Below are 55,434 nucleotides of genomic sequence, written 5' to 3' on the forward strand. Positions count from 1 at the left end.
CGCCGCCTGGTGCGGCTGATGGAGACGGATCCCGCGCGGGTGTCGGCCCTCCGCGCGCGGGCGGTGGCGGTGGCGCGCCGCTTCACCTGGGACGCCGTGGCGGAACGCTTCCTCCTGCTGTTCGGCGCCTGCCGGCGCGGCGAGGTCCCGGCCACCGCGCTGGGCACCTCGCTGCCCGAGCGCGTCGCGGACCCACCGCGTGCGGAACGGCACGGGACCGCCGTGCGGGCGGCGGGCCGCGTCTCGGTCCGGTGGGAGGACGCCGACGCCGCCCGGGTCGAGATCGTGTTCCCCGGCTCCCCGCCGGAGATCGTGGCGCTCGACCGGCGCCCGGACGGCGTGTTCGCGAGCGAGCTCGCGCGCCGGGGCGCGTCGCGTCTCGCGATGCTGGTGACCCGGCACGACGGCGAGTCGGCCTGGGCCGAACTGGCCGTGACGTAGTCCCGGACGGCTCGATCCCGACGTCCCATCCCTCCCTTCCCCACGCTGTCGCGCACGACCATTCGAGGAGCGGACATGATCACGAACACACAGGAGGCGGCCCCGACCACGCTACGCCTGGCGATCATCGGATCAGGAAACATGGCCCGGCGGTTCCTGCGGCAGGTGCCGGACAGCCGGCGGTGCGAGCTGCGGGCGATCGGCGACCGAGATCCCGACGCGGCGCGGGCACTCGGAAACGAGGTCGCCGACCTGTGCCCGGAGGGCCTGGTCTGCGGCACCGAGGACGAGGTGATCGCCTCCGACCAGGTGGACGCGGTCTACATCGCGACCGTCCACACCACACACGCCGAGCTCACCCTGCGGGCGATCGCCGCCGGCAAGCACGTGCTGTGCGAGAAGCCGTTGGTCGTGAACCACGCCCAGGCGATGACCGTCGTGGACGCGGCCCGGCACGCCGGAGTCCGCCTGGTCGAGGCGATGATGTTCCGGTTCCACCCGCAGCTGGCCGCGGTCCTGGAGCTGGTGCGCGCCGGTGCGATCGGGGAGGTGCGGCACGTCGACGCGGGCTTCGCGTTCTACGTGCCCAGCGACCCGAAGGCGCCCACCATCGTGACCGCCGACCTGGTCATTCCGGATGCCGGCGGGCTCGACGGGCGGCTGTTCGACCCGCACCTCGCGGGCGGCGGGATCCTCGACGTCGGCTGCTATCCGCTGTCGCTGGCGCGCGCCGTCGCGGGCGCCGCCGCGGGGGTCGACTTCCTGGACCCGGTGGGCCTCACCGGCGACGGGAGCCTCAGCGACGGCGGTGTCGACGAGTGGGCCACCGCCCAGCTGCGTTTCGACAACGGGGTGACGGCGTCCCTGCGGACGGGCGTGCGGATGGTCGACAACAACACCGTGCAGATCGTCGGGTCGAGGGGCACGATCGAGCTGCTCGACCCGTGGGCGCTCTCGACGCGCCCTCGGGTCGTCGTCCGCCGCGTCGGACACCTGCCGGAGCAGCGGACGTTCCCCGCGTCGGGGGCGTACGCCCTGCAGATGGACGCCTTCGCCGCGAGCGTCCACGGCCCGGAGCCGGAGCAGCTGAGCAACGCGGACTCCCTGGGCAACGCCGCCGCGCTCGACCGGTGGCGGGCGGCGGTCGGGGTCCGCTATCCGTTCGAACGGGAGGACGCGACGCTAGGGACGGTGTCCGCGCTGCCGCTGCGGGTCCCGGCGCCGGTCGGCGGCGCGGGCCGCGACGGCCGGGCCAGCCGGGTCGGCCGGATCGACGGGCTGGACAAGCCCCTCTCCCGGATCGTCATGGGATGCGACCACCAGCCCGACCTCGCCACCGCGTCCGCGCTGTTCGACCACTACGTCACGCTCGGCGGCAACGTGTTCGACACCGCCCACTTCTATCTCGACGGTCGGGCCGAACGCCGGCTGGGCAGGTGGATCGCCAACCGCGGCATCCGGGACGACCTGGTGGTGATCGGGAAGGGCGCGCACACCCCGAACTGCAACCCGGAAGGGCTGAGCAGGCAGCTCGTCGAGTCGCTGGAGCGGCAGGGAACGGGCCACCTGGACGTCTACCTGCTGCACCGCGACAACAAGGAGGTGCCGGCCGGCGAGTTCGTGGACGTCCTCAACCAGCACGCGGACGCCGGCCTGGTGCGGATCTTCGGCGGTTCGAACTGGTCGATCCGCCGGGTGGACGAGGCCAACGCCTGGGCGCGGGCCAACGGCAGGCGCGGCTTCTCGGTGCTCAGCAACTACTTCGGCCTCGCCGAGCCGAACGCGTTGCCGTGGCCCGGCTGCCTGGACGCGTGTGACCCGGAGTCGATCCGCTGGCTGACCGAACGGCAGCTCCCGCTGCTCGCCTGGTCCGCCAGGTCCCGCAACTTCTTCAGCCGGGCCGATCCCACGGACCGGACGGACGCCACGCTGGTGCGGTGCTTCTACGGTCCGGAGAACTTCGAGCGGAAGCGGCGGGCCGAGAAGCTGGCCCGCGATCTCGGGGTCTCGCCCTCGGCCATCGCGATGGCCTATGTGCTGCACCAGCCCTTCCCGACGTTCGCCCTGTACGGACCGAAGACGCTGGAGGAGTCGCGGGTGAGCTTCCGGGCCACGGAGATCGACCTGTCGCCCGAGCAGATCGCCTGGCTCCGGAGCGAGGCGCCGTGACCGCGGCCCGAGCCCCGGAGTCCGGCGAGTTCCGGAACCGGCGCGGGCGTCCGTTGACCTTGCACTGGTCTAAACCAGCTGTTATGTCGTGTACATGAAGAGAAGAAGACCCCCGCGCCGCCGCGGCAGGCGCCTGTTCGCCGCCGCGGCCGTGCTCGTCCTGGGCGGCACGCTGCTCCAGGCAGGAGCCGCGGCCGCGCCCGCGACGTCCCCTTCCGCTCCGGTTCCCGCACCGGCCTCGGGCGAGGCCGCCGACGTGCCCATGGCCGTCGTGTTCGAGGACACCTTCGACGGCCCCGCCGGCTCGCCGGTGAACAGCGGCCGCTGGCAGACCGAGACCGGTGACAATCCCAGCAACGCCGAGCACCAGTACTACACCCCGGGCACCGCCAACGCCGCACTGGACGGCCAGGGCAACCTCGTCATCACGGCGCGCGCGGGCAACCCGGCCAACTACCAGTGCTGGTACGGCACATGCCAGTACACCTCGGCCCGGCTGAACACCGCGGGACGCTTCACCGCGCAGTACGGACACGTCGAGGCCCGCATCAGGATCCCGCGCGGCCAGGGCATCTGGCCGGCGTTCTGGATGCTCGGCAACGACATCGGCTCCGTCGGCTGGCCCGCCAGCGGCGAGATCGACGTCATGGAGAACATCGGCCGCGAGCCGAGCACCGTCCACGGCACCCTCCACGGCCCCGGCTACTCCGGCGCCGAGGGCATCGGCGCGGCCTACAACCTCCCCGGCGGGCAGGCCTTCGCCGACGCGTTCCACACCTTCGCCATCGACTGGACCCCCACCTCCATCACCTGGTCCGTCGACGGCCAGGCCTACCAGACCCGCACCGCGGCCGACCTCGGCGGCGACCCCTGGGTCTTCAACAAGCCCTTCTTCCTGATCCTCAACCTCGCCGTCGGCGGCTACTGGCCCGGCTATCCCGACGGCAGCACGGTCTTCCCCCAGACCATGACCGTCGACTACGTCCGCGTCAGCACCGGCGACACCTCCGGACGCACCGGCCCGATCACCGGCCTGGCGGGCAAGTGCGTCGACGTCGCCGGCGCCAGCAGCGCCAACGGCACGCCCGTCCAGCTCTACGACTGCAACGGCACCGCGGCCCAGCAGTGGACCTTCGCCGCCGACGGCACCGTCCGGGCGCTCGGCAAGTGCCTGGACGTGGTGGACAACGGCACCGCGGACGGCTCCCCGCTCCAGTTGTGGGACTGCTACGGCAGCGCGAACCAGCGGTGGGCCGTGAGCTCCGCCCACGACGTCGTCAACCCGCAGGCCGACAAGTGCCTCGACGTCACCGACGGCAACTCCGCCAACGGCGCCCGGCTCCAGATCTGGACCTGCACCGGCGCGGCCAACCAGAAGTGGAACACCCCCTGAGCACCCGTTGACCACTCCCCGACCGCCGAAGCGTCCCGGGCGGGGCAGCCCCGCCCGGGACCGTCACCGGCGTCACGGCCCCAGCCGCGCCCGTTCCCGCGCCGCGCGGACGGCGGTGGAGAGGGTCTGGATGTCGTACGCGCCGCGGTGCCGGCGTCCGTTGACGAAGAACGTCGGGGTCCCCGACACGCCGCTGAGGTCCGCCGACTCCACGTCCTCGGCCACCCGAGCGGTCCAGGTCCGCTCCCGCAGCTCGTGGCGGAACCGTTCGACGTCGAGGCCGAGCCGCCCGGCGTACGTCAGGAGATCCCTGGTCCGCAGCGCGCCCTGGTGCTCCAGCAGCAGATCGTGCATCTCCCAGAACGCGCCCTGTTCGGCCGCGGCGACGGAGGCCTCGGCGGCGAGCTGGGCGTTGGGGTGGACGTCGTTGAGCGGCAGGTGCCGCCAGACGTAGCGCAGGTCCCCGACCTCGGCGAGCAGCTGGCGGACCGCCGGCTCCGCCTGCCCGCAGTAGGGGCACTCGAAGTCGCCGTACTCGACCAGCGTCACCGGGGCGTCCGCCGGGCCGCGCACGTGGTCGCGCCCGCCGTCCACCGGCACCGCCAGGTCCACGATGGTCTCCGCCGTGCCCAGCAGCGCCCTGACCTTCCGCGGCCGCGGCAACCCGTGGATCAGGCGGGTCACCACGAGGGAGGTGACGACGGAGCCGGCGACGGCGCTGAGGATGCCGATCTTCGCCTCCTCCAGCCGGTCGCCGCCCAGGGCCAGCGTCGCGATGAGCAGCGACACGGTGAAGCCGACGCCGGCCATGCAGCCCGAGGCGAGGATCGAGCCCCACCCGACCGGCGGGCGCAGCCGGCCCCGGCTGATGCGCGTGGTCAGCCACGACGCGGCCAGGATGCCGAACGGCTTGCCCAGCACGAAGCCGCCCAGGATGCCCAGCGTGACCGGCGAGGTGAACGCCCGGGCCAGCTGCGCACCGCTGAGCTCGACCCCGGCGTTGGCCAGGGCGAAGAGCGGCACGATCAGGTAGCTGGACCAGGGGTGGTAGGTCCGCAGCAGCCGGTCGTTGGGCGAGAGCGCCGAGGCGATGCCGAGCCGGACGGAACGCTCGTACTCCGGCGTCGGCTGCTCGCGGAACAGACGGAACAGGTCGCTGGCGCGCTCCAGATCCCCGCGGGTGGCCGGGTAGGCGTAGGTGAGCAGCCCCATCGCCAGGCCGACGACGATCGGCTCGACGCCGGAGGCGTGCAGCGCCACCCACACGGCCGTGCCCAGCGCCCAGTACACCACGCCCCAGCGCACGTCGGCGGCGCGCACGAGCAGCACCACCGCGAAGATGCCGAGCCCGGTCAGCAGCGCCGGGAGGTCGACGTCCTCGCTGTAGACGACGGTGATCACGCCCAGCGCCACGAAGTCGTCGACCACGGTCACGGTGAGCAGGAACGTCCGCAGTCCGGTGGGAAACCGGGAGCCGAGCAGCGCGAGCATGCCCAGCGCGAACGCCGTGTCCGTGGACATCGCGGCACCCCAGCCGGACACGGTGGACTCCCCCGCGTTGACCAGCAGATAGATCGCCACCGGGCAGAGCATCCCGCTCAGCCCGGCCGCGAGCAGCGGCACCACCCGCCGGCGTTCGCGCAGCTCGCCCATGTCGAACTCGCGGCGGGTCTCCAGTCCGACGACGAAGAAGAAAAGCGTCATCAGCCCGCTGTTCACCCACCCCCGCAGGTCCAGGGCCACGCGTTCGGCGCCGACGTGGATCGACACGTCGGTGTGCCAGAACTCCGCGTACGACCCCGGATCGACGTTGGACCAGACGATCGCGGCGAGCGCCGCGGCCAGCAGGACCGCGGCGCCGCCGGTCTCGGTCTTCAGGAACAGCCACAGCGGGGACCGCGCGCTCTCGTCGTACGCGGTCTGCCCGGCGAGAGGCCGGGAATGTCCTGGTTCGTTCACCCGGGTCATTCTGCCCTTCCGGGCCCGACGCGCCGGGGCGCCGCCTCGTCGCCGGCGCCCCGGTGGCCTGAGCAGCGGGCTTCGATCCCCCTTGCACCCCCTCGCCACTTAGGTTAGCCTCACCTAAATTTTTGGCTGAGGAGGCGGACATGACCAACCCGTTCGACGACGAGGACGGCGTCTATCTGGTGCTGGTCAACGACGAGGGCCAGCACTCCCTGTGGCCCTCCTTCGCGGACGTTCCGGCCGGTTGGCGGACCGTGCACGGCGAGGACACCCGGCAGGCGTGCCTCGACCACGTCGAGAAGAACTGGACCGACCTGCGGCCGAGGAGCCTGGTCGAGAGCACGGGCGCCGACGCCCGATGACCGCCCCGCCGCGGCGCGGGCCCGGTCACCGCGGAGCGTCCGCCGTGTCCTCGACCCCGGGCGGCAGCTGAGCGGGCGCGCCCCCGGCGTTCGACGGCGCCGAGCCGGCCAGCGGGCTGGTGTCGAGATACCTGATCTCGAAGACCCGCTGGGCGAACCTCCAGCCCTCCTCGGTGCGTTGGTAACGGTCGTGGTAGATGGCGTAGATCAGTCCCTGCCGGCCGTCGAGGGCGCGGCCCAGCTCCTGTATGTAGGTGCGTCCGGTCGCGGTGTCGCCGTCGAGCCGGAGCGTCCCCGGATGCGTGGTCTGCACGAAGAAGTCCCACTGGCTCTGCAGCCGCTCACCCCCGGTCCTGATCTCCTCGCGGCCGAGCATCTCGACGGGGACGTCGGGCATCCGCAGCACGCCGTTCGGCGTGAACAGCGCCGCGAGGCGGGCGCGGTCGCGCATCATCACCGCGTCGGTGAACTCCCCGCGCAGCGCCTCGATCTCGATGCGGTCGGCGATGGCCTGAAAGTCGTTCATCGGGTCCCTCCCTGGGTTCTCCCCCTTCGACCAGTCACCCCCTCGCGGTGTGAGGCGACGCGCCAACGTCACAGTTCCGGGTGCTGCCCTGTCGAACGGATGAGGGCGTAGGCGACCGAGGGAGTTGGGCGACACCATGACCACCCAGCCACACCAGGCGGACCGGCCGGTGCCGGCGGAGGACAGGACCGATCCGGGCCTGAGCGCGATCATGCACGAGCGGCGCCATCTGACCGGGCTCGCCTACCGGATGCTCGGCTCGCTGGCCGAGGCCGAGGACGTGGTGCAGGAGACCTACGCCCGCTGGTACGCCCTGCCCGGACACCAGCGGGAGGCCATCAACGCCCCCGGCGGCTGGCTGACCACGGTCGCCAGCCGCATCTGCCTCAACATCCTCGGCTCGGCCCGGGCCCGCCGCGAGCGCTACGTCGGCGCGTGGATCCCCGAACCGCTGCCCGACCATCCCGACTGGAGCACCGCACGGCCGAGCGCCGCCACCGCGGACCCGGCCGACCGGGTCACCCTCGACGAGTCGATCACCATGGCCTTCCTCGTCGTGCTCGAGTCGATGACCCCGGCCCAGCGCGTCGCGTTCGTCCTGCACGACGTCTTCCGCTACACCTTCAACGAGGTCGCCGAGATCGTCGGCCGCACCCCGGCGGCCTGTCGCCAGCTCGCCTCGGCCGCCCGCCGCCGGATCCGCGCGGAGCAGCCGACGGCGGTCCCGCCGACCGCCCAACAGGCCGACGTGGTCCGTGCCTTCAGACAGGCGTGGCAGGCCAAGGACATCGACGCCCTGGTCGGCCTCCTCGACCCCGACGCCAGCGCCATCGGCGACGGCGGCGGCGTCGCCGACACCCTCCCGCGTCCCGTCCACGGCAGCGAACAGGTCGCCCAGGCCTACCTCGCCATCGCCCACGCGGCGCCCCGCCTGACGGTCCTGGAACGGACCGTCAACGGGCAGCCGGGACTCCTCGTCCGGCACGGCGACCTCACCGTGGCGGTGCTGGCCTTCGACATCGTCGGCGACCGGATCAGGCACATCTGGTCGGTGCGCAATCCGGAGAAGCTGCGTCCCTGGGCGACCGGTCAGGACACCAGGACGGGCTGAGGGAGCAGCGCCGGGTCCTGGCGCAGGATCCGCTCGTGCAGCGTGCGCAGCGCGGGGCCCGGGTCCGACCCCATCCGCTCCGCGATCCGCCGCCGGGCGTCCTCGTACGCGAGCAGCGCGTCCGAGGACCGCCCGCCGCGGTACAGCGCCAGCATCAGCAGCCACACCAGCCGTTCCCGCAACGGGTGCGCGGCCACCTCGCGGACCAACTCGTGCACGCACTCCGGATACCGCCCCAGCTCGAGGTCGGCCTCCAGCCGCGCCTCCTGCACCATCAGCCGCTTCTCGGCGTACCGGCGCCGCTCCGCCTCCAGATAGGGACCGGCCAGCCCTTCGGCGAACTCCCCGCGCCACACCGCCTCCGCGCGCGCGGCCAGCCGGCCGGCCGCGCGCAGGTCTCCGGCGTCCCGGCAGGCCAGCGCCTCCCGCAGCAGCGCGCGCCGCTCCGCCAGATCGTCGATCCTGGCCCCGCCGAGCCGGTACCCGCTGCCGGTCCAGGCCAGTTCGGGCGGCGCCGACCCGTCGCCGCCGGCGGCGAACGCGCGCCGCAGACCCGAGACGTACTTCTGCACCAGGTTGCGCACGTGAGCCGGCGGCTCCTCCCCCCACACGGCGTCCACCAGGCCGCCGTAGGACATCGGCCGCCCGTCCTGCAACAGCAGCACCGCGAGCACCGACCGCTGCCGCGGCGGCCCCAGTGGCACCTCCGCGCCGGCCCGCAACGCCCGCAGCGGCCCACACAGCTCGAAACGCAGCCCCTTCGACATACGTCGAGCGTAGCCGCCGGGGCGCGTTCCAGCGGATCTTCCAGCGGACGTTCCAGCGGATGTTCCAGCGGACGGTCAGCGGGCTTCGGCAGCGTGGGCCGCCACACCCCTTCGGCAGAAAGCACGGTCATGGCGCACCAGGAGGAGACGCACCGGACGGCCCCCGGCCAGCCGGACGGAGGAGGCCCGCTGACCCGGATCGGGCGGATGGCGGTGCGGCGCGGCACGGCGGTGCTCCTGGCCGCCCTCGCCCTCCTGATGCTCGCGGGCGGCTACGGGGCTGGCGTCCAGGACGACCTGGACCTGGCCCGCTGGGACTCCCCCGGCACCGAGTCGGTACGCGTCCAGGAGATCCTGCGGGAGGAGTACGGCACCGGCAACCCCAACCTGGCGCTGCTGGTCACCGCCGCCGACGGCGACGTCGACAGCCGGCGCACCGCCGCCGCCGGAACCGCCCTCGCCGCCGAGCTGGCCAACCACCCGATGGTCACGGACGTCACCTCGTACTGGGACGGCCGCGGCGCCGCGCTGCGCGCCGCGGACGGGGACCGCGCCCTGGTCCTGGCGCGGCTGGAGGGCAGCGCCACCGACACCCGCGGCGAACTGGAAACGCTCTCGCCCGAGCTGACCCGCACCACCCCCGAGATCACCGTCGCGGTGGGCGGCCAGGAGGAGATCTCGCGGCAGGTCGGCGAGCAGGCCGCGACCGACTTCCTGCGCGCCGAGGCCATCATCCTGCCCGCCGTCCTGCTGCTGCTCGTCCTCGTCTACCGGCGCACCGTGGCCGCCCTGCTCACCGTCGGCGTCGGCCTGTTCTCGGTTCTCGGCACCCTGGCCGGGCTCCGCCTGATCGCCCAGTTCACCCCGGTCTCCGCGTTCGCCGCCAACCTCGCCCTGGTGCTGGGCCTGGGCCTGGGCATCGACTACTGCCTGTTCCTCATCAACCGCTTCCGCGAGGAGCACGCCGCCGGGCGGTCCCTCGACGAGGCCGTGCCCGCGGCCGTCGCCGCCGCCGGCCGCACCGTCGTGTTCAGCGGCCTGACCGTGGCCGTGTCGCTGGCCACGCTGCTGGTCTTCCCGTTCTTCTTCCTGAGCTCCTTCGCCTACGCCGGCGTCCTGGTCGTGCTCACCGCCGTCACCGGTTCCGTCGTCGTGCTGCCCGCCGCCCTCGCCCGCTGGGGCCACCGGGTCGTGCGTCCCGGATCGGCCACCCGCGGCGCCGCGTTCTGGGACCGCACCGCCCGGGCGGTGATGCGCCGCCCACTGGTCACCGGCCTCGCCGCGCTCGCGGTGCTGCTGCTGGCCGCCTCCCCGGTGCTCGGGCTGCGCTTCGGGCTGCCCGACCAGCGCACCCTGCCCGCCGACGCCTCCAGCCGGATCGCGGCGGAGACGGTTCGCGACCACTTCGCGGCCGAGCCCACCGACAGCCTGTTCGTCGTCTCCGAACCCGGCACCGCCGTCCCCGCGTCGGAGGCCGCCGCCTACGCCGCGGACCTCTCCCGCGTGCCGGGCGTCTTCCACGTGGTCTCCACGGCCGGCACCCACCGCGACGGGCGGCTGACGGAACCGCCCGGCACCGACGCGGCCGCGCTGACCGCCGCCGACGGCGGCGCGGGCATCACCGTGGTGCCCACCCAGGAGGCCATGGCGGGAGACGTGCCGGGCCTGGTCGCCGACGTCCGCGGCGTCGACGCGCCCTACCCCGCCCTGGTCGGCGGCTACCCGGCCGAGACCACCGACTTCCGGGCCACGCTGGTGCAGCGCGTGCCCCTCGTGGCCGGCCTGATCCTGCTGGCCACCGGCGTGCTGCTGTTCCTGCTCACCGGCAGCGTCCTGCTGCCGCTCAAGGCGACCGTCCTCAACCTGCTCAGCCTCGGCGTCATGTTCGGGGCCCTGGTGTGGATCTTCCAGGAGGGCCACCTCTCCGGGTTCCTCGGCTTCACCCCCGCCGGCTCCATCGAGCCCAGCATCCCGATGCTGATGTTCTGCGTCACCTACGGCCTGTCGATGGACTACGAGGTGTTCCTGCTCTCCCGCATCAAGGAGGAGCACGACCGCACCGGCGACACCGAGGCGGCGGTGGCCGCCGGTATCCGCCGCACGGCGCCGCTGATCACGGCCGCCGCCGGCATCCTCGTCCTCGCCTTCGCCACCTACGCCACCAGCGGCGTCGTGTTCCTCAAGGAACTCGGCGTCGGCACCGCGCTGGTCATCCTCGCCGACGCCACCCTCGTCCGGATGGTGCTGCTGCCCGCCACCATGCGCCTGGCGGGCCGCGCCAACTGGTGGGCCCCGGCCCCGCTGCGGCGCCTGCACGCCAGGGTCGGCCTGAGCGAGGGCGGCCGGCCGCCGGAGGCGACCGCCGGAGCCGAGGCGCCGCGCGCGGACGTGCCCGCGGTGACCGCCCGGGGCTGAGGCCCCGGGCGGCCGCGGGCGGCGGCCCGGGTCACCGCGTGCGCTGCTCGGCGATCCCGCGCACCGGATGCCTGCTCATGACGGAGACCCGGTTGAAGGCGTTGATGGCGATCGCCACCCAGATCGTCGCGGAGATCTCGTCGTCGTCGAGCACCTGGCGGGCGGCGGCGTAGGCGGCGTCCTGGGCGGCGTCGTCCGCCGGCCGGGTGGTGGCCTCAGCCAGGGCGAGGGCCGCGCGCTCCCGCGCCGTGAACAGCTCCGTGTGCCGCCAGGCGGCCAGCACGCCGAGGCGCTGCGTGGTCTCGCCGGCCCGCAGCGCCGCCCCGGTGTGCACGTCGAGGCAGAACGCGCAGCCGTTGAGCTGCGAGACGCGCAGGTTGACCAGTTCCACCAGCACGCGGTCCAGGCCCGCGTCGGCGGCGGCCGCGCGGGCCGCCTCCGAGGTTGCCCGCAGGGCGCGATAGGGCTCGGGGCTCTGCTTGTCGACGTAGACCCGCTCGGCCGCGGAACCCGTGGTCGTGTCGCTCACTCGCATGCCCTCCTCAGCACATTCCCTCTTCGGCGCATTCCTTCGGGCATGGCAGACGGAACGTGATGGTTGAAGGTGAAATCATATGGGGCTGTGGGCTGTGAGAGGTGGCGAGATGAGCAACGGCGAGACCGCGCCGGAGGCACTGCGCTGCGGGGCGACGGAGGACGGCGGGCGGGAGGGATCGGACCGGCGGGTGCCGCCGGTGGAGGTGCTGGCCCCGCGGGAGGTGCCGCTGGGCGGCCCGCGGGCGATGACCGTGCGGCGCACGTTGCCACAGCGGGCCCGGACGCTCATCGGGGCCTGGTGCTTCGCCGACCACTACGGCCCCGACAACGTCGCCGACAGCGGCGGCATGGACGTCGCACCGCATCCGCACACCGGGCTGCAGACGGTCAGCTGGCTGTTCAACGGCGAGGTCGAGCACCGCGACAGCCTGGGCAACCACGCGATGGTCCGGCCCGGCGAGCTGAACCTCATGACCGGCGGCTACGGCATCGCCCATTCGGAGGTCTCCACGGCGCGGACCACGGTCCTGCACGGCGTGCAGCTGTGGGTGGCGCTGCCCGAGGCACACCGGAACGCCGGACGGGACTTCCAGCACCACGTTCCCGAACCGGCGCACCGGGACGGGGCCGAGATCAGGGTCTTCCTGGGATCGCTCGCCGGGGTCGCCTCCCCGGTGCGGACCTTCACACCGCTGCTCGGCGCCGAACTCGTCCTCGGGCCACGCGCGACACTCACCCTCGCCGTGGACCCCGGATTCGAGCACGGCCTCCTCGTGGACGAGGGGCACGTCCGGCTGGCCGACACGCCGCTGGGCCCGGCGGAGCTGGGCTGTCTCGACACCGGACACGACGCCGTCACGCTGACCAACGACTCCGACGAGGCCGCCCGGACGGTCCTGCTCGGCGGGCCGCCCTTCGGGGAGGAGATCGTCATGTGGTGGAACTTCATCGGCCGCGACCACGACGACATCGTCCGGGCCCGCGCCGACTGGCAGGCCGGCTCCGACCGCTTCGGCGCCGTCGAGGGCTACGACGGGGAACGGCTCCCCGCCCCCGCCCTGCCCAATGCCACCATCCGACCCCGAGCGAACCCGAGGCACCCGATGACGCAGCCGAACCAACCCGACGCCGCCCCGATCGTCGAGCGGAACGCCGCCAGGCACCGCTACGAGATCCTGCTCGACGGCACCACCGCCGGCTTCGCCGCCTACCGCGACCGCGACGGCCAGCGGGTCTTCCACCACACGGAGATCGACGACGCCTTCGCCGGGCGCGGCCTGGCCTCCCGCCTCGTCCACGAGGCGCTCAGCGACACCCGCACGGCGGGCAGGCGCATCGTGCCGGTCTGCCCCTTCGTCGCGAAGTACCTGACGAAGCATGGCGAGTTCAGTGACAGCACGGACCTTCCGACGCCCGACATCCTGCGCTGGCTGGAGGCCGACCGGCCCTGATCGACGGGGGGCCGGTTCGCGAGAGGGGTCCCGGGCCGGGTCCGGCACGCTCGGCGCTGGCCAGGAGGGAAGTGGTCCGCCTGGTGTCCCGTCATGCGCGACTGAGCAGGAGGACTCCGTGAACCACCCTCGTTCGTTGTCCGGGGCCCGGCGACTGGGGGCGGTGCTGGCCGCCCTCGCCACGGGGGCGGCGGTGCTCGCCCTCCCGTCGGCGGCGCACGCCGCCGACGTGGAGATCACCCCCAGCCCCGACGCCGTCACGGCCAGCACCAGCGACGAGAACGGGCCGGCGAACGTCGTGGACGGCGACTACGACACCCGGTGGTCGGGCGAGGGCGACGGCGCGTGGCTGCGGTTGGACCTCGGCTCGACCATGACCGTCTCGGAGGTGAAGCTCGCGGTGTACCAGGGCACCACCCGGCGGAACGTCTTCGAGCTGCAGTACTGGGACGGCTCCGCGTGGGTGACCGTCGTCGAGGACGAGAGCAGCGGCGCCACGACGGGCCTGGAGTCGTTCGCGTTCGATCCCGTCGAGACCTCCCGGGTGCGCTACCTCGGCAGGGGCTACGCGAACGACGAGGGCGAGCCGGGCGACTGGAACAGCCTGACCGAGGTCGAGATCTGGGGCAGCGCGGGCGGTGACGACGACGGGGACGGCGACGGCCAGGACGGCTACGCCTACGGCACCGACGGGAACGGGAACCCGAGGACGGACGACTGCACGGTCCTCGTCGACGCGGACCCGCAGGAGGCGGTGGACGACGCGGACGACGGTGACGTCGTCTGCGTCAGGCCCGGCGACTATCCGGATGTCACGCTCACCGTGGACAAGCCCGTGACCGTTCGGGCCAACGGCGTGGTCACCGTGCGGAACATCGTGGTGAGCGGCAGCGACGCGGTGATCGACGGCTTCACCGTCGTCGGTGACGAGCTGGACGACCCGTCGACGGGGATCAGGTTCAGCGGAACCGGGCACGAGATCGTCAACAACATGGTCCGGGGCAAGAACATCCACTACGCCATCGCCTGCCACCCCGACTCCTGCGCGAGCGACGTCCTCGTCTCCGGCAACACCGTCACCGGGACCAACAACTTCGGGATCTACCTCTGGGGCGGCGAGAACATCACCGTCGAGCTGAACAACATCTACGACCTGTGGTCCACGGACGGCAACGACGACGTGGACGGCATGCGGGTGTGGGGCACCGGACACCTGATCCGCAACAACTACATCCACGACCTCAACGCCGCCAAGGGCGAGGGGGAACCGCACGCCGACTGCGTCCAGACGTACCAGGACAGCGACGAGGTCGTCGAGTCGTACGACGTGACGATCGAGAACAACTACTGCGTCCGGGTCTCCGGGCAGTGCCTCATCATGCAGAACGAGCGACGCCCGAACGCGGACGTGCGCGGCTTCACCTTCCGCGGCAACGTCTGCGAGTCGTTCGGCAGCCAGACGATCGAACTCGGCAGCGTCACCGGCGCGGTGATCGAGAACAACATCCTCTGCGGCGGCGTCGACGGGCACGTGCTCACCTTCCACAGCACCGTCGATGACCTGGAGACGACGGACGTCATGCTGCGCAACAACGTCCTCGTCACCGCCGGCGGGTCGATCTACGCGGACGGCAGCGAGGACGCGCTGATCGACGACACGGCCAACGTCGAGCTGGTCGACGAGTCCGTCGCCAGCGACTGGGAGGACTTCGAGGGCAACCCGGACGCCCCGGTCGCCGCCGTCAACCCGGACGACTTCACCGACTTCGCCGCCCGCGCCGAACGGGCCGACGTCGTCGACGCGGGCGCGCCGCCGAACAGCCCGGGCTTCACCACGGACGTGGGCGGGGCCGCGCGCGTCCGGGGAGCGGCGATCGACATCGGCCCGTACGAGTTCGGCTGAGCCGCCCCGGCTCCCGTGCCCGCTTCCGGCTCCGCTCCCGTCCCGCCGGCGTCACGCGTCCTGCTCGGTGCAGGAGGGCGGGAGCGGAAACCAGCGCAGCCTCCCCCAGCCTTCGGCCGGGGGGACCCCCATCTCGCTTCGCTCGACGGCCTCCGGCAGACCGGTGGGACCGTCGGGCAGCCGGTCGGGGCGGGCCGCGAGCAGGTCGCGGGCCAGGGCGAGCTGGTCGGCGAGCACGTCCTCCCCGGCCCGGGTGCGGGGGTCGGTGGGGCCCAGCCGGCCGTCGGGGCCGAACGTCAGGCCGGCCAGGCGCAGCGTCGGGTGGGAGGGCCGTCGGCGGTGGCGCCACAGGCCGGTGTGCGCGTCGAAGCGGTAGTCGGGGAGCAGCCGGTGGCCGTGCGTGGCGCACAGGCTGACGGCGTCGACGAGGTAGTCGCGGACCGTGTCGGTGATGAAGTAGTTGAAGTTGACGCGGACCCAGCCGGGTTTGATGCCGTCCCAGCCGCGGCCGATCTCGTCCACCAGGGCGTGCGAGGTGGCGGCGTCGATGCCGAGCAGCCGGTGGCCGTAGGGGCCGGCGCAGGAGCAGCCGCCGCGGGCCTGGATGCCGAACAGGTCGTTGAGCAGCGCCACCACGTAGTTGTGGTGCAGGTAGCGCTGCGGGTCCGGGGCGCCGTAGCGGATCCGGAAGGAGACGATGGACAGCCGGCGGGCCTCGCGGTTGCCGAGGATCTCGATGGCGGGGTTGCCGGCCCAGGCCCGCAGGGCGTGCCGCCAGTGGTGTTCCTCGCGGTCCTGGATCACGTCGGTGCCCACCGCCTGTTTGAGGGCGACGACGAGCCCGGCGCGGACCGACTCGACGATCGCCGGGGTGCCGCCCTCCTCGCGGGCCACGGGGTCGTCGAGATAGCGGTGGCCCAGCGGGGTGACGAAGCTGACGGTGCCGCCGCCTGGCGCGGTGGGCACCCGGTCGCGGACCAGTTCGCGCCGCACCACCAGGACACCCGGGGTCTGCGGACCGCCGACGAACTTGTGCGGGGAGAAGAACACCGCGTCCTTGTGGTCGCCGGCGCCTGGCCAGCTCTCGGCCACCCGGATCGGAACGTACGGGGCGGCGGCCGCGTAGTCCCAGAAGGACAGCGCGCCGTGGGCGTGCAGCAGGCGCGCGATGGCGTCGGCGTCGGACAGGATGCCGGTGACGTTGGAGGCGGCCGAGAAGCTGCCGATGCGTAACGGCCGATCGGCGTGGCGCACGAGGTGGGCCTCCAGCTCGGCGAGGTCGATGTGCCCGTCGGCGTCCTCGCCGACGGGCACCACGTCCGCCGTCGACTCGCGCCAGGGCAGTTCGTTGGAGTGGTGCTCGAACGGCCCGACGAAGACCACGGGCCGCCGGTCGGGCGGGAGGGCGTCGAGGCGGCGCTGGCGATCGGCCGGTCCGGCCGGCAGCCGCAGGTCCAGGATGCCGACCAGCTTGTTGACCGCGGCCGTCGCGCCGGAACCGCAGAAGATGACCAGGTCGTCCTCGCCGCCGCCGACGGCGTCGCGGACGATCCGGCGGGCGTCCTCCCGCAGCCGGGTGGTCTGCAGGCCGCTGGAGGAGCTCTCGGTGTGGGTGTTGGCGTAGCGCGGCAGCACCTGCTCGCGGACGAAGTCCTCGACGAAGTCGAGCGACCGCCCCGAGGCGGTGTAGTCGGCGTAGACCACGCGGCGGTGCCCGTAGGGCCCGTCCACCACCTCGTCGTCGCCGATGATCCCCTGCCGGATGCGGCGCACGAGCGGGGCGGCGGCCTCCGCTCGGGTCGCGGGTGGGACCGGCGGGGTCATGCCGTCCGCCCGGGGGTCCGCTGTCATGTGGTTCCTCATGGCGCTGTCTCCTCGGCTGCGCTGGGGTTCTGCCCTGATCCAGTGCAGCGCCGCCGCGGCGGGTTCGGCAAGGCCCGAAGGTGACGGGGGAAGGGCCCGGTCGTCTCCCTTTTCTCCCGGTGCCGCGGCCGTCAGGGCGTGTGGGCGCGCCGGACCGCCTCCGGGGGCGGGTCGTCGAGTCGGACGGCCACGGCGAGGGTGAAGCCGGGCGTGTCGGAGTGGTGGACCAGCGCGTAGCGGTCACCCGCGCGCGCCCAGAGCCGATCCGCGTGCGGGCGGAGGCGGATCCGCCAGAAGAGCCCACCGTGCGCCGGGTGGCATTCGGACAGCGCCTTGAAGGCGGCCTCCTTCGCGGCGAACAGTGTGCGCAGTGCCGAGCGGTCGCGGTCGGGCCACAGCAGGGCCCGTTCGGCGTCGTCGAGCAGGAAGCGGTGCAGTCGCGCGTCGGGGAGGCGGGGTTCCACGTCGACGCCGATCCCGCGGGCGTCCGGCGCGACGGCCGCCAGGGCGAGGTCCGGGGTGTGCGTGAGGGAGCCGGCGAAGCCGGGCGGGAACGCGGGGGCGCCGTCGGCCCTCCGGCCCACGGTCGTCACCGCGCTGCCCGCGCGCCGCAGCGCCGCGCCGGCCGCCCGCCGGCCGGCGCGGTGTTGTTCGGCGACGGTGTGGGGCGGCTCGACCCGAGCGGTCTCCAGCAGCACGCGCACCGGGCCGCCGGGGGCCGGCAGCCGCAGCTCACCGCTCGTCCCGGCACGGGCCGCCGCGCGGATCCCGGCATCCGCCGGACCGAACACCGGGCTGAACGCCGGGTGCCTCACTCCCCCGTCAGTCCCCCGCTCCGAGCACCCGGCCGACGAAGGACAGCACCTCCTTCTGGAACAGCTCGGACTCCTCGACGAACGCCGCGTGCCCGCCGTGCGGCACGATGACCGACGTGGCGTCCGGGATGAGCTCGGTCAGCCGCTCCGTGGCGTCGAGGCTCAGCGAGAAGTCGTCGCCGCCCACGAAGAGCAGGGTCGGCTGTCGCACCCGGGTGAGGATCTCCGGGTCGAGCGGCGCGGTCGTCGACGCCAACAGCCCGGACCGCAGGGACTCCACGGTGTGCAGCCCGAGGAAGTTCTGCTTGTAGCCCAGGAATCCCGCGGCGCCCACCTGCTCCACCATGCGGTCGCTGCAGACCAGCGGATACACGTGGTCATGCAACGCGCCCAGGCCCGAGGTGTCGAGCGTCTTCAGCCAGGACTTCATCAGCCGGCGCAGCCGCTGGCCGCCGTAGGGGCTCAGCGCCGGGCTGGCCAGCACCAGGCCGTGCACCCGCTCCGGGTAGGCCACCGCGAAGTCCCGGCAGATCAGCGTGGAGAAGGAGGTGCCCACCAGGAACGCCTTCTCGATGCCCAGGGCGTCGAAGAGCGCCTTCAGGTCGGTGACGTGGTCCTGCCACACCGGTTCGCCGTGCTGCGGGCTGGAGTCGCCCTGGCCCCGCAGGTCGTAGGCGGTGAGCTGGGCGGCCGCGGCCAGGTCCTCGGTGTACGCGCGCCAGGACTTGCGGTCCACGAAGAAGTTGTTGAGCAGGACGAGGTCGGTGCCGCAGCCGCGTCGCTCGTAGCTGAGTTGGACGTCGTCGGTCACCTGGACGGTGCCGGTCTCGATGGCGTCGTCGACGGTCGTGTCGGTCATCGGTTCACCTTCGTTAGCGAGGGGCGGGGCGTTCTCACGCGGCTTCGAGGACTGCCTCGGCGGCGTCCCGGGCGTCGCCGAACCGGGCGGTCAGCGCGTGCACCCACCGCTCCAGCCCGAACGCGCAGCAACTGGTGGAGGCGAACGCGCCGTCCGGCAGGGTGATCCGGCAGCGCTCTCCGAAGAAGTTGCGGTGGTAGTTCACCGAGCCGACGGCGAGGTCGTCGACGACGAACTCCTCCTTCACCGGGAAGAGTCGCTGCATGGTGGCCCGCGGGCCCCGGCTGTCGAAGAACGGGTCGGTGGCGACCTGGGTGGTCATCGCCAGTCCGAGCCGGTCGGCCAGGGCGAGCACCCGTTCCTTGTTCCGCCGCAGGTGCTCGGTGGCGCCCTCCGGTGAGCCGACGAAGACGATCTCGCGCATGGAGAACCCGAGTTGCCGACGCAGCCCCTGGTAGCGCGTCTCGTTGCGGAAACAGGTGGCGAGCGTGGTGACCCGGTTCTCCCGCGCGGGCAGCGTCTGCCCGCGCAGGTGGAAGTAGACCGAGTAGCAGGCGGCGGACGGCAGGGCCAGGGCGGCGTCGTCGAGGACGTCGGCCGGCAGCGCGCCGAGCGGGTGCCCGCGGTCGGCCCGCAGGTCCGCCAGCCGCTTGGGGTCGGCCGCCGCCGCGGCCAGCCCCAGATGCGGGAAGTTCTCGTAGTAGTCGACGTCCTCCAGGTCCCGCGGCCGCAGCAGGAAGGGATAGCGGCGCTCCTCGGCGCCCTGCGCTTCCGCCCAGGAGATGATCAGGCCGTCGAGGACGCGCAGCAGGCGCAGTTCGTCGGCGTCGAGCACGGCCAGTCCGTCGTCCGTGCGCTCGATGGCGGCGCCCATCAGTGCGCCACTCCGGCGAGGAAACGCTCGCTGATGCGCCGGAGCGTGCGGAAGTCCTCCACGTCGATCTCCTCGGGGTCGATGGTCTCGCCGCTCAGCTCCTCCAGCAGGTAGAGGAACTCGACGAACGCCAGCGAGTCGACCGCCCGGCGGTCGATCAGGTCGTCGTCCAGGCCCAGCTCGCCCACCTCGGGGTTGCGCTGGTGGATGAAGGTGAGGATCCGGGAGACGCTGTCGTCGGTCATGCCGCGGCTCCCCGCACGTCGAGGCCGTTGCGCGCCAGGAACTTCCGGGTGCGGAGCAGGATGCGGTCGTGCGCGGCGTGGCGGGCCGGGTGCGCCAGCAGGTGCCGCCGCAGCTCCAGCGGCTCGTCCAGTCCTGCGTCCCGGTAGACCGCCGGGTTGTACAGACTGTGGACGCTGTACTCGAGGTACCGCTCCAGGTACCGGGCGAGCACCGGGATGTCCTCCGGACGGTCCGCCCTGACCTGGTCCAGGAGCTGGGTGAACAGGTGCCGCCCGAACGCGACGTGCCGGCTCTCGTCCTGGTGGTGCACCCGGTTGATCTCCCGTGCGATGTCCGGCAGTTCCGGATCCTTGGCCATCCGGGCGTTGAAGTGGTCGACGATCTCCTCGAAGATCAGGATGCGCGCGAAGATCACCAGTTCGCCGGCGGCCTCGCCGACCCCCTCGATCCGCCCCGGGCCGAGCTGCGGGACCGCCGGGTACACCCTGCCGAGGTAGCGTCGGCAGAAGGTGGCGAAGAACCACATGTGCTCGTTCTCCTCGCCGATGAAGTGGTGGAGGAACTCCGAGGCGTCGGCGTAGGTCCTGGTGTGGATGCGGAGCACGACCTCGCTGAGCAGCTCGCGGATGCCGTGCACGTTGAGGCTGAAGAAGTTCACCGCCTCGTGCCGGGTCAGGGCGAGCTGCCGGTCACGGGTGAGCGCGTCCCACCGCTCCGTTCCGGCGAGCGTGACCAGGTCCTCGCTCATCCACGGCCGGTCCTCCTCCAGGGCCTCCGGCCAGTCGAAGACCGTGTAGGGGTTGTAGTAGTCGGACTCCGCCATCGCTTCGAGCCGGTGCAGATCCAGCTTCACCGGCCTGACCGTCGTCGCCATCGGCACAGCTCCTTCCTGGGGGATCGTCGGGGGAAGGTCGGGGAAGGTCACGAGAAGGAGAGAACCGACCGGCTGCCGGAGGGGGTTGAGGCGGCCACAGAATAGGCGGGGGGCCCGCGGGGATGTCACCGTTGCCGCCGGGAGCTAGAAGATGCCCTAGTTAAGTGCGCCGGCGGGTTGGCCTCCTTCTCGGTGCGCGGCGGGTGCGGGCGTCACCTCGCCGCGAGGCGGGCGCGGATCAGCCACAGCCGGTTGGCGTGCGGCCGGTCGCGGGGCTGGACCTGGTAGGGCCAGCGGCCCTCGCCGGCCCCCGGCTGGCCGGGCTCCCTGAGGCTCAGCACCTCCCAGCCGTTGGCCGCGAGGAACGTCTCGGGGGTGTCGGTCCCGAAGATCCACGGGGTGCCGTCGGCGGCCAGCCGGTCCAGGAAGGGCCGGGAGAACGGGTTGCGCAACAGCCCCGCGCCGAGGATGTCCAGCGCCACGTGGCTGCCGGGCGCGGAGGCGGAGGCGAGCAGCCGCAGCAGCGCGGCCGCCTGCTCCTCGGTGAGGAAGAACGTCAGCGCCTCGGCGATCCACAGGGTGGGCCGGGACCGGTCGAAGCCGGCCTCCTCCAGCGCGGGCAGCCACGGCTGGGTGAGGTCGGCGGGCAGTTCGTGCCGGCGCACGGCCGGCCGCGCGCCGAGCTCCGCCAGGCGGCGCCGCTTCTCCGCGAGGAGCGGCCCGTGGTCGACCTCGTACAGGTCGACGTCCTCGGGCCAGGCGAGCCGGTAGGCCCGGGTGTCCATGCCGGCGGCGAGCAGCACCACCTGGCGGACGGCGCCGTCCGCCAGGAGGTCGCCGATCGCGTCGTCGAGGAAGCGGGTGCGGATGGAGATGAACGGGAGCAGTCCGCCGCCGGCGTAGCGTTCGATCATCTCGGAGCCCCGGGGTTCGGCCAGGGCACCCGCCAACGGGTCGGCGAACAGCGCGTCCTCCCGCTCCGATTCCAGCGCGCGGGCGGCGGCCATCCACTGGGCGGTGTAGGAAACGGCGTGCATGGGTCCGTTGGTCCCTTCTCGAGGTGGTTTCGGAAGTCCCGACGTGGACGTCCTCCTCCCCATGACCAGCCAGCGAACCATTCGAAACCCCGTCGCGGCGCGCCCCGGTGCACTACTAGGGCAACCCCTACTGCTGGGCGACAACCGTGGCATCCGCGCGGACGCCCTGCCTATGCTGCCGCCCGATCATTCCCCACCGTCATCCGGTCGGTTTCTTCCTTCTCTTGACCTTCCCCGAAAGCTCCCTTACCGGCACGAGCTAACCTTCACGGGAGACAGAGTGATGAGCACGCCGACGACGACGCATCTCGCACGAATCAACGCGGCGGATACCCGAGAAGCCGTCACCCGTTTCCTGCGGAACTTCCTCGCGGAGAAGAGAAGGGAAGCGCTGAGTTCGCGGACCGAACGCCTTCCCGACGTCCTACTGGAGTTCCTCACCGGAGGAAAGCAGATTCGTCCGGTGCTGACGGTGATCGGGTGGGTGGCGGCGGGCGGCACCGGGGAAAGGGAACCGGTCATCCAGGCCGCGGCCTCGCTGGAGATGTTCCACGCGTTCGCCCTCATTCATGACGACCTCATGGACAACAGCGACCTCCGCCGCGGCCGTCCCACCGCCCATCGGCGGCTGGCGGGAGGCGAGCGGAGTCCCGAGGCCGAACGCTTCGGGGCCAGCGCGGCCCTGCTGTTGGGCGACCTCGCCTTCACGTGGTCGGACGAGATCCTGCACCGGGCGGATCTCACCCCGGGTCAGTTCGCCGCGGTGTTCCCGATCATCGACGAGATGCGCAACGAGGTGATGCTCGGGCAGTACCTCGATCTGCGGGACACCGGAAAGCTTTCGGACGACGTGGACACCGCCCTGACGGTGAACCGGTACAAGACCGCCAAGTACACGGTGGAGCGACCGCTGCACCTGGGTGCCGTGCTCGCGGGCGCGGACGCGGAGACCCTGGCCGCCTGCACCGCGTACGCCATCCCGCTCGGCGACGCCTTCCAGCTCCGCGACGATCTGCTGGGCGTCTACGGCGACGTCGACCGAACCGGGAAGTCCACGCTCGACGACCTGCGCGAGGGCAAGAACACCGCCCTCGTCGCACTTGCCCTGCGCGCCGCCAGCCCGAGGCAGGCCGCCCGGCTGCGCCGGCTGATCGGCGACCCCGGCCTGGACGAGGCAGGCGCCGAACAGGTCAGGGACGTCTTCGCGGACACCGGCGCCAGGGACGCCGTGGAGGAGATGATCGAGGCCCGTTACCGGCAGTCCGTCAAGGCGCTGGAGGAGGCCCCGTTCACCGCTGAGGCGATCGACGCCCTGCAGGATCTCGCCCGTTCAGCGACAAGGAGGACGTCATGACGCCTGATCTCGCACCCCTCGCCGACAGCGCTTCCCGGAGCACCGGGATGGCGCGTCACCTTCCGGGGTGCACCGAGCGGTTCGCCGCGCTGTTCGCGGAGCATCTGGGGTACCAGGCGGAGCAGGTGCCGATGACGGACGCCGAGCTGCGCGAGGTCATCGACGTCTGCAACCGCGCGGTGGCGCCGCTGGGGAAGACGGTCTCCGACCGGCGCTGGATCTCGTACATGGGCGTGGTGCGGTGGTCCCAGAGCGCCCGGCACGTCAAGGACATGGAGGCGTTCAAGGCCGTCTGCGTGCTCAACTGCGTCACCTTCGTATGGGACGACATGGACCCCGCGCTCCATCGTTTCGACCTCTTTCTCCCCCAGTTGGCCGCGGTGTGCGAGCGTTACTACGACAGGGAGGACGCGGCGTTCGCCTACGAGGGAGCGCGGGCGTTCGTGACCAGCGACCACATGTTCCGCGACTCGCCGATCAAGAAGGTCCTCTGCAACACCTCGCCCGAACAGTACTTCCGCTTCCGGGTCACCGACGTCGGCGTGGACTTCTGGATGCGGATGTCCTATCCCATCTATCGCCATCCGGAGTTCACCGAGCACGCCAAGACCGGACTCGCCGCCCGGATGACCACCCGCGGCCTCGCCATCGTCAACGACTTCTACTCCTACGAGCGGGAGAACGCGCTCGGCCAGATCACCAACTGTTTCCGGCTGTGCGACGTGGCGGACGACGCCGACTTCGAGCGATTCTTCGAGGCGCGGCTGACGGACATGACGGAGGACATCGAATGCATCAAGGCATTCGACGGAACCACGCGGGACGTCCTGCTGGACCTCCTGCACGGCAACTTCGTGTGGACGACGGCCGACCGGCGATACCAGGCGCCCGTGAACGACGTCAACTCGTTCATTCGATAGGAGTTCCGCATGTCGTCGTACGCGAAGTCCCCGTGGGCGGACCGCTCCTTCCGAACGGGCGTGGCCCCCGGCGCCCGCCCGCTGCTGGGACACGTGCTGCCGCTCTGGCGTGATCCGCTGCGCTTCGTGGCCTCACTGCCCGGGCACGGCGACGTGGTGGAGATCCGGATCGGCCCCGCCCGCGCCTACCTGGTCACCCACCCGGAGCTGGTCCGCCACGTGCTGCTGCACCCGCGGGTCTTCGACAAGGGCGGGATCTTCGACAAGGCGCGGCAGCTCCTCGGCAACAGTCTGTCGGTGTCCCGCGGCGAGGAGCACCGGCTGCAACGCCAACTCATCCAGCCCGCCTTCCGCCCGGAGAAGATCGCCGAGTACACGCGCGCCGTCGCGGACGACACGACGTCGGTGGTCTCGGAGTGGCGGTCGGGGGAGGTTCGTGACATCAGCGACGCGATGCACGCCCTGCTGATGCGGGTGGCCGCCCGGACGCTGTTCTCCGCCGGCCTCGACGACGCCACGGTCGAGGAGGCCCGGCAGTGCCTGCGCACCGTCTCCCGGGGCATCTACAAGCGCACCATGGCCCCGCTCGGCGTCATGGAGAAGCTGCCCACGCCCGCGAACCGCGCCTACGACCACGCCAACGCCCGGCTGCGGGAGATCGTCGCGGCGATGATCGACGCGCGGCGGCGGTCCCCCGCCGACCGGGACGACCTGGTGTCGACGCTGCTCCGCGCCGAGCACCCGGTCACCGGGCAGCGGCTCACGGACCGCGAACTGCAGGACCAGGTGATCACCTTCCTCGTCGCGGGCAGCGAGACCACGGCCTCGACGCTGGCCTTCGTCTTCCACCTGCTGGGGACCCACGCCGAGGTCGAGAAGCGGGTGCACGCCGAGGTCGACGAGGCGTTGGGGGACCGGACGCCGGGCTACGAGGACCTGCCGGCCCTCCCCTACACCCGCGACGTCATCACCGAGGCGCTGCGCCTCTACCCACCGTCCTGGATGGCGACCCGGGTGGCGGCCGAGGACATCCGCCTCGGCGACGTGCCCGTCCGGGCGGGCGCGATGGTCCTCTACAGCGCCTACGCCATGCACCGCAACCCGGAGCTGTTCCCCTCCCCCGACACGTTCGACCCCGGGCGCTGGGCGGACGAGCGGGCCGACCGGGTGCCGCGCGGCGCGCTGCTGCCGTTCGGCGCGGGCAGCCACAAGTGCATCGGCGACGTCCTGGCCCTCACCGAGACGACCCTCATCGTCGCGGCCGTCGCGGCGGGGTGGCGGCTGCGTCCGGTGCCCGGCACCCGGCTTCGTCCGGAGCCGAGGGCGACGCTGGAGGCGGGCCCGCTGCCGATGATCTGCGAACGGCGCTGACCACCCGGAGCCGCCGACGCCGACAGCCATCCCAGCCACTCCCCAGCCATCCCAACCGCTCCAGCCACCACCAGCGCAGTAGACCGTTGGTCACGAACGGAGGCACCGCCGTGCAGGCGCCCACCCTGGAAGAACTGGCCCCCGACGGCCACAACCTGGCGACCGACCCGTACCCCCTCTACGCGACGTTGCGCGAGAAGGGCCCCGTGCACCGCATCAGCCTCCCGGAGGGCGGGGAGAGCTGGCTGGTGGTGACGCGCGACGCGGCGCGGGCCGCGCTGGCCGACCCCCGACTGTGCAACGACGTCCGGCACTCGTCCGGGACGACCGACGGCACGCACTCCATCGGCCGCAACATGCTGCAGAGCGATCCACCGCAGCACACCCGGCTGCGCCGGCTGGTGGCCGGCCACTTCACGCCCGGGCGGATCGCCGAGCTGCGTCCGGGCATCGAGGCCGTGGCCGCCGACCTGCTCGCCGACCTGCCCCGGCAGGGGGCCGCCGACGTGGTGAGCCGGTACGCCCTGCCGCTGCCCGTCGCGGTGATCTGCGACGTGCTGGGCGTCCCCCCGGCGGACCGGACCGTCTTCCACACCTGGTCGAACGAGCTGGTCATGCCCACCTCGGCCGAGGCGGCGATGGCGGCGGCCGGCGCGCTCACCGGCTACCTCACCGAGCTGACCGACCGGAAGCGCGTCGAGCCGGACGGCACCCTGCTCAGCGACCTGGTCGCGGCGGCCCGACCGGCCGCGGCCGACGACGAGGCGGCGGACCAGGAGGGACTGAGCCACGAGGAACTGCTCGGCATGGCCTTCCTGATCCTCGTCGCCGGCCACGAGACGACGGTCAACCTGATCTCCGGCACGCTGCACGCCCTGCTCGCCCACCCGGACCAGCTCGATCTGCTCCGCGCCGACCCCGGGCTGACCGGCGGCGCCGTCGAGGAGTCGCTGCGCTACAACTCGCCCGTCCACGCCGCCCTCGTCCGCTACGCGGCCGAAGCCCTGGAGCTGGCGGAGACCCGGATCGCCGCCGGCGACGCCGTGCTGGTCTCACTCGCCGCGGCCTCCCGCGATCCCTTGCACTTCCCGGACCCCGACCGCTTCGACATCAGGCGCCGCGCACAGGGCCACCTCGGGTTCGGCCACGGCCTGCACCACTGCCTCGGCGCCCCGCTGGCCCGGGTGGAGGCCGACATCGCGCTGCGCGGGCTGCTGGAGCAGCGGCCCGCGCTCGCCTTCGCCTCCGACCCGGCCACGCTCACCTGGCGCAGCAGCGCGCTGCTGCGGGGACTGGTCGAACTGCCGCTGCGCCTGGGCTGACGCGCGACCGGGTCGGGGGCGTCCTGCGTCCGGGGCGTCCGGTCAGGGGCGTCCGGTCAGGGGCGGATGTACTCGGGCAGGACCCTGGGCGGCCAGCAGCCGAGGCTGAACATGCCCATCGAGTACGCCTTCGCGACGAGTGCGGTGCGGTTGGGCACCTGGAACTGCCGCAGCAGGATGCTGACGTGGTACTCGATCCCCTGGCGGCTCAGGAAGAGCTTGGCCGCCAGCCGCACCGTCGCGTCGCCCGCGGCCACGCCCTCCAGCACCCGGGCGGTGAGGACCGTCAGCTTCCGCTGCCCGGACGCCGGCTGCAGCGCCTCCTCCGGCGGCTCGGGCGCGGACTGCACCACGAGCATGGAGACCTCGCCCTCGCTGTCGTCGACCGGGAACGCGGCCAGTTTGCCGGCGACGGCCGTGTCCTCGAAGCGCATGGCGAGGGACTGGCAGACGACCGGCGCGTGCTGTCGGTGCACCAGCCGCTCGAACTGCTGCAGCAGGTTCTCCCGGACGCTGAGGTGCAGCAGCTCCATGAAGCTGCAGCCCTTGATGTTGTCGCGGGGACGGCCGCACTGCTCGCTGAAGACGTCGTTCACGGCGTGCACGCGGAGCGCCGGGTCGAGCACCGCCAGGCCGATGCCCAACCTCTCGAACAGGGAGAGGACCACGTCGCCGTACTCCTCACCGTTGATCTCGGTGCCCGGCAGGGTGGAGGCGGGCAGATGCGCCGCCATGCCGGACTGGTCCGCGGCGTTCAGATGCCTCGACGGCAGCGCCTGCGGATCGGCGGAACAGGTTCTTCGTGCGACAGACTCGGTTGCATACATTGCGCGGCAAGCTCCCCGTTGTGTTGGATCTTGAATCGCACGTCTCGAATCGCACGCCGCGGCCTGAGACGGGGGGTGCACGGTCGACGTACGAGCGCCCCCAAACCACGGCACTGGACTCCCATACCCAGAAGCCTCACCGGAACCCGAGCCCGCACACCCCTACTCCACCCCTGTTCCCCTGATCCCCGATCGCGGTTCACCCGCGGAACAGCTGGTTGGAACCGTCAGAAACCGAGAAGCACGGGTGATCGGGCCGCGCCTAGTCTGGCCGTCATGCCCCTCGCGCCGGGACGTCTCGTCCCCTCCGCCTACCGGCCGGTGCTCGCCAACCGGGTGTTCCGGCGGCTGATCCTCGGCTTCGCGGTCTCGTATCTCGGTGACGGGATGAGCTTCGTCGCGGTGGCGTGGCTGGCGATCGAGCTGGCGCCGCCGGAGAGCGCGGGGCTGTGGGTCGGCGGCGCGGTGGCCGCGTACACGCTGCCCGGCGTGGTCGGCGCGCTGGTGCTGGGTCGCCGGCTGCGCCGGGTGTCGCCACGGCGGCTGCTGCTCGCCGACAACGTGGTGCGCGGCGTCTTCCTCGGCGCCGTGCCGCTCGCCTGGTTCGCCGGGCTGCTCACGCTGCCGCTGTACGTGGTGCTGCTCGCGGTCTCCTCGCTGCTGCACGCGTGGGGCAGCGCGGGCAAGTACACCCTGCTCGCCGAGCTGCTGCCCGGCGAGCAACGGCTCGCCGCGAACACCCTCGTCAGCACGCTCAGTTTCGCCGCCACGATCGCCGGGCCCGCGATCGCCGGCGTGCTGGTGACGTACCTCAGCTCCGCGCTGGTGCTCGGCCTGGACGCGCTCACGTACGTGTTCCTCGCCGTGCTCGTCGCCCGGCTGCGGCTGCCGGAGTCCGGGAACGCCTCCCCCGTCGACCAGAAGGCCGCCCGCGGCGGGTTCGCCCTGCTTCGGTCGCATCCCGAGTTGCTCGGGCTGCTGACGCTCACCTGGTTCTTCAACCTGCTGTACGGGCCGGTCGAGGTCGCGCTCCCGCTCCACGTGACCGACGACCTGGACGCGCCGGGCACGCTGCTCGGCCTCTACTGGATGTTGTTCGGCATCGGCGCGGTGCTCGGCGGGCTCGCGGTCGGCGCGTTGCGGCGGTTGCCGCTCTGGCCGGTGATGGTCGGCATCGTGATCGCCTGGGGGTTCGCCCTGCTGCCCTTCGGGTTCCACGCGCCGACCGCCGTCACCGTCGTCTGCTTCGCGCTCGGCGGCGTGATCTACGGGCCGTTCGTGGCGCTCTCGGTGACGCTGATGCAGGCGACGTCGCCGCCGCACCACCTGGCCGCGATGCTCGCGGCCCGCAGCGCGGCGCTGCTCACCGCGTCCCCGCTCGGCACCGCGCTCGGCGGACCACTGACCACGGCGCTGGGCCCCCGCGGGACGCTCGGCGGCTCGGGACTCGCCACCGTGGCCCTCGGCGCCGTCGCGTGCGTCCTGCTACTGGCCCGACGCGGGCGGCGACGAACGCCGGAGGACGACGCGAACCACGTCAGCAGACCGGGCGCTCCGGCTGGTCCGGCAGATACCGCGAGCGTTCCTCGCGGGTGAGGTCCCGGCCCACGGCCGCGCAGACCCGGTCGATCGCCTCGGCCGGCGTGAGCACGTTCTCCTCCCAGAACAGCACCTCCCCGGCCTCGTCGCCGGTGGCCAGCGTGGCCCCGTCCCGGCCGAAGACCATGGCCGTCACCACGGCGTGGTGCCCGGTGAGCGTGCTGCGGGACTCGAGCGTCTCCGAGTCCCACAGCTGGACGGTCCCGTCCTCGGCTCCGGTGGCGAGGGTGGTGCCGTCGGGGCTGAAGGCAGCCGAGACGAGCACCCGGGGTTCGTCGGTGAGGGTGCGCGTGAGCTGCCCGGTAGCGGTGTCCCACAGGCAGACCGACGCGTACTCGCCGACGGTGGCGAGGGTGCTGCCCGTCACGTCGAACGCCAGCGACGTCACCGAGTCGTGGCAGGAGAGGGTGCGCAGGCGCGTACCCGTGGCGGTGTCCCACAGCAGCGTCCGGCCCTCGGAGGCGACGGTGGCCAGCACGCTGCCGTCCGGGCTGAACGCCATCAGGGTCACCCAGCCGGTGTCCAGGGTGGCGTCGAGCTCCTGGGTGACGGCGTCCCACAGTCGGACGGTGCTGTCCTCGTAGCCGGCCGAGGCGAGGGTCGTGCCGTCGTCGCTGAAGGCCAGGGAACCCACCCATCCGTCGTGTCCGGTGAGCGTGCCGCGTGACGCGCCGGTGGCCGTGTCCCACAGCCGCACCGCGCCGTCGAGGTCACCGGTGGCCAGGGTGGCGCCGTCGGGACTGAGGGCGGCGGCGGCCGTCATCGGGCCGGTGTCCAGTTCGGCTCTCGCCTCGCCGGTCGCGGTGTCCCACAGCGTCGCCGAGTCGTCGTCGCTCGCCACCACGAGCAGGTTGGTGTCGGAGTCGAAGGCGAGGGAGGTGACGTCGTCGGCGTGGCCGAAGCGGTGTCGGGGGGTGCCGGCGGCGGTGTCCCACACCCGGATGGTTCCGGCGACGTCGCTGCTGACGAGCATGGTGCCGTCCGTGCCGAAGGCCAGCGAGGTCACCATCGCGGTGTGTCCGGGGAGGGTACGGCGGAGCTCGCCGCTGGCGGCGTCCCAGAACCGGACGACGCCGTCCACCCCGCCGGTGGCCACGCTACCGTCGGACCCGAAGGCGACCACGTACGCCTCGGACCCGCCGGGCGTGGGAAGGGTGTACCGCGTCTCGCCAGTCGCGGTGTCCCACACCCGCACCGAGCCGTCCGCGCCGGCGGTGACCAGGGAGGTGCCGCCGGGACCGAAGTCCAGGGACACCTGGCCCCCCGTGTGCCCCCGCAGGGTCCCACGCGGTTCGCCCGTGTCCGTGTCCCACAGCCGCACGGCGCCGTCCTGGTCGCCGGCGGCGAGCAGGCCACCGTCCGGGCTGAAGTCGAGCGACGCCGCCCCCGCGTCGGCGGCGTCGCTCCCGACCGTGCCGCGGAGTTCGCCCGTGGCGACCTCCCACAGCCGCACCGCCCCGCCGAGTTCTCCGATGGCCAGGGTGGCGCCGTCCGGGCTGAAGGCGAGCGCGCTCACCTGTCCGACCTCTCCGATGCCGCGGGCCTCCTCCGTGGCCACGTCCCACAGCTGCACCGTGCCGCCCTCACTCCCCGTGTGCGCGGCCAGGATGCCGCCATCGGGGCTGAAGGCCACCCGCACGGGGACGTTCAGCTGACCCGAGGCGGGGGCGAGGGTACCGCGCGTCTCGCCGGTGACGGCATCCCACAGGCGAACCGTGCCGTCACTCGCTCCGGTGGCGATCAGGCCGGCGTCGGGACTGAGGTCCATGGTCGCGATCGACCCCGTGGGCTCGGTGAACCGGCGCTCCAGCGGGAGGGTCGCGGCCGCGTACAGGCTGCTCCTGGCCTCGGCCGTGGGGTCGGTCCGGTACGCCTCCACCGCCAGCAGGGCCGCCAGGTCCGGATCGTCGTCCAGGAACGCGACGGACTTCGCGGCGAGTTCCCGGGAGCGCGCCAGGTCCTGGGCCGCGACGGCACGCTGTTGCTGGCGCACGGCCTCTATGGCGGTGGCCGTGGCCACGAGCAGAAGCACGGCCAGCGCGGTGGCCAGAACGCGCAGGTGGCGGCTGGTGCGGGCGGCCGCCCTGCGCTCCCGGTCCCGGGTGTCCAGACTGGCGGTGAGGAAGGCGGACTCCAGCCGGGTGAGCTCGTCCCCGCGTTCGGGCGGGAAGCACTCCTCGGCGCTGGCCAGGCGGCTGCCCCGGTAGAGGGCGCCGGGGTCGCGGTCCAGGTCGCGCCAGGCGCGGGCGTCCTCGGTCAGCCGTCGGTGGACGCGCAGCCGGTCGCGCTCCGTCTGGACCCAGCCGCGGAGCCGGGGCCAGGCCGTGATGAGCGCCTCGTGCGCCAGCTCGACCGACGGCCCGTCCAGGGTGAGCAGCCGGGCGCGGGCCAGCCGGTCCAGCACCGCGAGCCGGTCCTCGTCGTCGGTGCCGAGTTCGGCCCGGTCGGCGGGGCGGCGGGTGTCAGGCGCCCCGTCGCCCGGGGCGATCAGCCGCAGCAGGACGCGGCGGGCCCGCTCCTGCTGGGCGGCGGTGAGACAGACGAAGGCCGCCTCGGCGGTGCGAGCGACCGCGCCGTGCGCGCCGCCGACAGCCTGGTAGCTGGCCAGGGTGAGAGTCCGGCCCTGGCGCCGGCGCCAGGTCTCCAGCAGCACGTGGGACAGCAGCGGCAGCCCACCCGGCTGGTCGGTGACCTCCGCCAGCAGCCGTGCGGTCAGGGCCCGTTCGACGATAAGTCCAGCCCGTTGGGCCGGCTGCACGATCGCCTGCCGTAACTCCTGCCGGGTCATGGGGCCGACCAACAGGCTGGCCTCGTTCACCGCGGCGGCCAGTTCGGGGTGCTCGCCGCAACGGGAGTAGAAGTCGGAACGCACCGCGACCACCACCCGCAGCCGCGACCCGGGCCGACGCGCGGCCAGCAGCAGGCCGAGGAACTCCGCCCGCTCCCGTGGATCCCGGCACAGGGTAAAGACCTCCTCGAACTGGTCGACGATGACGACGGTCTCCCCCGTCGCTCCCTTCGGCACCAGCCGGTCCCGGCCGGCGCCCAGCGGGTGCGCTCCGGGCGTGAGGATCCGCACCGCGGCCGACGACTCGGACAGGGCACCGGACCGGCAGAGCGCGGGCACGAGTCCGGCGCGCAACAGCGAGGACTTCCCGCTCCCCGACGGGCCGAACAGCACGACGAAGGAGTGGGCGCGCACCAGTTCGTGCAGATCGGCGACCAGGCGCTCACGGCCGAAGAAGCGCCCGGCGTCGGTCGGTTCGAACCGGGCCAGGCCCTGATACGGCGAGCCCTCGCCGTTGCTGCTCACCTCGGTCGCGGCCACCTCGTCCGCCGCCCGGCGCCAGCGCCGCTCCCACTCCTCCTGATCGCCCCCGCAGGTGCGGACGTACGCCAGCGTCACCGCCAGGGACGGCAACTGATCGCCGCCCGCGGCCCGGGACAGCGTCGAGGCGGTGAAGCGCGTCCGCCGCGCCATCGCCCGGTACGTCAGGCCGGCGACCTGACGCGTGGCCCGTAACTCCGCGGCGAACCTCTGTATCGGCCCGGCATCCGGGTCCAGCGGATTCTCCTGACGCCCCACTCCCCGCCCCCTGATCGTTCGCGCCGCACTGCTCCGGCAGCCGTGAAACTAGTGACGCGTCCCGACGGCGACAACCCCCTCCGGCCGGCGTCCCCGCCCAGCCCTCACGGCCCCATCTGCGGCAACGCCGGCCACCCGGCGATTGATGCGACGGCGACTCGGGACGCGCACCAACGGCCGTGCCGATTCCCGACCCGGGCGCTGTTCCGCCGGCGCGCTCGCTGTGTCACCGTGGCCGTACTCCACGTCACCCATCTCATCGAGGCCACAGGAGCGAGGAATCATGAGGTCACTCTCCTTAGCCGGTACCGCCCTGGCGCTGCTGCCGTTCCTGGGAGGCGCGCCGGCCCACGCCGCCGACGTCCCGTCCGACGGCCGGAGCGAGTCCGTGTCGCACGGCGGCACGCTGTCCCTGGGGACGGTCCCGGACTCCGGGGTCCGGGCCGCCGCGCCGAGCGTCGAGTGCGGCGCATCGCTCGACCTCGACGTCGCGTGGTGGTGGGACGCGTCGCGCACCCTTACCAGGGTGGCGGCCACGGGAGAGGGACAGGTCGCCTGCGATCCGGCCATCCACGGCATCGCGTCGGAGCTGTACGTGCGCCACGACGCGACGCTCGTCCCGGTGGACACGGACACCTGCGTCTCGGAGGCCGGAGCCGAGTGCGCCACCTCGACCACCGCCGCGACGCACACCTGCACGGCGGGAACGGCCTGCGCCGGGGACTGGACGACGGGGCTGGAAGTGCGCCTGTGGCTGAACGGCGACTCGTGGGACGCCGACAGCTTCCCCGATCACTGCACCATCGAGGGCGCCGACGACGAGATCGCCCGCTGCTACCTGGAGGTGGAGCCCCCGATCCACGTTCCGCCCACCTTCCCAGCCGACACGGGGGCGGCGCCCGCGTCCTGACGGGCCGCCGGGGCGGGCGGGTCCGCTACCCGGGCTTCTCCGAGTCCGCGCGGGGACCCGGCCGGCGCCACAACGGATCACTTGACCTCAAGTCTGGTTGAACTCCTAGGGTCGTCCGCGACGATCCGGGACGAAGGGAGTTCAGCCATGACCACACTGGTGACGGGCGCCACCGGGAACACTGGCCGGCACGTCGTCGCGGAACTGGTTCGCCGAGGAGAGCCCGTCCGGGCGCTGACCCGGAACCCGGCCGCGGCGGCGGGCCGGTTCCCGGCCGAGGTGGACATCGTGGCCGGCACGCACGCCGAACCGGACGGGCTGAACGCCGCCCTCGACGGCGTCGACCGGTTGCACGTCACGGTGACGCCGGGGCTCGCCGACGTCGGGCCCGCGTTGGTGCGGCGGGCCGTGGACGCGGGCGTGCGGCGCATCACCGTGCTGTGGGGCGGCGCGGTGGGGCCGGTCGAACAGGCCGTGGCGGACTCGGGCGTGGAGTGGACCCGCCTGGAGCCGCAGGAGTTCATGTCCAACACGCTGACCTGGGTCGAGTCCGTGCGGGACGAGGGCGTGGTGCGCGAGCCCTACGACCTGCCCAGCGCGCTCGTCCACGAGGCCGACATCGCCGCCGTGGCGGCGGCCGCCCTGCTCGACGACGGCCACGCGGGTCGCGCGTACAACCTCACCGGGCCCGAGGCGCTGACCCCGCGCCAGCGGATCGCCCTGCTGTCCCGGGCGCTCGGCCGGGACCTGGCCTTCGTCCCGATCACGCACGACCAGGCCGTCGAGCGACTGGTGGCCACCGGCGTCTCCCGGGCGGACGCCGACTACGTCATCGGCTGGTACGCGGACCCGGGCCCCGCCGGATCGACCGTCGTCGACACCGTCCAGCGGCTGACCGGCCGCCCCGCCCGCACGTTCGCCCGGTGGGTGACCGACCACGCGGACCGCTTCCGGTAGCCCGGGCCTCGCACCCGCCCTGCCCGGGCGATAGAACTCTGCCATGCGAAGCTTCGAGGTCACACCGATCGGCACGGTCCGGAACGACCGGACGGACGTCCAGCACACGGACCACTGGGGCGCCGTCCGCAGCACGATCACCGTGGACGAGCGCTTCGGCGAGGCGTGCCTCCAGGGTCTGGAGGGCTTCTCCCACGTGGAGGTGCTCTTCGTCTTCGACCAGCTCCCGGAGCAGGACGACTACCGCGAGCCCCGCCCCTACCGCGGCCGCTCTGACCTCCCGCCCGTCGGAATCTTCGCCGGCCGCGGCCCCCGCAGACCGAACCGCATCGGGGTGACGTGCTGCGCCATCGAGTCCGTCCGCGGCCGCGAACTGACGGTCGTGGGTCTCGACGCGGTGTCGGGCACCCCGGTCATCGACCTGAAGCCGGCGATGGTGGAGTTCCAGGCCGTGGACGTCAGGCAGCCGGAATGGGTCAGCAGCATGATGTCGGAGTACTTCCAGCCGTGACCGGCCGGGCTCAGCCGGTCGTGGCGACCGAGGGCCACACGCCGAACCACCGCTCGGCGCCGGGCCCGGTCGTCACATCCATCCCACGCCGTCGTTCTCGTGTTCGCGCACCCGGAACGCCATCATCTCGCGGAGCAGCTCATCCGGCACGGGCTGGCCGTACGGGAGCTTGACCGAGCCCTTGCCGGTGGCGAAGCCGGTGAGATCGGCGTCGAACGCCTCGCGCGTGCTGGGCGTGAACACGACGTTCGCGTGCTTCGTGTAGCCGTTGACCGTGAATAGGATCGTCCCGGACGGGTGCACCCAGGCGGGATGGCCCCATGTGATCGCCTCGGTCGCCTCGGGGACCGTCTCGTGGGCCAGCGCCCGCACCCGCTCGAGCAGCTCGCGGGGCTGACCTGCGAAGCGTTCGATGTACTCGTCGATCGTCCGCGGCTTGCCCATGGCCCGCAGTGCGGCACGGCCCCTGGAGCTGTCCGGGCGATCATGTGCGGAGCCAGATGACGGTGGCTGCGGCGGTGATGGTGCCGAGGTAGACATAGCCGCGCTTGTCGTATCGGCTGGCCACGGCTCGGGACTGTTTCAGTTTGTGGATCGCCCGCTCGACGGTGTTGCGCTTCTTGTAGCGCTCCTTGTCGAAGCCGGATGGCCGTCCACCGTGTGAGCCTTTGCGCAGGTGGGCGGCCTGGCTGTCCGTCTTCTCGGGGATGACATGGCGCATGCCGCGCCGGCGCAGGTACTGCCGGCACGGACCGTTGCTGTACGCCTTGTCCGCGGTCAGGCTGTCGGGCTTCTTACGCGGTCTCGCCGGTCAGTAACGGGCGTTGTGGCCGGTGGCGGGATCACCGTCAGGTGATCGACGGGATTCTTCACCGGGTGCGGACCGGAGTGCAGAACGGCCGCAACCGCTCCCACTCCGCATCCGTGAGATCACCCCGTCCCATGCCCACACCAACGAGCCAAGCATCAGACAGTCACATGATCGCCCAGGCAGCTCCTAGCAGCGTCCTGTGGATCATGGGTGCTTCCGCAGGAAGATGGGGGCGACGCTGCGGCGTGGGCCTGCCAGGGCGGCGGGCAGGGACCCACGGTTGATGGCGGATCAGGTGGTCTGGCCGGTGGGCATGATGGTGACTTGCTGGAGGTTCACCCGCGGCGGCAACGAGGCCAGGAAGCCGATGGTCCCGGCGATGTCCTGCGGCGCGAGCCACTCCATGGTCTCCTTTGAGCCGGCCAGCCAGTCCCGCACGCCCTCGTCGGTGACGTGGCTCTGCAGCTCGGTGCCGACGATTCCCGGCTCGATCGCCGCCACGCGCACGTTCTTCGGACCCAGCTCGGTACGCAGGTGGCGGGAGAGGTGCGTGACGTACGCCTTGGTGGCGGAGTAGACAGCGAACGTGGGGAAGATGTTCTGCGCGGCGATCGACGAGGTGTTGATCAGGTCGGCCACACCGCGCTCCCCGGCGGCCTTCACCAGCTGCGGGGTGAACGCGCCGATCACGTTCATCAGGCCGGCGATGTTCAGGTCGATCTGGTGCTGCCACTGGTCGGTCGCCAGCTCCTCGATCGGGCCGGGCAGCATGACGCCTGCGTTATTGAACAGCAGGTCCGCGCCGCCCAGCTCGGCCGCCACCCGGTCGGCCGCCGCCTGGACGGCCGCCTTGTCGGTCACGTCGGCGGCGATCGCCAGGGCGCTGCCGCCGTTCTTGTCGATCCGGGCGACCAGCTCCCCGAGCCGCTCGGCCCGGCGTGCCAGCACGACGACGTGGGCCCCCAGGCCGGCCAGCTTCTCGGCGGACGCCTCGCCGATGCCGCTGGAGGCTCCGGTGACGACCGCGACGCGGCCCTGAAGCGGGGTGGCAGTGTTCTGCGTGGACATGGTGTGTGCACCTTCCGAACGAAGTACGGGTCGGATCGCGCCGTCGGGGTGCTCCCGGGCACACATCCAGCACACCAGTCCACCGCTCCCGCCAGGGAGCCATAACAGGCCCTGACCAGGCAGGTACTGCTAGGGCCACCCTGGAAGGGCCGGACCGGTGTCGGTGGCTCCACACTGGGACCATGGACCGCAGCACAGAGATCGCTGGCTTCCTCCGCACCCGCCGCGCCGCGATCAGCCCGGACCAGGCTGGGCTTCCCTCCGACGGGCGGGTCCGCCGCGTCCCGGGCCTGCGCCGGGACGAAGTCGCACGCCTGGCGGGGGTCAGCACCGAGTACTACACCCGCCTGGAACAAGGACGCGCTGGCAACCCCTCCACCGAGGTCGTCGAGGCCCTGGCCCGGACCCTCCAGCTCGACCGGTCCGAACGCGAGCACCTCACCGACCTACTGCGGCCCGACCCTCACGCAGCACGCCGCACCCCCAGCCGGCCCCAGCGGGTCCGGCCCGGCCTGTACCTGATGCTGGAGACGCTGAGCCACGTGCCGGCGTTCATCCTCGGACGACGCACCGACGTACTGGCCGCCAACCACCTCGCCAGGGCCGTCCTGACCGACTTCGAAGCCCTGCCGGCCACCCGGCGTAACCTCGCCCGCTACTACCTCCTGGACCCGCAGGCCCGCGAACGCGTCGGCGACTGGGAGAAGATCGCCTCAGAGACGGTGGCCATGCTGCGGCTGGAGGCCGGCCGCTACCCGGGCGACCGCCAGCTCGCCGACCTCGTCGGAGAACTCACCCTGTTCTCCTCCGAGTTCTCGACCTGGTGGAACGACCACAAGGTTCTGCGCCGCGCCCATGGCGCCAAGCACTACTTCCACCCGGTCGCGGGCGATCTCCACTTCTCCTACGAGTCCTTCCAGGTCCCCGGCGACACCGACCAGACACTGTGCGTCTACAACGTGGAACCCGCCTCCGACACCGCCCAGGCACTCCAGCTCCTGAGCAACTGGACCGCACCCGAGATCACCCCGTCCGATGCCCACACCAACGATCCAAGCATCGGACAGTCACATGATCGGCCGGACAGCTCCTAGCGGGCGGCGGGGTGGTGGTCGGTGAGGCGGTCGAGGGCGGCGGCGGTGGTCTCGTCGGCGGGGAGGTAGACGACCAGTCGGTGCTCCTCGGGGTCGGGCAGTTCCAGGCTCTCGTACGCCAGCCGCAGCACCCCCGCCTCCGGGTGTGCCCAGCGTTCGACGCCGGTGCGGGTGGGCAGTGCGGCCGAGCTCTCGAACCGGTCGCGGAAACGGGCGCCGGCCGTGATCGTCAGCTCCTCGGCGAGCAACGCGGCGTGCGGGTCGCCGAGCGCGGCCGCGGCCCGCAGCGCGGCGGCCCGCTCGTCGGCGACCGCGTCCCAGTCCGGGTGGGCGTCGGGTGCCCGCGGGTCGGTGAACGTGTACCGGACGAGGTTCGGCGGATCGGCCTCCAGCAGCCCGGCCGGGCCGGCGAGCCGGGCGAACCCGGCCGTCCAGGTGAGCAGGTCGCCGGGCCGGTTGGCGACCAGCGCCGGCGTGGGCTCGAGCCGGTCCAGCAGCGCCCGCACGGTCGGGCGCACCGTCCGGGCCCGCGCCGCACCGGCGCCGTCGCACGCGCCGCCGCCGCTGCTCTTCGCCAGCCGGTGCAGGTGGATCCGCTCGTCACGGGACAGACCCAACGTCTCCGCGAGCGCGGCGAGCACCTGGGCGGACGGGCTGCGGTCGCGCCCCTGTTCCAGCCGGGTGAGGTAGTCCACGCTGACGCCGGCGAGCGTGGCCAGCTCGGCCCGGCGCAGCCCGGGCGTGCGGCGCCGGTTCCCGCCCGGGAGCCCTACCGCGGCCGGTGGGAGGGCCTCCCGGTGCGCACGGAGGAACGCGCCCAGCTCCGTTGTCCCCATCGAGCGCGATTGTAGTCAGCCGCCCAGCCGTGAGCCTGGCCCTGCCAGGGCCAGGAAAACGGCGGCCTCCCGCCGACACGGCCGGCACCGGGACGCTGGTGGGCATGATGAAGGTAGAGGTCTACGGCGATATCGCCTGCCCGTGGTGCCGCCTCGGCACGCACCAGTTCCGCCGCGCGGTGGCCGCGGCCGGCGTGGCCCCTGACGTCGAACTCGTCCATCGCCCGTACCAGCTCATGCCGGACGCGCCGGAGGACGTCAGGCCGTTGATGGACGCGGCGGCCGAGTTGTTCGGCCGGGAACAGGCCGAGTCGATGCTCGCGGGGATGACACGGGTCGGCGCGGATGAAGGGATCGAGTACCGGTTCGACCGGGCGCTGGCGGTCAACACCCTGGCCGCGCACCGGCTGCTGTGGTTCGCCCTGTCCGAGCACGGCGCCAAGGTGCAGGCCGCGCTGGCGACCGCCCTCTTCGACGCGTACTTCCGCGACGGCGTGAACATCGCCGACCACGCGCGACTCGCCGAGTTGGCCGAGCGGGTGGGTCTGGACGGCGATCGGGTACGGGCGTTCCTCGCCTCCGAGGAGGGCGTCGCCGAGGTACGCGACCAGGTGGCCGCGGCGCGACGGGAGGGCGTGACCGCCGTGCCGCACTTCGTCTTCGAGAACGGCGCGTCGATCACCGGAGCGACCAGCACCGAGGCACTCCGCGACGCCCTCCGGAAGGCCAGCGGCCGTGAGTAACTCCGGCTGGCGCCGCCGAGCCGGCCACCATCGCCGTCAGGCCGCCCACTCCGCCTGAGCGCACTCGGTCACCCGAGCATGAGTCCCGGGGCGCGGCCCGTGTCACGGCAACGAGCGTGTGAGCCATACGTGCTCACCACGGTCGTCCGTAGCAACGTGATCCCGCTCGAAGCCGAGCTTCTCAAGGACACGGAGCGACGGTGTGTTCCACGTGCCGACGGTCGACCAGAGCCGTTTCCGCCCGGTCGCCGTCGCGGCGTCGAGCACCGCGCGGGCCGCCTCGGTGGCGTAGCCGCGCCCATGCACGCGCTGGAACAACTCATACGCGATCTCGGGCTCCTCAACGGTGGAGCGGCCGATGACCAACCCGCAGTAGCCGATGAAGTCGCCTTCGACACGGCGCTGGATGGGCAGCAGCGCGATCCCCGTGGTCGCCGTCGCGGCGAGCAGCTTCGCGATGAGCGTCCGGGTCTCCTCGACCGTGGGCGTCCCCTTGCCGCGTTCGGCATGCAGGGCACGGAGCTCGTCGGCGTCCGACTCGGCCCACGGCCGCAGTATCAGCCGCTCGGTCTCAAGGTGGAACGACATCGTCTCGTACGTGGACATGCCCCTACTCTGCCCACGGATCCTCACGAAGCACAGCTGGAGTACTTCAGATCGATCGGGCCAGCGCGCCCGCCCGTGCCAGGTGCTCGGCTCGCAGGGCCGCCCAGCGCTCACGGTCACCGCCGCTCTCGCCGCCGCGCAGCACGGAACCGCCGAACACGACGAACTCACTCGACCGCGCTCGCCCACCGACGCGGTCGGTGAGCATGGTGGTCCTCATCGCCTGGTAGCAGCCTGACGCGTCGAGTTCGGCGAGGGTGTACCCGGCCGTGCACAGCACCAGTGCCTGCCGCGCCACGTGCAGGGCCGCGGGCTTGTGGGCGAACCCCACCGTCCACACACGGTCGAACCAGCCCTTGAGTCGGGCAGGGCAGTCGGCCCACCACACCGGGTAGACGAACGCCCACACGTCGGCGGCAGCAAGCTTGGCATGCTCGGCGGCGACGTCGTCGGGAACGCGGGCGGCGGGCCGGCGGCCGGATTCCCGCTCGTACTCCTCGGGGGTCAGTTCCGAGCGAAACGCCATCGAGTAGAGATCCGAGACCGTCCGCGTATGGCCCGCGGCGTCGAGCCCGCCCAGGAACGCATCGAGAACCTCGCGCGTGAAGCTGCGCTCGCTGGGATGCGCATAGACGACGTGGACGTGGGTCACCCGATCATTCTCGCGCACGCCTGGTTGGGCGGCCGCGGCCACCAGTGACCACGCGCGGGCCGCCCAAACCCGCGCTCGTGGCCGGCCGGCTGTACTGTCAGCCGCGCGACGCCGAGGGCAACCGGGAGGGCTCAGGCTGTGGATCAGGGCATAGCGGCGCTGTGGGCTTCATCGCTGGCGGTGCTGGGCACTCTCGGCGGCACCCTGGGCGGCGCCTGGGTGCAGCGGAAGGCGGCGGTGCTGCAGGTACGCGAGGAAGCCGGGGCGCAGAGCCGCGCGCGGCTCTGGGAGGAACGGCGTGCGGCGTACGCACGGGTGCTGGACCGCTGCGATGACGCGCACGCGGCCGTCTCACGGGTGTGGGAGCTGCGCGAGGAAGCGACGGGCGGGGCACCCCTGGCCGCGGGACCCGGCACCGTGCGCGATGCCGCGCAGGACGCACAACGGACACTCGTGGAGCTGCGGCGCGCCGTGGCACATGTGCTGCCCCTCGGCCCGCAGGCGGTGGCGCGGCGGGCGGAGGCGCTGAGCAAGAAGCAGCAGCAACGGGTGGAGCTGATGCTCGGCCCCGCCAGCGGGCACGAAGAGCTGCGCGTTGAGCTGGCGGGCCTTGAAAAGCAGTACCACGTGGCCTACGGGGCGTTCACCACTGCCGCCCAGGGCGTGTTGGCGCCGGATGAGGACGGCTAGGGAGCCTGTCCAACGGGCGACGGCGACGGTGCCGAGCTCGGCACCGGCCGGTGGTCACGGCGGCCCGTCGACCCGTCGCCGCCATTCCGCCCTGGTCATCCCGCGCCGAGCCCGATGGGCCTCCGCATGTCCACGCACGGGCTCACCCCACTCCCGGAAGCGCGCGGCCAACCACATGGCGGACACGCCGTAGCGGCGGGCGAGGGCGGTCATGGGCCGCCCGTCGCGGTAGAGGGCCAGGGCCTGGTCGCGAGGAACGTCGGGCATCTGCTTGCGCGGCACGGCGGCTGATCTCCTGGGGTGTCGGGATGGTCAGGCCGGATCCGGCGCCGGCGCGGCGGCGGCCTCGCGCTCGCCCTGCTCGACCCGTTCGACCTCGGCCAACGGCCGGCGGCAGCCGCAGGCGCAGTACCCGACGGGCACCCGAATGTGCTCCGGCGTCCCGGCCGGCCAGTCGATCTGCGGGCGGTACGGCTCACCCACGCCGCCCCTCCGCGTCCCACCGGCGGCGCTCGCCGAGCACCCGCGTCAGCGCGTCGTGCAACAGCTCGGGCCCGGTCAGGCAGTCCCCCACCGCCGGCGGCTCGATCAGCCACTGGACCACGCCGTGCCAGCCGGGCGACGGGACATGAATCTCGTGCCCCCGACCGACCACCCGCACGCCGGCCAGCCGCCACGCACTTGCCGTGCCGACCGGCACCAACCAGGTGACCGCATCCGCCACCTGATCCTCGACCACCGGCCCCGAACGGTGCTGTATCCGGCCGATGGCCAGCACACCATCGAACGCATCCACGACCACGGCGTCAAACCAACGCCCGGTCGGCAGCCGGGTGACGCCGGACGCTGGTAGCGGCAGCCACTCCGGACGAGCGGGCAGGGGTGCGGCAGGCGCGTTCATGGCGGCCCCTCACGGTCATCGCGAACAGGTGTCACGAACCGTAAGAGCCAGATCACGCTCCGCTGGGTACGATTCCTGCCCCCTCACGCAGGGGTATCTTCCGTACCCCCTACGCAACCGCGGGCAGGCGCAGCCTGCGGGACAGGTCTTCGGCATCCTCACGAACGAGCGGGGTCGATGCCTCGGCCAGTTCGGCCACGGCCGACCGGGCGAAGATGTTGAACCGCACCGTCTCCTCGGACGCCTCGAAGGCCCGCCGCAGCAGGTGCATCACCGTCAGATGCTCGCCCTGCGTGCTGTACGCGCGCGCCATCTCGACCAGGTGGAAGGAGCGCCGGGTCGCCGAGGGCATCGGCGCGAGGTCCACCCGCCCGGCCGCCTCAACCGCCCGGGAGCCCTTGACCAGGTCGGCGTACATGGTGATCGCGTAGGCGTCCACCATGCCCCGACCGAAGATCAGATACGGGTGTGTGTATCCGTCGCCGAGCCGCCGAGCCGCGTCGTCCGCCCGGTCCCAGAAGCGCTCGGCGTCCCCGCGACGGCCCACCTTCGCGAAGGACAGCGCGGCGGCCAGATGGAGCAGGCCCCAACGCGCGAGATCCTCCGGATCCTCGTCCGGACGCAGCAGGTCGGCCGCCTTCATCGCCAGATCCACCCGCGCCTCGTGGCGTTCCCCGGCGTCACGGAAGACGTGGTTCATGTACCAGGCCGCCGCGGCGATCGCCTTCGGGCTGTCGGCGTCCTGCGCCGCCGCCATGGACCGGTCGCCGGTGAGCATCACCAACTCGGGCGCCGGCTGGAAGGAAAGGTACAGCTGTGCGAGGTGGTAGGTCTCGGCCAGCGCGATCAGCGCCCGGCGGCGGTCGTTGCCTTCCAGAGTGCGTGCGGCGTGCTGGAGTTCGTCCAGCAGGTCGGGGAGGACGGCCGAGACGCGCGTGCGGTGCTTCCCGGCGGCGTGCCACAGGTCCCATGTCGATCGGACCCTGGGGAGGAGGACGTCGACCGATTCCGGCTCCTCGTCCACCGACCTGAAGCGGTAGGTGGTCAGGGCCTCGCGCACGGCGGGCAGCCCGTTGTGCGCGGACTTCACGAAGCTGGCGGTGCTCAGCCGGTTGTCCTCACCCACGAGGTCACTCAGGTCGTCCACCTGGAGGACGTTGGCCAAGCGCAGAAGCAGGGGCAGGCGGGGCACGCCCAGCCGGCCCGTCTCGATCGCCTTCACCCACTCCATGGAGCGTCCCACCAAGCCGCCGACCACGGCTCTTGTCTGCCCGTTGCGTTCGCGTGCGCGCCGGACGCGCTGCCCGAAGGTGAGAGGCGCGCGGTCTGCCGCCGCGTCAGTGCTGTGTGGCATGCTGGCCTCCGTTCTGCTTCGACACCAGAACGGTAACGCGAAAGCCCTCGCCACAGCGGGGCTTCGCGCCGCCCCCACGGGTCGCCAACGCGCAGCGTCCGGACCGATGCTGGTCGCAGGCGTCGCACACCACGGCGAGCCGGCCAGCCAGCGCCCGCTCGCGATCCTAAGCTCGGACGGCGCCTCTCGCCCCGCCGAGTTGACTGGAAGTCACATGACGACGATCGCCGTGACCGGGCACATGGATCTCACCGAGCCGTGCATCCCCCTGGTACGGTCCGCGCTGCGCGAGCTACTGGCCGGACACGTGGACGACCTGGTCGGCGTGTCCTGCGTCGCGGCGGGGGCCGACGCGCTGTTCGCCGAGGCGGTGCTGGAAGCGGGCGGCCGGCTGGTGGTCGTGATCCCGTCCCGGGACTACCGGGCGCGGAAGGTCGGGCCGGAGCAGGCCGCCTCGTTCGACCGCATCATCGCGGCCGCGCACGAGGTGGTCACGATGCCGTGCGAGCGGGCCGGCCGGGAGGCGTACGAGGCGGCCGGCAAGGAACTGCTGCGCCGCGCTGACCGTCTCGTCGCGGTGTGGGACAACTCGCCGCCCAGCGGCAAGGGCGGCACGGCCGACGTCGTGCTCGAAGCCCGCGACGCCGGTATCCCCGTCGACGTCGTCTGGCCGGCCGGCGCTGCCCGCCGCGGCTGAGCGGCTGGGCCCACTGACCGGAACCACGCCTCGGAATCGCTCGGCCGCCGTGCGGGCCGACCGGGACGGCCATGGAGGCGTCTCGTTCGGCGATCAACGCCTGTCGCGTCGTGGACTATCCGCGTGCGCCGGTTGGTGGCCTTCGGGAACACTGTGCGGATGAGCTCCGCAGCCTCCCAGACATCGCAGGAACGGGCCCTTCGGCATGTCGCGGAACTGGCGTCTGGCCCTCCGATGAACCCGGCGCTGCGGGTCACCCTCAACTTCCACCCGGACCGCGTGCTGCGCGGCAAGGCGATCCTGGACGCCATGGCCGAGGACGGCGTCTACCGCTCGCAGTTCGTCACAGGGACCAGTAACGGCGGACTGACCGCGCGTCCAGGCGGCGACCGGTGGCGCTGGGAGAGTCGGATCTTCAACGGGGCCTACGACGAAGCGACCGCTGACGACCGGCCCGTCTACGGGGCGTTGAACCTCCGTCGCAAGCCGGTCGGCGGGGCGCCGCGGTTCGGCTCCGCCCACTTCCGGCTGGCTGCCGCGACGTTGGCGCGGACCACGTTCTGCTATCCGGACAGTTTCCTCGAACCCTCCGATTTCGGCGTCGCGTCCCGCATGGGGCTCCCCGAACTCGCCCTCGCCGACCGCCGGGACGAGCTCGACGACTACATCGAGGCGCAGGTGCACGGGCCGGTCCGGTTGCCCTGCCATGTGGAGGCGCTGGTCCTGGACCCCTGTTACCGAGACACGACGGTCGAGGCCGCGGCCCTGCGTCTCGGTTGCCCGGTCGAGTGGCACCCCGGCTTCCGGCTCACGGTGGGGGAACTCCGACGTCACCCCGACTACCGCGGCCAGGAGTACGTCGACCTGGGCACGCGGGTCGCCGTCGACGGCGTGCTCGATCCCCGGATCGTTGGAGATGCCGCACACGCCGGCCGCCATGACCCCCAGGCGGTCAAGAAGGTATGGCACTACCTGGCGCGGTTCGGGGCCCCCGGTGGAACCACCGACCGCCCGGTGCATCAGCCACCCGTGCGGGAGTCTGTACTCGACGGCCCTCGCTGAAGGGCTGGTGCCGGAAGGCCGTGGGAGTCGTTCCACCGTCGCCATGGACCGGTCGCCGCTGAGGATCCCCGGCGAGCCCGAGCCCGATCCCGACGTTACCAGTCCGTAGCTTACCGACGGGTTAACAAGCGCGGAGGCCGGTGCTTCACTAGCCCCACTCAGCGACGCAGCCGAGCGTAGGAGGGCCCCGTGACCACCCCCGTGTTCGCCTCGTTCCTCCTGCGGCGGCGGCTGCTGGTCGGCGTGCTGGCGGCCGCGCTGGCCGCCGTCGTGTCCGCCGTGCCCGCGTCCGGCGCGGCATCGCCGTCCGCCACCGAGCGGAGCGTCCCCGCGTTCTACGACCCGCCGGCCGAACTGCCGGCGGCCAACGGCTCGCTGGTGCGCAGCGAACCGCTGACCCTCGGGCTGCGACTGCCGGGACTGGACGGGCCGTTGCCGGGAACCGCGACCCGGCTGATGTACCGGTCCACCGACTCGAACGGCGAACCGGTCGCGGTGACCGGCGCGTACATCGAGCCGGCCGCGGACTGGGCGTACGACGGGCCGCGCCCGCTGGTGGCCGTCGCGCCCGGGACCATGGGCCAGGGCGACCAGTGCGCCGCGTCGTTGGCCCTGGAGAACCCGCTCGCCCTGAACCTGGACGACGGCGCGCTCTCGCTCTCCGTCGGCTACGAGAACCTCGCCGTCTACCGCCTGCTGGCCCGCGGCATCGCGGTCGTGGTCACCGACTACGCCGGCCTCGGGACCACCGACCGGGTCCACACCTACGTCAACCGGGTCGACGAGGCCCACGCGCTGCTGGACGCCGCCCGCGCGGCCCACGCGGTCGACGGGGCGTCGGTGACCGACGACTCCCCCGTCGGCCTGTACGGGTACAGCCAGGGCGGCGGCGCCAGCGCGGCCGCCGCCGAACTGCACCCCGACTACGCGCCCGAACTCCCGCTGGTCGGCGCGTACTCGGGCGCCGCTCCGGCCGACCTGACCGAGGTCATCGAGGGCATCGACGGCAGCGCCCTGGCCGCCGCCCTCGGATGGTCGGTCAACGGCATCCGGCAGGCCGAACCGGCCCTGGAGCCGGTCATCGCGGGACACCTCAACGACGCCGGCCGGTCCGCGCTGGCCGACACCGCCGGCATGTGCGTCGGGGACGGGCTGCTGCGCTACGCGTTCTCCCGGTCCACCGCGTGGACCTCCGGCGGCGAGTCCCTCGGAGACATCGTCGCGGCCGAACCCGAGGTGCGGGACTTCCTCGCCGACCAGTACATCGGCGGGCTCCGTCCGGACGTCCCGGTGCGCGTCGCGACCGGGGTGCGGGACGACATCGTGCCGCACCAGCAGACCCGGCAACTGGCCGCCGACTGGTGCGCGCTGGGCGCCACCGTCACCTACGAGCCCGTCCTGCTGCCCAACCTCGGCGACCGGCTGCTCACCAACCACGTCGCCCCGCTGATCGCCGACCAGGGCGCGGCCCTGTCCTGGCTGACCGACCGCCTCGCGGGCGAGCCCGCCGCCTCGAACTGCGGGAGCCTGTCCAGCCTGCCGTGACGGGGGCCGGTCCGCCCCAACGCTGGGCGAGACGCGCGGGGTTGACCGGCCCATCGGACCCTGCTCGGTGATCATCAAACGCACACGATTTCGTCAAACACGTACCCGAATCTGGCTGTAGAAGGTCTGTTTCTGTGATGTGACGTCAGGTAAGGTCCGCATAAAGTTGGGAGCGCTCCCACAGCCCGGAACGTATCGGAACCCCCACTCCCTTCCGGAAGACGGAGACCGCACACATGTACGCACTCTCCCCCGCCCGACGTTGGACGCTTCGGGTGATCACCCCTGTGCTGGCCGCCATCGTCGGCCTGCTCGCGCTGTTCGTGAGCCCGTGGAACGAATCTGCCAGCGCCCACGGCTCGATCGTGGACCCCGCGTCCCGCAGCTACGGCTGCTGGGAGCGCTGGGGCAGCGACCACATGAACCCGGCCATGCAGCAGCAGGACCCCATGTGCTGGCAGGCCTTCCAGGCCAACCCGAACACCATGTGGAACTGGATGAGCCTCTTCCAGGAGAACCTGGCGGGCAACTGGCAGTCGAGGATCTCCAACGGCAACCTGTGCAGCGCGGGTGACGCGCAGGGCGGCCTGGCCAGCTCGCTCGACAACGTGGGTGCGTGGACCACGACGAACGTCGGCAGCAACTTCAGCGTCCACCTGAAGGACCAGGCCAGCCACGGGGCCGACTTCTTCGAGGTGTACGTCACCAAGCAGGGATTCAACCCCAAGACCCAGTCACTGGGCTGGAGCAATCTCGAACTGGTGAAGAAGACGGGCAGCTACGCACCGGCGCAGGACATCACCTTCGACGTCAGCGCTCCGGGTCGCAGCGGCCATCACATCGTGTACACAATCTGGCAGGCCTCGCACCTGGACCAGACGTACTTCATCTGCAGCGACGTCAACTTCACCTGAGCCGACCGACTCAGCCGACCGGCTGAGATGAACGGCTGAGATGAACGGCTGACCAGCTCGCACCCCGGCCCACCGGGTCCCAACGGGATCCGGTGGGCTTCTTCGTGACCGCGCCCGGCGTGCGTACGACGCCCGGCGCCGGGCGTCAGCGCGTCCGGTCGACGCGGCGCTCGTCCCAGACCGGTTCCGCGGTCTCGCGCACCCGGCCGTCGCAGCCGAAGACGAGGAAGCGGTCGAAGCTCCGGGCGAACCAGCGGTCGTGCGTGACGCACAGCACCGTGCCCTCGTAGGACTCCAGCGCCTCCTGCAACGCCTCCGCGCTCTCCAGGTCGAGGTTGTCGGTGGGCTCGTCCAGGAGCAGCGCGGTGGTGCCCGCGAGCTCCAGCAGCAGGATCTGGAACCGTGCCTGCTGCCCGCCCGACAGGCGTTCGAAGGTCAGCTCGGCCTGGTGGGTCAGCCCGTACCGGCGGAGCACCGACATCGCGGCGCCGCGGTCCCGGGCGTGGTCCCGCCACAGGATGTCGAGCAGGGTCCGCCGCTCCAGCTCGGGACGGGCGTGGGTCTGCGCGAAGTGACCGGGGACCACCCGCGCGCCGAGCTTCCACGCCCCGGCGTGCGCGACGCTCTCCCCGGCGAGCAGCCGCAGGAAGTGCGACTTGCCCGAGCCGTTGGAGCCGAGCACCGCGACCCGCTCCCCGTAGAACACCTCCAGGTCGAACGGCCGCATCAGGCCGCTGAGCTCCAGGCCCTGGCAGGTCACCGCGCGGACGCCGGTGCGCCCACCGCGCAACCGCATGCGGATGTCCTGCTCCTTCGGCGGCTGCGGCGGCGGTCCCGCCTCCTCGAACTTCCGCAGCCGGGTCTGCGCCGCGGCGTAGCGCGAGGCCATGTCCGGGCTGACCGAGGCCGCCTGCTGGAGCGTGACCACCAGCTTCTTCAGCTGGGCGTGCTTCTCGTCCCAGCGCCGGCGCAGCTCCTCGAACCGCGCGAACCGCTCCCTGCGGGCCTCCCGGAACGTGCCGAACCCGCCGCCGTGCACCCACACGTCGGCTCCGCCCGGTCCCGGCTCCACGCTGACGATCTTCTCGGCGGAACGAGCCAGCAGCTCCCGGTCGTGGGAGATGAACAGGATCGTCTTCCGGGTTCGCTCGATCCGCTCCTCGAGCCAGCGCTTGCCGGGGACGTCGAGGTAGTTGTCGGGCTCGTCGAGCAGCAGCACCTCGTCCGTGCCGCGGAACAGCGACTCCAGCACGAGCCGCTTCTGCTCCCCGCCCGAGAGGGTGCTGACCTGCCGCCACTGCGCCTTCTCGTAGGGAACGCCGAGCGCCTCGGTGGTGCACATGTCCCACACCGTCTCGGCCTCGTAGCCCCGCACCTCGGCCCAGTCGGCGAGCGCCTGCGCGTACCCCAGCTGCGCGGCCTCGTCGTCCTCCGTCATGATCGCGTGCTCGGCCTCGTCGACCGCCCTCGCGGCCTCCCTGATCCGTGGCGCCGCGGCGGAGAGGAGCAGGTCGCGGACGGTGCTGTCGTCGCGGACGCTGCCGACGAACTGGGGCATGACGCCGAGGCCGCCGCTGACCGTGACCGTGCCGCCGTGCGGCCGGAGCTCGCCGGAGAGCAGCCTCAGCAGGGTGGTCTTCCCCGCGCCGTTCGGTCCGACCAGGGCGACCGCGGCACCCTCCGCCACCCGGAACGACACGTCGGCGAGCAGCGCCCGCCCGTCGGGGAGGTAGTACTCCAGGTGGGCGGCCTCAAGGTGTCCCATGAGCGGGCATTCTCGTCCTCCGCGGCACGACCGGGCAAAGGGGTTTCCGGCCGGGCGCGGCGGACGGGCCCGCGCGGCCCGTCGCCGAACCGCTCCGCGCCGGGGTCAGCGCCCGGCCCCCGTCACTCCGTCGGCGTGGTCTCCGCGCCGGCGACCACGACGCGTCCGGCGTCGACCAGCGCGCGCACCGCGTCGGCCGCCGCCTCCAGGCCCGAGTACCTGGGGCGGAACCCGAGCAGCCGCTCGGCCTTCGCCATCGAGCAGTGCTGGCTGTTACTCAGGTGGTCCCAGGTGATCGCGGCCTGGTCCGCGGGCACGTCGCGCCGCCACTCCTCCCAGGGCAGGAACGCCAGGTCCGCCTCGCGGCCGAACCAGCCGGCGGCGGCCTCCGCGTACCCGCGCAGGGTGGCGGCTTGCGAGCCGACCGCGTGGAAACTCTCGCCGACCGACACCGAGTGATGGGCCAGCGCGGCCAGGAAGACCCCGGCGACGTCGGCGGCGTGCACATGGTGCAGGGTCTCCAGGCCGAGGTGCGGCAGGGCCACCCGTTCGCCGTCGGCGAGCCGTTGGAACACCGAGAGGTCGACGTTGCCCGCAGGGTTGATCGGCACCCAGCCGGGCCCGCTGATGTGCCCGGGGTGGATGACGGTCGCCGGCAGCCGGCCGTCGTGCGCCCGCCCGAGCAGGTCGCGTTCGATGGCGGCCTTCTGGATCCCGTAGCTGTTCAGCGGGCGACGCGGCGCGTCCTCGGTGGTCGGCACGGCGCCGCTCGGGCCGTGGGCCCAGATCGTGCCGCAGTGCAGCAGGTGCCGCACGCGTCCCTCCAGCGCCTCCGCCAGCTGCCGGGAGCTGTCCTCGGTGAAGCAGATCAGGTCCACCACCGCGTCGGCGTCGAGGCGCGCGACGCGCTCGCCGAAGTCGCCGGCCGCGTCCTCCGCCTCCCGGTCGACCTGGACCGTCCGGACCCGGGACCAGCCGCCCGCGAACTGGTACGGCCGACTCCGACCGCGACTGAGCACGATCACCTCGTGGCCCAGCGCGACCAGCCTCGGTACGAGGAAGGTGCCGATGTGTCCCGTCCCGCCGATCACCACGATGCGCATGGGACCACCGTAGTCCGGCCCTCTCGGGGATCGCCGGTCCGGGTGAACGCCGAGCCGCTGATCTCGGTCAGGCCGGGGTTCGGACACGCCGCCCGCCTGTGGTCCACCGATCGTTCGACGGCGGGCGGGCGGCCTCGCGGCGGCTGTCACTCCGCGGCGAGCTTCGCCGCCCAGGACTCCCAGGCGGGCTGCTCCTGCTCGCGGACGGCCGGGCCGTGCGGTCCGTAGAGGGGGCCGCGGGCCATGATGACCCCGGTCCCGTTCCATTCGATGCTGCCCACCTCGATGATTCCGGTGGTGGGCTCCGTCGCGCGGATGGTGACGGACCTGCCGGCCCTGGCCTCGACGGTGCCACGGAGACGAGGTGCCGACGAGACGGTTTCGACGTCCTGGCCGGGCCGGGCGTCCGCGAGTCCCGCGGCCGCGAGTACGTCGGGGGCCGGCGTGCCCTGCGGGAGTTCGTGCATGACGAGGAGGGTCGTGATCGGCTGGCCCGCGAAGTGGGTGAGGTAGGTCCGGAGGTTGCGCAGTGCCCCTTTCCAGCCCTCGAAGGTTCCCTGGATGGCCTCGTGCCAGTCGTCGCCGCCCGCGAGGAATCCCGAGGAGAGGCGGACGACGCAGGTGTCACCCGTGACGGCCTCGACCAGGATCTCCGTGTTCCAGGGCGGGACGGGGGTGTCCGGGCCCTGCCAGTCCGGTTCGTCGTAGGCGAGCCGGTGCGGAGGTTCCCAGGCCGTGACGACGCCTTCGGAGTTGCCGAACACACCGTGATCGGTGACGAACCGCCCGCCTTCCCGTGGCTCCACCTCGGCGGGTACGAACCAGGCTTCGATACCGGGGCCGGTGGCGATGGCCTGCCAGACCTCGTCCGGCGTGCCGGGCACTTCGACTTCGGCCACGGCTCGGTAGCGGCCGTCCTCGTCGTCGACGTGAAGCCGTACGTCAGTCATCGTGTTTCTCCTCTGCGGGCGGAAGGGGGTAGGCGCCGACGACGAGGCGGTGAGCTCGGCCGCCCGGCGCCTGTTCGTCGTGATAGCGGGCGACGATGTCGGTCACAGCCGCGGCGAGGTCGCGCGCGAAGGCCACCCGCGCGGTGGGCGACGCCAGGATCACGTCCGTCTGGATCGCGAACGTCTCGGCCGGCGTGCCGGTGCGCCGTGAACGGGAGAGCAACGCGCCGATATGGCGGACGGTCTGGGCCGCGAGCGCCAGGAGGAACGAGGCCGACAGGCGATCGGGCCGTTCGTCGGGATCCGGTGGCGCCGACGGCCCCAGGGCCTCGGGGGAGATGACGTACGCCCGGGCCGTCGCCACGACGAGACGCTCCGTGATCCCGCCCCACTGCCGTTCTCCGGCGCTGACGACGAGCCCTTGGTCCTCCAGCTGACGCAGGTGGTAGTTGACGCGCTGCCGAGACAGTCCGAGCGCGCGGGCCACACCGCTCGCGGAGCTCGGTTCGCGCAGCTGGGCGAGGAGCTGGGAGCGCACCGGATCGAGCGCGGCCATCGCGGCTTCCGGGGCGCGGATGACATCAACGAGTGCTGGGTCCACTCCTCCACCCTGCCTTTGACAAATCTTCTTGTCAAAGGTTCTGGCGTACGGCCCGGCCCGCTCGGCGGTCGGCTCCCGCTCGGCGCCGCCGACCCGGGGTCAGATCTGGAACCGCTCGGCTATGGTGCTTCGTGGAGCGCTGGGAGCGCTCCCACGAGCACCCTCGCCTCTCGTGCCCGACTACCACCCCACTTATGGAGTCGTGGTGACCTCGAGAAACGAAACGAGTACCCCGCGGACGCGCGCGCGTTCCCTCGTCGTCCTGCTGGCCGCGTTGGCGTCCGTGCTCGGCCTCGGCCATGTCGCCGGGATCGCGCAGGCGGAGCCGACCGCGGCCACCGGCCTGCACATCAGCGACGGCCGGCTGGTCGAGGGCAACGGCAACGACTTCGTCATGCGCGGCATCAACCACCCCCACGCCTGGTACGCGAACCAGACCCAGTCGTTCGCCGACATCAAGGCCACGGGCGCCAACACCGTTCGCGTCGTGCTGGGCAGCGGCCAGCGCTGGGGCCCCAACAGCCCCGAGGACGTGGCGAACGTCGTCGACCTGTGCAAGGAGAACCGGCTGATCTGCGTGCTGGAGGTGCACGACACCACCGGCTACGGCGAGGACGCCGCGGCGGCCACGCTCGACCAGGCGGCCGACTACTGGATCGGCCTGAAGGACGTGCTGGTCGGCCAGGAGGACTACGTCATCATCAACATCGGCAACGAGCCCTGGGGCAACACCAACGCCGCGGGCTGGACCGAGCCGACGATCGCCTCCGTGCAGAAGCTGCGCGACGCCGGGTTCGAGCACACCCTGATGGTCGACGCGCCGAACTGGGGCCAGGACTGGGAGGGCGTCATGCGCGCCAACGCCCAGACCGTCTACGACGCCGACCCCACCGGCAACCTGCTGTTCGACATCCACATGTACTCGGTCTACGACACCGCCGCCGAGATCACGGACTACCTGAACGCCTTCGTCAACGCCGGGCTGCCCCTCACCATCGGCGAGTTCGGGGCGCCGGGCGACCAGTGGGGCGACCCGGACGAGGACACCATCATGGCCACCGCCGAGGAGCTCGGGCTCGGCTACCTGGCCTGGTCCTGGAGCGGTAACACCGACCCGATCCTCGACATGGTGCTCAACTTCGACCCCGCCCAGATCAGCGACTGGGGCGAGCGGGCCATCAACGGCCCCGACGGCATCGCCGAGACCGCCAAGGAGGCCACCGTCTTCGGCGGCGGCACCGCCTGACGCGTCGCACACCGCCGGCCGGCGGAGGGTGAGCCTCCCTCCGCCGGCCGGCGTGCGTCCCCCGGGCGCGGGCGCGTTGGTCGGCCCCCGCGAACCGCGCCGCGCCGCTCGGTCAGGTCGGTACGGGTCGGTACGGCTCCGTACCGGCGGCTCCGTACCGGCGGCTCCGTACCGGCGGTTCAGTACCGGCGGTTCAGTACCGGCGGTTCAGTACAGGCGGTTCACGGCGATGGTCGTGGTCTTCTTGAACGCCGCGACGGGCGCGTCGCCGAAGTCGCCAAGCTGTCCCCAGCGCACCACCGTGACGGTGTTGCCGTCCCGGCCCACGGAGAACAGGTGGATGTCGGCGGCCCCCCAGTCACTGGCGACGTGCACCCCGTAGACGTCCGCGCCCTCCTCCACGTCCAGGCTGCCGTAGTCCTTCCAGTCGGCGGTGAGTTCCGGGTTCTGCTCGACCTCCGCGGCGCACCGCGTCATCGCCTCGTTCAGCTCCGCCGCCAGGGCCCGCGCCGCGGCGGCGCTCGGGGTCACCACGGTGGTCTGCACCGCGTTGGTGTCCAGGTCGGTCCTGAACTCCCGGTACCAGGTGGAGTCTCCGTCCGGCAGCTCCCCGTCGAAGCAGAAGGGCACCGGGTCGGGGAGGCCGGCGGTCACCCGGTCGGCGGTCCACGACGAGGAGGGGTGCGGCGGCAGGTGCTTCGCCGCGAGGAAGCCGGGCGCCGCGGCGGCGGAGGCCATGCCCGTCAGGCCGGTGGACGCGGCGACGACGGTCACGGCGAGTCCGCCCAGGGATGCGGCCGTGCGGCGGCCGAAGCGGCGGGTGTGGATGGTCATGCGTGGTCCCCCTCGAGATCGGTGTGGTCGGTGGTGCGGTGGCCGGATCCGGTGTCAGGAGCGTGCAGCCACGCCGGGCGGCCCGGCAAGCCTGTCGGCCGCATCCGGGACGGTGGAACGGTTCCACCCCCCGTGACGTGCGGTTTCCGCAGGGGGTGGAACGCGGCTCGGGAGTGTGTGGCAGAGTTGCGGCCCGGTACGCGGAGCGGATCAGGTGGACGGGGCGGGGCATGGGGAAGCCGGGGGGCGGCGCGGAGGTCGTCGAGGACTTCGCCGCGTGCGTGCGGGGTCTCAAGGAGCGCAGCGGGCGCAGCTACGGGGCGTTGGCCCGGCGGCTGAACGTCGGCGCCTCGACCCTGCACCGCTACTGCTCGGGCGAGGCGGTCCCGACGGACTTCGCGCTGCTGGAGCGGCTCGCCCGGTTGTGCGGGGCGACGCCGGAGGAGCGGATGGAGCTGCACCGGCTGTGGGTCGGCGCCCTGGAGGCCCGTGGGGATCGGGAGCGCGCGGGCCGAGGCGCGGCGGAGCCCGAGGAGCCCGAGGAATCCGACGAGTCCGACGAGTCCGAACGGCCCGCGTCCGGGGGCATGGACCGCGAGGAGCGGGAGCGCGCGCGGCCCGCGAGCGGCTCACCGGCGCCCGCCGTTCCGCCGCGGCCGGCGCGCCGCCGGCGGACCGTCCTGGTGGTGGCGGGCGCCCTCGCCCTCGTCGTGGTGGCGTTGGCCGGGCTGCTGCTGCCGAACGACTCCCCCGAGTCGGCCGAACCGGCCGAACCGCGCGCGGCCGAGGCGCCGCTGACCTGGACGACGGACTCGCACGCCTGGCAGGCCGGCTGCGATCACCGGTACCTGGTCGACGGCCCGGTGGACGAGGTCCCCCCGCCGCCCACCGAACAGGACGCCAGGGCCTGGGCCGAGTCGGTCGACGCGGTGCACGGGGAGGGCACCCTGGTGGAGATCACGCTGCAGGGCCGCAGCTCGACGGCCGTGGTGCTCCA

Annotated in this window: 51 protein-coding genes and 3 pseudogenes (2 of these 54 only partly in view); 26 read left to right on the plus strand and 28 right to left on the minus strand. The window is 72.5% G+C overall.

Going from position 1 to position 55,434, the window contains the following annotated elements; translation table 11 throughout:
* The 3 genes from ABGB06_RS14905 to ABGB06_RS14915 form a co-directional block, all read left to right on the plus strand.
* On the plus strand, positions 1–441 hold the final stretch of the coding sequence (locus tag ABGB06_RS14905) for a glycosyltransferase (protein WP_347589304.1). It extends 1,476 nt beyond the left edge of the window; 441 of the gene's 1,917 nt are visible here — the last part of the coding sequence; the start codon falls outside the window, past its left edge; the stop codon is at positions 439–441.
* Between the two features lie 75 nt (positions 442–516).
* Positions 517–2,610, plus strand: a complete 2,094-nt coding sequence (locus ABGB06_RS14910) for an aldo/keto reductase (protein WP_347589306.1) — start codon at positions 517–519, stop codon at positions 2,608–2,610.
* A 94-nt stretch (positions 2,611–2,704) separates the two neighbouring features.
* Complete coding sequence (locus ABGB06_RS14915; protein WP_347589308.1) at positions 2,705–4,003, plus strand: family 16 glycosylhydrolase; 1,299 nt, start codon at positions 2,705–2,707, stop codon at positions 4,001–4,003.
* Positions 4,004–4,075: 72 nt separating this feature from the next.
* Here ABGB06_RS14915 and nhaA read toward each other — a convergent pair whose 3' ends face one another.
* The gene (gene nhaA, locus ABGB06_RS14920) at positions 4,076–5,971 is read right to left on the minus strand and encodes a Na+/H+ antiporter NhaA (protein ID WP_347589310.1); all 1,896 of its coding nucleotides are present in this window, start codon (positions 5,969–5,971) and stop codon (positions 4,076–4,078) included.
* A gap of 140 nt (positions 5,972–6,111) precedes the next feature.
* Between nhaA and ABGB06_RS14925 the strand changes: the two genes are divergently transcribed.
* Entirely contained in the window at positions 6,112–6,330 is a 219-nt protein-coding gene (locus ABGB06_RS14925; protein ID WP_347589312.1) for an MbtH family protein, read from the plus strand.
* Positions 6,331–6,355: 25 nt separating this feature from the next.
* Here ABGB06_RS14925 and ABGB06_RS14930 read toward each other — a convergent pair whose 3' ends face one another.
* Entirely contained in the window at positions 6,356–6,856 is a 501-nt protein-coding gene (locus tag ABGB06_RS14930) for a nuclear transport factor 2 family protein (protein ID WP_347589314.1), read from the minus strand.
* Positions 6,857–6,992: 136 nt separating this feature from the next.
* Here ABGB06_RS14930 and sigJ point away from each other — a divergent pair, with 136 nt between their 5' ends.
* The gene (gene sigJ, locus ABGB06_RS14935) at positions 6,993–7,967 is read left to right on the plus strand and encodes an RNA polymerase sigma factor SigJ (protein WP_347589316.1); all 975 of its coding nucleotides are present in this window, start codon (positions 6,993–6,995) and stop codon (positions 7,965–7,967) included.
* On the opposite strand, the gene ABGB06_RS14940 is transcribed toward sigJ, so the two are convergent.
* A complete protein-coding gene (locus ABGB06_RS14940) occupies positions 7,946–8,734 on the minus strand; it encodes an AfsR/SARP family transcriptional regulator (protein ID WP_347589318.1) in 789 nt (262 codons plus the stop codon). The two genes, sigJ and ABGB06_RS14940, sit on opposite strands and share 22 nt — an antisense overlap.
* Positions 8,735–8,863: 129 nt before the next feature.
* Between ABGB06_RS14940 and ABGB06_RS14945 the strand changes: the two genes are divergently transcribed.
* Positions 8,864–11,149 (plus strand): MMPL family transporter, encoded by a 2,286-nt coding sequence (locus ABGB06_RS14945; protein WP_347589320.1) that lies wholly within the window; start codon positions 8,864–8,866, stop codon positions 11,147–11,149.
* A gap of 31 nt (positions 11,150–11,180) precedes the next feature.
* Here ABGB06_RS14945 and ABGB06_RS14950 read toward each other — a convergent pair whose 3' ends face one another.
* Positions 11,181–11,684 (minus strand): carboxymuconolactone decarboxylase family protein, encoded by a 504-nt coding sequence (locus ABGB06_RS14950; protein WP_347589322.1) that lies wholly within the window; start codon positions 11,682–11,684, stop codon positions 11,181–11,183.
* Positions 11,685–11,793: 109 nt separating this feature from the next.
* Here ABGB06_RS14950 and ABGB06_RS14955 point away from each other — a divergent pair.
* The 3 genes and pseudogenes from ABGB06_RS14955 to ABGB06_RS14965 all read left to right on the plus strand — a co-directional run.
* A pseudogene (locus ABGB06_RS14955) lies at positions 11,794–12,783 on the plus strand (pirin family protein); the annotation flags it as partial.
* Positions 12,784–12,789: 6 nt separating this feature from the next.
* Complete coding sequence (locus ABGB06_RS14960; protein WP_347589828.1) at positions 12,790–13,137, plus strand: GNAT family N-acetyltransferase; 348 nt, start codon at positions 12,790–12,792, stop codon at positions 13,135–13,137.
* Positions 13,138–13,255: 118 nt separating this feature from the next.
* The gene (locus tag ABGB06_RS14965; RefSeq protein ID WP_347589323.1) at positions 13,256–15,040 is read left to right on the plus strand and encodes a discoidin domain-containing protein; all 1,785 of its coding nucleotides are present in this window, start codon (positions 13,256–13,258) and stop codon (positions 15,038–15,040) included.
* A gap of 51 nt (positions 15,041–15,091) precedes the next feature.
* Here the strand turns inward: ABGB06_RS14965 and ABGB06_RS14970 are convergent, their stop codons facing one another.
* From ABGB06_RS14970 to ABGB06_RS15000, 7 genes are all read right to left on the minus strand, one after another.
* Entirely contained in the window at positions 15,092–16,891 is a 1,800-nt protein-coding gene (locus ABGB06_RS14970) for an aminotransferase class V-fold PLP-dependent enzyme (protein ID WP_347589325.1), read from the minus strand.
* 143 nt (positions 16,892–17,034) lie between these two features.
* Complete coding sequence (locus tag ABGB06_RS14975) at positions 17,035–17,718, minus strand: 4'-phosphopantetheinyl transferase superfamily protein (protein WP_347589327.1); 684 nt, start codon at positions 17,716–17,718, stop codon at positions 17,035–17,037.
* A 7-nt stretch (positions 17,719–17,725) separates the two neighbouring features.
* Positions 17,726–18,577, minus strand: a complete 852-nt coding sequence (locus ABGB06_RS14980; RefSeq protein ID WP_347589329.1) for an alpha/beta hydrolase — start codon at positions 18,575–18,577, stop codon at positions 17,726–17,728.
* Between the two features lie 34 nt (positions 18,578–18,611).
* On the minus strand, positions 18,612–19,451 hold the full coding sequence (locus ABGB06_RS14985) for a hypothetical protein (RefSeq protein WP_347589331.1): 840 nt from the start codon (positions 19,449–19,451) through the stop codon (positions 18,612–18,614).
* Positions 19,451–19,696 (minus strand): phosphopantetheine-binding protein, encoded by a 246-nt coding sequence (locus tag ABGB06_RS14990; RefSeq protein ID WP_347589333.1) that lies wholly within the window; start codon positions 19,694–19,696, stop codon positions 19,451–19,453. Before ABGB06_RS14990 ends, ABGB06_RS14985 begins: the two co-directional genes overlap by 1 nt.
* Complete coding sequence (locus ABGB06_RS14995; RefSeq protein ID WP_347589335.1) at positions 19,693–20,571, minus strand: diiron oxygenase; 879 nt, start codon at positions 20,569–20,571, stop codon at positions 19,693–19,695. The genes ABGB06_RS14990 and ABGB06_RS14995 overlap by 4 nt, the downstream gene beginning before the upstream one ends.
* Before the next feature lie 212 nt (positions 20,572–20,783).
* Positions 20,784–21,608, minus strand: coding sequence for an SAM-dependent methyltransferase (locus tag ABGB06_RS15000; protein ID WP_347589337.1), 825 nt, complete (start codon positions 21,606–21,608; stop codon positions 20,784–20,786).
* Between the two features lie 283 nt (positions 21,609–21,891).
* Between ABGB06_RS15000 and ABGB06_RS15005 the strand changes: the two genes are divergently transcribed.
* The 4 genes from ABGB06_RS15005 to ABGB06_RS15020 all read left to right on the plus strand — a co-directional run bounded on the left by ABGB06_RS15005 (position 21,892) and on the right by ABGB06_RS15020 (position 26,575).
* Complete coding sequence (locus ABGB06_RS15005) at positions 21,892–22,962, plus strand: polyprenyl synthetase family protein (RefSeq protein ID WP_347589339.1); 1,071 nt, start codon at positions 21,892–21,894, stop codon at positions 22,960–22,962.
* A complete protein-coding gene (locus ABGB06_RS15010; protein ID WP_347589341.1) occupies positions 22,959–23,882 on the plus strand; it encodes a terpene synthase family protein in 924 nt (307 codons plus the stop codon). Before ABGB06_RS15005 ends, ABGB06_RS15010 begins: the two co-directional genes overlap by 4 nt.
* A gap of 9 nt (positions 23,883–23,891) precedes the next feature.
* Positions 23,892–25,253: a cytochrome P450 gene (locus ABGB06_RS15015; RefSeq protein ID WP_347589343.1), complete on the plus strand. Its 1,362-nt coding sequence runs from the start codon at positions 23,892–23,894 to the stop codon at positions 25,251–25,253.
* A 110-nt stretch (positions 25,254–25,363) separates the two neighbouring features.
* The gene (locus tag ABGB06_RS15020; protein ID WP_347589345.1) at positions 25,364–26,575 is read left to right on the plus strand and encodes a cytochrome P450; all 1,212 of its coding nucleotides are present in this window, start codon (positions 25,364–25,366) and stop codon (positions 26,573–26,575) included.
* Between the two features lie 56 nt (positions 26,576–26,631).
* Here the strand turns inward: ABGB06_RS15020 and ABGB06_RS15025 are convergent, their stop codons facing one another.
* Positions 26,632–27,309 (minus strand): PAS domain-containing protein, encoded by a 678-nt coding sequence (locus ABGB06_RS15025; RefSeq protein ID WP_347589347.1) that lies wholly within the window; start codon positions 27,307–27,309, stop codon positions 26,632–26,634.
* Between the two features lie 369 nt (positions 27,310–27,678).
* Between ABGB06_RS15025 and ABGB06_RS15030 the strand changes: the two genes are divergently transcribed.
* A complete protein-coding gene (locus ABGB06_RS15030) occupies positions 27,679–28,998 on the plus strand; it encodes an MFS transporter (RefSeq protein WP_347589349.1) in 1,320 nt (439 codons plus the stop codon).
* Here the strand turns inward: ABGB06_RS15030 and ABGB06_RS15035 are convergent.
* Complete coding sequence (locus ABGB06_RS15035; RefSeq protein WP_347589351.1) at positions 28,940–32,587, minus strand: helix-turn-helix domain-containing protein; 3,648 nt, start codon at positions 32,585–32,587, stop codon at positions 28,940–28,942. The genes ABGB06_RS15030 and ABGB06_RS15035 overlap by 59 nt on opposite strands.
* Positions 32,588–32,870: 283 nt before the next feature.
* Between ABGB06_RS15035 and ABGB06_RS15040 the strand changes: the two genes are divergently transcribed.
* The 3 genes from ABGB06_RS15040 to ABGB06_RS15050 all read left to right on the plus strand — a co-directional run bounded on the left by ABGB06_RS15040 (position 32,871) and on the right by ABGB06_RS15050 (position 34,965).
* On the plus strand, positions 32,871–33,497 hold the full coding sequence (locus ABGB06_RS15040) for a hypothetical protein (RefSeq protein ID WP_347589353.1): 627 nt from the start codon (positions 32,871–32,873) through the stop codon (positions 33,495–33,497).
* A gap of 147 nt (positions 33,498–33,644) precedes the next feature.
* Positions 33,645–34,454 (plus strand): NmrA family NAD(P)-binding protein, encoded by an 810-nt coding sequence (locus tag ABGB06_RS15045; protein ID WP_347589355.1) that lies wholly within the window; start codon positions 33,645–33,647, stop codon positions 34,452–34,454.
* A 43-nt stretch (positions 34,455–34,497) separates the two neighbouring features.
* The gene (locus ABGB06_RS15050) at positions 34,498–34,965 is read left to right on the plus strand and encodes an SAM-dependent methyltransferase (protein WP_347589357.1); all 468 of its coding nucleotides are present in this window, start codon (positions 34,498–34,500) and stop codon (positions 34,963–34,965) included.
* Between the two features lie 72 nt (positions 34,966–35,037).
* On the opposite strand, the gene ABGB06_RS15055 is transcribed toward ABGB06_RS15050, so the two are convergent.
* The 3 genes and pseudogenes from ABGB06_RS15055 to ABGB06_RS15065 all read right to left on the minus strand — a co-directional run bounded on the left by ABGB06_RS15055 (position 35,038) and on the right by ABGB06_RS15065 (position 36,844).
* Complete coding sequence (locus ABGB06_RS15055) at positions 35,038–35,409, minus strand: DUF1801 domain-containing protein (RefSeq protein ID WP_347589359.1); 372 nt, start codon at positions 35,407–35,409, stop codon at positions 35,038–35,040.
* A gap of 40 nt (positions 35,410–35,449) precedes the next feature.
* A pseudogene (locus tag ABGB06_RS15060) lies at positions 35,450–35,758 on the minus strand (transposase); the annotation flags it as partial.
* Positions 35,759–36,067: 309 nt separating this feature from the next.
* On the minus strand, positions 36,068–36,844 hold the full coding sequence (locus ABGB06_RS15065) for an SDR family oxidoreductase (RefSeq protein WP_347589361.1): 777 nt from the start codon (positions 36,842–36,844) through the stop codon (positions 36,068–36,070).
* A 182-nt stretch (positions 36,845–37,026) separates the two neighbouring features.
* On the opposite strand from ABGB06_RS15065, the gene ABGB06_RS15070 reads away from it, so the two are divergent.
* Positions 37,027–37,938: a helix-turn-helix transcriptional regulator gene (locus tag ABGB06_RS15070; RefSeq protein WP_347589363.1), complete on the plus strand. Its 912-nt coding sequence runs from the start codon at positions 37,027–37,029 to the stop codon at positions 37,936–37,938.
* Here ABGB06_RS15070 and ABGB06_RS15075 read toward each other — a convergent pair.
* A complete protein-coding gene (locus ABGB06_RS15075) occupies positions 37,935–38,774 on the minus strand; it encodes a helix-turn-helix transcriptional regulator (protein WP_347589365.1) in 840 nt (279 codons plus the stop codon). The genes ABGB06_RS15070 and ABGB06_RS15075 overlap by 4 nt on opposite strands.
* 104 nt (positions 38,775–38,878) lie before the next feature.
* Between ABGB06_RS15075 and ABGB06_RS15080 the strand changes: the two genes are divergently transcribed.
* The gene (locus ABGB06_RS15080) at positions 38,879–39,517 is read left to right on the plus strand and encodes a DsbA family oxidoreductase (protein ID WP_347589367.1); all 639 of its coding nucleotides are present in this window, start codon (positions 38,879–38,881) and stop codon (positions 39,515–39,517) included.
* A gap of 102 nt (positions 39,518–39,619) precedes the next feature.
* Here the strand turns inward: ABGB06_RS15080 and ABGB06_RS15085 are convergent, their stop codons facing one another.
* Together ABGB06_RS15085 and ABGB06_RS15090 are read right to left on the minus strand one after the other, a co-directional pair.
* The gene (locus ABGB06_RS15085) at positions 39,620–40,123 is read right to left on the minus strand and encodes a GNAT family N-acetyltransferase (RefSeq protein WP_347589369.1); all 504 of its coding nucleotides are present in this window, start codon (positions 40,121–40,123) and stop codon (positions 39,620–39,622) included.
* Positions 40,124–40,169: 46 nt separating this feature from the next.
* A complete protein-coding gene (locus tag ABGB06_RS15090; RefSeq protein ID WP_347589371.1) occupies positions 40,170–40,775 on the minus strand; it encodes an NAD(P)H-dependent oxidoreductase in 606 nt (201 codons plus the stop codon).
* Positions 40,776–40,913: 138 nt separating this feature from the next.
* Here ABGB06_RS15090 and ABGB06_RS15095 point away from each other — a divergent pair, with 138 nt between their 5' ends.
* A complete protein-coding gene (locus ABGB06_RS15095; protein ID WP_347589373.1) occupies positions 40,914–41,465 on the plus strand; it encodes a hypothetical protein in 552 nt (183 codons plus the stop codon).
* Positions 41,466–41,519: 54 nt separating this feature from the next.
* On the opposite strand, the gene ABGB06_RS15100 is transcribed toward ABGB06_RS15095, so the two are convergent.
* From ABGB06_RS15100 to ABGB06_RS15115, 4 genes are all read right to left on the minus strand, one after another.
* Positions 41,520–41,747: a hypothetical protein gene (locus ABGB06_RS15100; protein ID WP_347589375.1), complete on the minus strand. Its 228-nt coding sequence runs from the start codon at positions 41,745–41,747 to the stop codon at positions 41,520–41,522.
* Positions 41,748–41,777: 30 nt separating this feature from the next.
* Complete coding sequence (locus ABGB06_RS15105) at positions 41,778–41,948, minus strand: hypothetical protein (protein WP_347589377.1); 171 nt, start codon at positions 41,946–41,948, stop codon at positions 41,778–41,780.
* Positions 41,941–42,366 carry a hypothetical protein gene (locus tag ABGB06_RS15110; protein ID WP_347589379.1) on the minus strand — a complete coding sequence of 142 codons (426 nt, stop codon included), beginning with the start codon at positions 42,364–42,366 and terminating at the stop codon, positions 41,941–41,943. Before ABGB06_RS15110 ends, ABGB06_RS15105 begins: the two co-directional genes overlap by 8 nt.
* Before the next feature lie 109 nt (positions 42,367–42,475).
* Entirely contained in the window at positions 42,476–43,720 is a 1,245-nt protein-coding gene (locus tag ABGB06_RS15115) for a helix-turn-helix transcriptional regulator (RefSeq protein WP_347589381.1), read from the minus strand.
* A gap of 214 nt (positions 43,721–43,934) precedes the next feature.
* On the opposite strand from ABGB06_RS15115, the gene ABGB06_RS15120 reads away from it, so the two are divergent.
* The 4 genes from ABGB06_RS15120 to ABGB06_RS15135 all read left to right on the plus strand — a co-directional run bounded on the left by ABGB06_RS15120 (position 43,935) and on the right by ABGB06_RS15135 (position 47,938).
* The gene (locus ABGB06_RS15120; RefSeq protein WP_347589383.1) at positions 43,935–44,417 is read left to right on the plus strand and encodes a hypothetical protein; all 483 of its coding nucleotides are present in this window, start codon (positions 43,935–43,937) and stop codon (positions 44,415–44,417) included.
* 159 nt (positions 44,418–44,576) lie between these two features.
* Complete coding sequence (locus ABGB06_RS15125; protein ID WP_347589385.1) at positions 44,577–45,479, plus strand: DUF3626 domain-containing protein; 903 nt, start codon at positions 44,577–44,579, stop codon at positions 45,477–45,479.
* A 270-nt stretch (positions 45,480–45,749) separates the two neighbouring features.
* Positions 45,750–47,024, plus strand: a complete 1,275-nt coding sequence (locus ABGB06_RS15130; protein WP_347589830.1) for a lipase family protein — start codon at positions 45,750–45,752, stop codon at positions 47,022–47,024.
* A 236-nt stretch (positions 47,025–47,260) separates the two neighbouring features.
* The gene (locus tag ABGB06_RS15135) at positions 47,261–47,938 is read left to right on the plus strand and encodes a lytic polysaccharide monooxygenase (protein ID WP_347589387.1); all 678 of its coding nucleotides are present in this window, start codon (positions 47,261–47,263) and stop codon (positions 47,936–47,938) included.
* Between the two features lie 145 nt (positions 47,939–48,083).
* On the opposite strand, the gene ABGB06_RS15140 is transcribed toward ABGB06_RS15135, so the two are convergent.
* The 4 genes from ABGB06_RS15140 to ABGB06_RS15155 all read right to left on the minus strand — a co-directional run bounded on the left by ABGB06_RS15140 (position 48,084) and on the right by ABGB06_RS15155 (position 52,357).
* Complete coding sequence (locus ABGB06_RS15140) at positions 48,084–49,703, minus strand: ATP-binding cassette domain-containing protein (protein ID WP_347589389.1); 1,620 nt, start codon at positions 49,701–49,703, stop codon at positions 48,084–48,086.
* A 122-nt stretch (positions 49,704–49,825) separates the two neighbouring features.
* Positions 49,826–50,806 carry an NAD-dependent epimerase/dehydratase family protein gene (locus ABGB06_RS15145; protein ID WP_347589391.1) on the minus strand — a complete coding sequence of 327 codons (981 nt, stop codon included), beginning with the start codon at positions 50,804–50,806 and terminating at the stop codon, positions 49,826–49,828.
* Between the two features lie 146 nt (positions 50,807–50,952).
* Positions 50,953–51,756 carry an SRPBCC domain-containing protein gene (locus tag ABGB06_RS15150; protein ID WP_347589393.1) on the minus strand — a complete coding sequence of 268 codons (804 nt, stop codon included), beginning with the start codon at positions 51,754–51,756 and terminating at the stop codon, positions 50,953–50,955.
* Positions 51,749–52,357: a winged helix-turn-helix domain-containing protein gene (locus ABGB06_RS15155; protein ID WP_347589395.1), complete on the minus strand. Its 609-nt coding sequence runs from the start codon at positions 52,355–52,357 to the stop codon at positions 51,749–51,751. Before ABGB06_RS15155 ends, ABGB06_RS15150 begins: the two co-directional genes overlap by 8 nt.
* Positions 52,358–52,559: 202 nt before the next feature.
* Between ABGB06_RS15155 and ABGB06_RS15160 the strand changes: the two are divergent.
* A pseudogene (locus ABGB06_RS15160) lies at positions 52,560–53,594 on the plus strand (glycoside hydrolase family 5 protein); the annotation flags it as partial.
* 216 nt (positions 53,595–53,810) lie between these two features.
* Here the strand turns inward: ABGB06_RS15160 and ABGB06_RS15165 are convergent.
* Positions 53,811–54,437, minus strand: coding sequence for a hypothetical protein (locus tag ABGB06_RS15165; RefSeq protein ID WP_347589397.1), 627 nt, complete (start codon positions 54,435–54,437; stop codon positions 53,811–53,813).
* 230 nt (positions 54,438–54,667) lie between these two features.
* On the opposite strand from ABGB06_RS15165, the gene ABGB06_RS15170 reads away from it, so the two are divergent.
* Positions 54,668–55,434, plus strand: partial view of a helix-turn-helix transcriptional regulator gene (locus tag ABGB06_RS15170; RefSeq protein ID WP_347589399.1) — the 5' portion only. The gene runs 409 nt beyond the window's last position; the window shows 767 of its 1,176 coding nt (coding positions 1–767); it begins with the start codon at positions 54,668–54,670; the stop codon falls past the right edge of the window.

Source organism: Streptomyces sp. B6B3 (assembly GCF_039871525.1).
GTDB lineage: Bacteria > Actinomycetota > Actinomycetes > Streptomycetales > Streptomycetaceae > Streptomyces.

What these genes read in the sequence shown, in the direction of transcription:
- ABGB06_RS15140 (WP_347589389.1), bottom strand. Translation starts at nt 49,703, where the DNA reads ATGGGACACCTTGAGGCCGCCCACCTGGAGTACTACCTCCCCGACGGG.
- ABGB06_RS15080 (WP_347589367.1), top strand. Translation starts at nt 38,879, where the DNA reads ATGATGAAGGTAGAGGTCTACGGCGATATCGCCTGCCCGTGGTGCCGC.
- ABGB06_RS14950 (WP_347589322.1), bottom strand. Translation starts at nt 11,684, where the DNA reads ATGCGAGTGAGCGACACGACCACGGGTTCCGCGGCCGAGCGGGTCTAC.
- ABGB06_RS15040 (WP_347589353.1), top strand. Translation starts at nt 32,871, where the DNA reads ATGAGGTCACTCTCCTTAGCCGGTACCGCCCTGGCGCTGCTGCCGTTC.
- ABGB06_RS15065 (WP_347589361.1), bottom strand. Translation starts at nt 36,844, where the DNA reads ATGTCCACGCAGAACACTGCCACCCCGCTTCAGGGCCGCGTCGCGGTC.
- ABGB06_RS15125 (WP_347589385.1), top strand. Translation starts at nt 44,577, where the DNA reads ATGAGCTCCGCAGCCTCCCAGACATCGCAGGAACGGGCCCTTCGGCAT.
- ABGB06_RS14995 (WP_347589335.1), bottom strand. Translation starts at nt 20,571, where the DNA reads ATGGCGACGACGGTCAGGCCGGTGAAGCTGGATCTGCACCGGCTCGAA.
- ABGB06_RS15110 (WP_347589379.1), bottom strand. Translation starts at nt 42,366, where the DNA reads ATGAACGCGCCTGCCGCACCCCTGCCCGCTCGTCCGGAGTGGCTGCCG.
- ABGB06_RS14970 (WP_347589325.1), bottom strand. Translation starts at nt 16,891, where the DNA reads ATGACAGCGGACCCCCGGGCGGACGGCATGACCCCGCCGGTCCCACCC.
- ABGB06_RS15145 (WP_347589391.1), bottom strand. Translation starts at nt 50,806, where the DNA reads ATGCGCATCGTGGTGATCGGCGGGACGGGACACATCGGCACCTTCCTC.
- ABGB06_RS14930 (WP_347589314.1), bottom strand. Translation starts at nt 6,856, where the DNA reads ATGAACGACTTTCAGGCCATCGCCGACCGCATCGAGATCGAGGCGCTG.
- ABGB06_RS15055 (WP_347589359.1), bottom strand. Translation starts at nt 35,409, where the DNA reads ATGGGCAAGCCGCGGACGATCGACGAGTACATCGAACGCTTCGCAGGT.
- ABGB06_RS15025 (WP_347589347.1), bottom strand. Translation starts at nt 27,309, where the DNA reads ATGGCGGCGCATCTGCCCGCCTCCACCCTGCCGGGCACCGAGATCAAC.
- ABGB06_RS14945 (WP_347589320.1), top strand. Translation starts at nt 8,864, where the DNA reads ATGGCGCACCAGGAGGAGACGCACCGGACGGCCCCCGGCCAGCCGGAC.
- ABGB06_RS14980 (WP_347589329.1), bottom strand. Translation starts at nt 18,577, where the DNA reads ATGACCGACACGACCGTCGACGACGCCATCGAGACCGGCACCGTCCAG.
- ABGB06_RS15085 (WP_347589369.1), bottom strand. Translation starts at nt 40,123, where the DNA reads ATGTCCACGTACGAGACGATGTCGTTCCACCTTGAGACCGAGCGGCTG.
- ABGB06_RS14915 (WP_347589308.1), top strand. Translation starts at nt 2,705, where the DNA reads ATGAAGAGAAGAAGACCCCCGCGCCGCCGCGGCAGGCGCCTGTTCGCC.
- ABGB06_RS14960 (WP_347589828.1), top strand. Translation starts at nt 12,790, where the DNA reads ATGACGCAGCCGAACCAACCCGACGCCGCCCCGATCGTCGAGCGGAAC.
- ABGB06_RS15075 (WP_347589365.1), bottom strand. Translation starts at nt 38,774, where the DNA reads ATGGGGACAACGGAGCTGGGCGCGTTCCTCCGTGCGCACCGGGAGGCC.
- ABGB06_RS14990 (WP_347589333.1), bottom strand. Translation starts at nt 19,696, where the DNA reads ATGACCGACGACAGCGTCTCCCGGATCCTCACCTTCATCCACCAGCGC.
- ABGB06_RS15050 (WP_347589357.1), top strand. Translation starts at nt 34,498, where the DNA reads ATGCGAAGCTTCGAGGTCACACCGATCGGCACGGTCCGGAACGACCGG.
- nhaA (WP_347589310.1), bottom strand. Translation starts at nt 5,971, where the DNA reads ATGACCCGGGTGAACGAACCAGGACATTCCCGGCCTCTCGCCGGGCAG.
- ABGB06_RS15115 (WP_347589381.1), bottom strand. Translation starts at nt 43,720, where the DNA reads ATGCCACACAGCACTGACGCGGCGGCAGACCGCGCGCCTCTCACCTTC.
- ABGB06_RS15150 (WP_347589393.1), bottom strand. Translation starts at nt 51,756, where the DNA reads ATGACTGACGTACGGCTTCACGTCGACGACGAGGACGGCCGCTACCGA.
- sigJ (WP_347589316.1), top strand. Translation starts at nt 6,993, where the DNA reads ATGACCACCCAGCCACACCAGGCGGACCGGCCGGTGCCGGCGGAGGAC.
- ABGB06_RS14940 (WP_347589318.1), bottom strand. Translation starts at nt 8,734, where the DNA reads ATGTCGAAGGGGCTGCGTTTCGAGCTGTGTGGGCCGCTGCGGGCGTTG.
- ABGB06_RS14925 (WP_347589312.1), top strand. Translation starts at nt 6,112, where the DNA reads ATGACCAACCCGTTCGACGACGAGGACGGCGTCTATCTGGTGCTGGTC.
- ABGB06_RS14985 (WP_347589331.1), bottom strand. Translation starts at nt 19,451, where the DNA reads ATGGGCGCCGCCATCGAGCGCACGGACGACGGACTGGCCGTGCTCGAC.
- ABGB06_RS15000 (WP_347589337.1), bottom strand. Translation starts at nt 21,608, where the DNA reads ATGCACGCCGTTTCCTACACCGCCCAGTGGATGGCCGCCGCCCGCGCG.
- ABGB06_RS15135 (WP_347589387.1), top strand. Translation starts at nt 47,261, where the DNA reads ATGTACGCACTCTCCCCCGCCCGACGTTGGACGCTTCGGGTGATCACC.
- ABGB06_RS15070 (WP_347589363.1), top strand. Translation starts at nt 37,027, where the DNA reads ATGGACCGCAGCACAGAGATCGCTGGCTTCCTCCGCACCCGCCGCGCC.
- ABGB06_RS15010 (WP_347589341.1), top strand. Translation starts at nt 22,959, where the DNA reads ATGACGCCTGATCTCGCACCCCTCGCCGACAGCGCTTCCCGGAGCACC.
- ABGB06_RS15005 (WP_347589339.1), top strand. Translation starts at nt 21,892, where the DNA reads ATGAGCACGCCGACGACGACGCATCTCGCACGAATCAACGCGGCGGAT.
- ABGB06_RS15120 (WP_347589383.1), top strand. Translation starts at nt 43,935, where the DNA reads ATGACGACGATCGCCGTGACCGGGCACATGGATCTCACCGAGCCGTGC.
- ABGB06_RS15165 (WP_347589397.1), bottom strand. Translation starts at nt 54,437, where the DNA reads ATGACCATCCACACCCGCCGCTTCGGCCGCCGCACGGCCGCATCCCTG.
- ABGB06_RS14910 (WP_347589306.1), top strand. Translation starts at nt 517, where the DNA reads ATGATCACGAACACACAGGAGGCGGCCCCGACCACGCTACGCCTGGCG.
- ABGB06_RS15015 (WP_347589343.1), top strand. Translation starts at nt 23,892, where the DNA reads ATGTCGTCGTACGCGAAGTCCCCGTGGGCGGACCGCTCCTTCCGAACG.
- ABGB06_RS15030 (WP_347589349.1), top strand. Translation starts at nt 27,679, where the DNA reads ATGCCCCTCGCGCCGGGACGTCTCGTCCCCTCCGCCTACCGGCCGGTG.
- ABGB06_RS15045 (WP_347589355.1), top strand. Translation starts at nt 33,645, where the DNA reads ATGACCACACTGGTGACGGGCGCCACCGGGAACACTGGCCGGCACGTC.